Source organism: Clostridium sp. UBA7791 (assembly GCF_002480755.1).
Lineage (GTDB): Bacteria > Bacillota > Clostridia > Clostridiales > Clostridiaceae > Clostridium_J > Clostridium_J sulfidigenes.
Map to the genome: position 1 here is coordinate 1 of NZ_DLCT01000013.1, position 57,671 is coordinate 57,671.

Annotated in this window: 54 protein-coding genes, 1 tRNA gene and 1 other annotated feature (1 of these 56 running past the window's edge); of the genes, 10 read left to right on the plus strand and 45 right to left on the minus strand. The window is 30.4% G+C overall.

Features of this window, described 5'->3' with window-relative positions; genetic code table 11:
• Positions 1 to 35: 35 nt before the first annotated feature.
• A complete protein-coding gene (locus B3Z56_RS15455) occupies positions 36 to 740 on the minus strand; it encodes a S24 family peptidase (protein ID WP_346879137.1) in 705 nt (234 codons plus the stop codon).
• Positions 741 to 850: 110 nt separating this feature from the next.
• Here B3Z56_RS15455 and B3Z56_RS15460 point away from each other — a divergent pair, with 110 nt between their 5' ends.
• Together B3Z56_RS15460 and B3Z56_RS15465 are read left to right on the plus strand one after the other, a co-directional pair.
• Positions 851 to 2,125, plus strand: a complete 1,275-nt coding sequence (locus B3Z56_RS15460; protein WP_346879138.1) for a DNA polymerase thumb domain-containing protein — start codon at positions 851 to 853, stop codon at positions 2,123 to 2,125.
• Between the two features lie 9 nt (positions 2,126 to 2,134).
• Entirely contained in the window at positions 2,135 to 2,371 is a 237-nt protein-coding gene (locus B3Z56_RS15465; protein ID WP_346879139.1) for a hypothetical protein, read from the plus strand.
• A 120-nt stretch (positions 2,372 to 2,491) separates the two neighbouring features.
• Here B3Z56_RS15465 and B3Z56_RS15470 read toward each other — a convergent pair whose 3' ends face one another.
• From B3Z56_RS15470 to B3Z56_RS15490, 5 genes are all read right to left on the minus strand, one after another.
• Entirely contained in the window at positions 2,492 to 3,169 is a 678-nt protein-coding gene (locus B3Z56_RS15470) for a class I SAM-dependent methyltransferase (protein WP_346879140.1), read from the minus strand.
• 22 nt (positions 3,170 to 3,191) lie between these two features.
• A complete protein-coding gene (locus B3Z56_RS15475) occupies positions 3,192 to 3,530 on the minus strand; it encodes a DUF6054 family protein (RefSeq protein ID WP_035135426.1) in 339 nt (112 codons plus the stop codon).
• A gap of 367 nt (positions 3,531 to 3,897) precedes the next feature.
• The gene (gene helD / locus B3Z56_RS15480; protein WP_346879141.1) at positions 3,898 to 6,135 is read right to left on the minus strand and encodes an RNA polymerase recycling motor HelD; all 2,238 of its coding nucleotides are present in this window, start codon (positions 6,133 to 6,135) and stop codon (positions 3,898 to 3,900) included.
• 319 nt (positions 6,136 to 6,454) lie between these two features.
• Positions 6,455 to 7,279, minus strand: a complete 825-nt coding sequence (locus B3Z56_RS15485; RefSeq protein ID WP_346879142.1) for a GNAT family N-acetyltransferase — start codon at positions 7,277 to 7,279, stop codon at positions 6,455 to 6,457.
• Positions 7,280 to 7,292: 13 nt separating this feature from the next.
• Positions 7,293 to 8,165: an AraC family transcriptional regulator gene (locus B3Z56_RS15490; protein ID WP_346879143.1), complete on the minus strand. Its 873-nt coding sequence runs from the start codon at positions 8,163 to 8,165 to the stop codon at positions 7,293 to 7,295.
• Between the two features lie 446 nt (positions 8,166 to 8,611).
• Here B3Z56_RS15490 and murC point away from each other — a divergent pair, with 446 nt between their 5' ends.
• On the plus strand, positions 8,612 to 10,027 hold the full coding sequence (gene murC, locus B3Z56_RS15495) for a UDP-N-acetylmuramate--L-alanine ligase (RefSeq protein WP_346876864.1): 1,416 nt from the start codon (positions 8,612 to 8,614) through the stop codon (positions 10,025 to 10,027).
• A gap of 173 nt (positions 10,028 to 10,200) precedes the next feature.
• On the opposite strand, the gene B3Z56_RS15500 is transcribed toward murC, so the two are convergent.
• The 3 genes from B3Z56_RS15500 to B3Z56_RS15510 all read right to left on the minus strand — a co-directional run bounded on the left by B3Z56_RS15500 (position 10,201) and on the right by B3Z56_RS15510 (position 13,611).
• Positions 10,201 to 11,028 carry a class I SAM-dependent methyltransferase gene (locus B3Z56_RS15500; protein ID WP_346879144.1) on the minus strand — a complete coding sequence of 276 codons (828 nt, stop codon included), beginning with the start codon at positions 11,026 to 11,028 and terminating at the stop codon, positions 10,201 to 10,203.
• A gap of 170 nt (positions 11,029 to 11,198) precedes the next feature.
• Positions 11,199 to 12,464 (minus strand): alkaline phosphatase family protein, encoded by a 1,266-nt coding sequence (locus tag B3Z56_RS15505; RefSeq protein ID WP_346879145.1) that lies wholly within the window; start codon positions 12,462 to 12,464, stop codon positions 11,199 to 11,201.
• A gap of 193 nt (positions 12,465 to 12,657) precedes the next feature.
• Positions 12,658 to 13,611, minus strand: coding sequence for a GNAT family N-acetyltransferase (locus B3Z56_RS15510; RefSeq protein WP_346846692.1), 954 nt, complete (start codon positions 13,609 to 13,611; stop codon positions 12,658 to 12,660).
• Positions 13,612 to 13,780: 169 nt separating this feature from the next.
• Here B3Z56_RS15510 and B3Z56_RS15515 point away from each other — a divergent pair, with 169 nt between their 5' ends.
• Together B3Z56_RS15515 and B3Z56_RS15520 are read left to right on the plus strand one after the other, a co-directional pair.
• Entirely contained in the window at positions 13,781 to 13,939 is a 159-nt protein-coding gene (locus B3Z56_RS15515) for a hypothetical protein (RefSeq protein ID WP_346846691.1), read from the plus strand.
• A 43-nt stretch (positions 13,940 to 13,982) separates the two neighbouring features.
• On the plus strand, positions 13,983 to 15,332 hold the full coding sequence (locus B3Z56_RS15520) for a DUF4317 domain-containing protein (protein WP_346879146.1): 1,350 nt from the start codon (positions 13,983 to 13,985) through the stop codon (positions 15,330 to 15,332).
• Positions 15,333 to 15,363: 31 nt separating this feature from the next.
• Here B3Z56_RS15520 and B3Z56_RS15525 read toward each other — a convergent pair whose 3' ends face one another.
• Both B3Z56_RS15525 and B3Z56_RS15530 read right to left on the minus strand, forming a co-directional pair.
• Positions 15,364 to 16,203, minus strand: a complete 840-nt coding sequence (locus B3Z56_RS15525; protein ID WP_346846689.1) for a hypothetical protein — start codon at positions 16,201 to 16,203, stop codon at positions 15,364 to 15,366.
• Between the two features lie 320 nt (positions 16,204 to 16,523).
• A complete protein-coding gene (locus B3Z56_RS15530) occupies positions 16,524 to 16,916 on the minus strand; it encodes a hypothetical protein (protein WP_346846688.1) in 393 nt (130 codons plus the stop codon).
• A gap of 277 nt (positions 16,917 to 17,193) precedes the next feature.
• On the opposite strand from B3Z56_RS15530, the gene B3Z56_RS15535 reads away from it, so the two are divergent.
• Positions 17,194 to 17,898: a DUF421 domain-containing protein gene (locus B3Z56_RS15535; RefSeq protein WP_346846687.1), complete on the plus strand. Its 705-nt coding sequence runs from the start codon at positions 17,194 to 17,196 to the stop codon at positions 17,896 to 17,898.
• A gap of 221 nt (positions 17,899 to 18,119) precedes the next feature.
• Here B3Z56_RS15535 and B3Z56_RS15540 read toward each other — a convergent pair whose 3' ends face one another.
• Entirely contained in the window at positions 18,120 to 18,377 is a 258-nt protein-coding gene (locus tag B3Z56_RS15540; RefSeq protein WP_346879147.1) for a hypothetical protein, read from the minus strand.
• Between the two features lie 227 nt (positions 18,378 to 18,604).
• Between B3Z56_RS15540 and B3Z56_RS15545 the strand changes: the two genes are divergently transcribed.
• Both B3Z56_RS15545 and B3Z56_RS15550 read left to right on the plus strand, forming a co-directional pair.
• Positions 18,605 to 18,680, plus strand: a tRNA-Met gene (locus B3Z56_RS15545).
• A gap of 232 nt (positions 18,681 to 18,912) precedes the next feature.
• On the plus strand, positions 18,913 to 19,548 hold the full coding sequence (locus B3Z56_RS15550; RefSeq protein ID WP_346879354.1) for a chloramphenicol acetyltransferase: 636 nt from the start codon (positions 18,913 to 18,915) through the stop codon (positions 19,546 to 19,548).
• A 40-nt stretch (positions 19,549 to 19,588) separates the two neighbouring features.
• Here the strand turns inward: B3Z56_RS15550 and B3Z56_RS15555 are convergent, their stop codons facing one another.
• Genes B3Z56_RS15555 through B3Z56_RS15565 form a run of 3 tightly spaced genes read right to left on the minus strand, consistent with a single transcriptional unit; the run spans position 19,589 to position 22,305 of the window.
• The gene (locus tag B3Z56_RS15555) at positions 19,589 to 20,863 is read right to left on the minus strand and encodes a radical SAM protein (RefSeq protein ID WP_346879148.1); all 1,275 of its coding nucleotides are present in this window, start codon (positions 20,861 to 20,863) and stop codon (positions 19,589 to 19,591) included.
• Positions 20,864 to 20,869: 6 nt separating this feature from the next.
• A complete protein-coding gene (locus B3Z56_RS15560) occupies positions 20,870 to 21,733 on the minus strand; it encodes a methyltransferase domain-containing protein (RefSeq protein WP_346846684.1) in 864 nt (287 codons plus the stop codon).
• Positions 21,730 to 22,305, minus strand: a complete 576-nt coding sequence (locus tag B3Z56_RS15565) for a class I SAM-dependent methyltransferase (RefSeq protein WP_346846683.1) — start codon at positions 22,303 to 22,305, stop codon at positions 21,730 to 21,732. The genes B3Z56_RS15560 and B3Z56_RS15565 overlap by 4 nt, the downstream gene beginning before the upstream one ends.
• Positions 22,306 to 22,561: 256 nt before the next feature.
• Between B3Z56_RS15565 and B3Z56_RS15570 the strand changes: the two genes are divergently transcribed.
• On the plus strand, positions 22,562 to 24,622 hold the full coding sequence (locus B3Z56_RS15570) for a catalase (protein WP_346879149.1): 2,061 nt from the start codon (positions 22,562 to 22,564) through the stop codon (positions 24,620 to 24,622).
• A 155-nt stretch (positions 24,623 to 24,777) separates the two neighbouring features.
• Here B3Z56_RS15570 and thiI read toward each other — a convergent pair whose 3' ends face one another.
• The 20 genes from thiI to B3Z56_RS15665 form a co-directional block, all read right to left on the minus strand.
• Positions 24,778 to 25,926 carry a tRNA uracil 4-sulfurtransferase ThiI gene (gene thiI / locus B3Z56_RS15575; protein WP_346879150.1) on the minus strand — a complete coding sequence of 383 codons (1,149 nt, stop codon included), beginning with the start codon at positions 25,924 to 25,926 and terminating at the stop codon, positions 24,778 to 24,780.
• A gap of 1 nt (position 25,927) precedes the next feature.
• Positions 25,928 to 27,061 (minus strand): cysteine desulfurase family protein, encoded by a 1,134-nt coding sequence (locus B3Z56_RS15580; RefSeq protein WP_346846680.1) that lies wholly within the window; start codon positions 27,059 to 27,061, stop codon positions 25,928 to 25,930.
• A 303-nt stretch (positions 27,062 to 27,364) separates the two neighbouring features.
• On the minus strand, positions 27,365 to 27,727 hold the full coding sequence (locus B3Z56_RS15585) for a DUF4180 domain-containing protein (RefSeq protein WP_346879151.1): 363 nt from the start codon (positions 27,725 to 27,727) through the stop codon (positions 27,365 to 27,367).
• 14 nt (positions 27,728 to 27,741) lie between these two features.
• Positions 27,742 to 28,230, minus strand: coding sequence for a helix-turn-helix domain-containing protein (locus B3Z56_RS15590; RefSeq protein WP_346846678.1), 489 nt, complete (start codon positions 28,228 to 28,230; stop codon positions 27,742 to 27,744).
• 277 nt (positions 28,231 to 28,507) lie between these two features.
• Positions 28,508 to 28,633: a hypothetical protein gene (locus B3Z56_RS18040; RefSeq protein ID WP_414632272.1), complete on the minus strand. Its 126-nt coding sequence runs from the start codon at positions 28,631 to 28,633 to the stop codon at positions 28,508 to 28,510.
• Between the two features lie 42 nt (positions 28,634 to 28,675).
• Positions 28,676 to 29,665: a GNAT family N-acetyltransferase gene (locus B3Z56_RS15595; protein ID WP_346876876.1), complete on the minus strand. Its 990-nt coding sequence runs from the start codon at positions 29,663 to 29,665 to the stop codon at positions 28,676 to 28,678.
• A gap of 215 nt (positions 29,666 to 29,880) precedes the next feature.
• Positions 29,881 to 30,711 carry a phosphoenolpyruvate hydrolase family protein gene (locus B3Z56_RS15600; protein WP_346846676.1) on the minus strand — a complete coding sequence of 277 codons (831 nt, stop codon included), beginning with the start codon at positions 30,709 to 30,711 and terminating at the stop codon, positions 29,881 to 29,883.
• A 38-nt stretch (positions 30,712 to 30,749) separates the two neighbouring features.
• A complete protein-coding gene (locus B3Z56_RS15605) occupies positions 30,750 to 31,958 on the minus strand; it encodes a Tm-1-like ATP-binding domain-containing protein (RefSeq protein ID WP_346846675.1) in 1,209 nt (402 codons plus the stop codon).
• A 157-nt stretch (positions 31,959 to 32,115) separates the two neighbouring features.
• On the minus strand, positions 32,116 to 33,309 hold the full coding sequence (locus B3Z56_RS15610) for a phosphoenolpyruvate hydrolase family protein (protein WP_346846674.1): 1,194 nt from the start codon (positions 33,307 to 33,309) through the stop codon (positions 32,116 to 32,118).
• Between the two features lie 153 nt (positions 33,310 to 33,462).
• Positions 33,463 to 34,572, minus strand: coding sequence for a peptidase S41 (locus B3Z56_RS15615; RefSeq protein ID WP_346879152.1), 1,110 nt, complete (start codon positions 34,570 to 34,572; stop codon positions 33,463 to 33,465).
• A 590-nt stretch (positions 34,573 to 35,162) separates the two neighbouring features.
• Complete coding sequence (locus B3Z56_RS15620) at positions 35,163 to 36,182, minus strand: MerR family transcriptional regulator (protein ID WP_346879153.1); 1,020 nt, start codon at positions 36,180 to 36,182, stop codon at positions 35,163 to 35,165.
• A gap of 146 nt (positions 36,183 to 36,328) precedes the next feature.
• Positions 36,329 to 36,523: a hypothetical protein gene (locus B3Z56_RS15625; protein WP_346846671.1), complete on the minus strand. Its 195-nt coding sequence runs from the start codon at positions 36,521 to 36,523 to the stop codon at positions 36,329 to 36,331.
• 54 nt (positions 36,524 to 36,577) lie between these two features.
• On the minus strand, positions 36,578 to 37,348 hold the full coding sequence (locus B3Z56_RS15630; protein WP_346846670.1) for an ABC transporter permease: 771 nt from the start codon (positions 37,346 to 37,348) through the stop codon (positions 36,578 to 36,580).
• The gene (locus B3Z56_RS15635) at positions 37,342 to 38,043 is read right to left on the minus strand and encodes an ABC transporter ATP-binding protein (protein WP_035135480.1); all 702 of its coding nucleotides are present in this window, start codon (positions 38,041 to 38,043) and stop codon (positions 37,342 to 37,344) included. The genes B3Z56_RS15630 and B3Z56_RS15635 overlap by 7 nt, the downstream gene beginning before the upstream one ends.
• Positions 38,043 to 38,411, minus strand: a complete 369-nt coding sequence (locus B3Z56_RS15640; protein WP_035135482.1) for a GntR family transcriptional regulator — start codon at positions 38,409 to 38,411, stop codon at positions 38,043 to 38,045. The genes B3Z56_RS15635 and B3Z56_RS15640 overlap by 1 nt, the downstream gene beginning before the upstream one ends.
• A gap of 166 nt (positions 38,412 to 38,577) precedes the next feature.
• Positions 38,578 to 39,123: a cyclase family protein gene (locus B3Z56_RS15645; protein ID WP_346846668.1), complete on the minus strand. Its 546-nt coding sequence runs from the start codon at positions 39,121 to 39,123 to the stop codon at positions 38,578 to 38,580.
• Position 39,124: 1 nt separating this feature from the next.
• Positions 39,125 to 39,595: a MarR family transcriptional regulator gene (locus tag B3Z56_RS15650; RefSeq protein WP_346877184.1), complete on the minus strand. Its 471-nt coding sequence runs from the start codon at positions 39,593 to 39,595 to the stop codon at positions 39,125 to 39,127.
• A gap of 281 nt (positions 39,596 to 39,876) precedes the next feature.
• Positions 39,877 to 40,707, minus strand: a complete 831-nt coding sequence (locus tag B3Z56_RS15655) for an endonuclease VIII (protein WP_346879154.1) — start codon at positions 40,705 to 40,707, stop codon at positions 39,877 to 39,879.
• A 151-nt stretch (positions 40,708 to 40,858) separates the two neighbouring features.
• A complete protein-coding gene (gene recA, locus B3Z56_RS15660; protein WP_346846666.1) occupies positions 40,859 to 41,881 on the minus strand; it encodes a recombinase RecA in 1,023 nt (340 codons plus the stop codon).
• A gap of 111 nt (positions 41,882 to 41,992) precedes the next feature.
• On the minus strand, positions 41,993 to 42,496 hold the full coding sequence (locus tag B3Z56_RS15665; RefSeq protein WP_346879155.1) for a CarD family transcriptional regulator: 504 nt from the start codon (positions 42,494 to 42,496) through the stop codon (positions 41,993 to 41,995).
• Positions 42,497 to 42,650: 154 nt separating this feature from the next.
• Here B3Z56_RS15665 and B3Z56_RS15670 point away from each other — a divergent pair, with 154 nt between their 5' ends.
• Positions 42,651 to 43,079, plus strand: a complete 429-nt coding sequence (locus B3Z56_RS15670) for a MarR family winged helix-turn-helix transcriptional regulator (protein ID WP_346846664.1) — start codon at positions 42,651 to 42,653, stop codon at positions 43,077 to 43,079.
• A gap of 97 nt (positions 43,080 to 43,176) precedes the next feature.
• Here the strand turns inward: B3Z56_RS15670 and B3Z56_RS15675 are convergent, their stop codons facing one another.
• The 10 genes from B3Z56_RS15675 to abc-f form a co-directional block, all read right to left on the minus strand.
• Positions 43,177 to 43,530: a hypothetical protein gene (locus B3Z56_RS15675; protein ID WP_346846663.1), complete on the minus strand. Its 354-nt coding sequence runs from the start codon at positions 43,528 to 43,530 to the stop codon at positions 43,177 to 43,179.
• 282 nt (positions 43,531 to 43,812) lie between these two features.
• A complete protein-coding gene (locus B3Z56_RS15680) occupies positions 43,813 to 44,403 on the minus strand; it encodes an HDIG domain-containing metalloprotein (protein ID WP_346879355.1) in 591 nt (196 codons plus the stop codon).
• 82 nt (positions 44,404 to 44,485) lie between these two features.
• Positions 44,486 to 46,141, minus strand: a complete 1,656-nt coding sequence (locus B3Z56_RS15685; protein WP_346879156.1) for a GH3 auxin-responsive promoter family protein — start codon at positions 46,139 to 46,141, stop codon at positions 44,486 to 44,488.
• Positions 46,142 to 46,286: 145 nt separating this feature from the next.
• The gene (gene argS, locus B3Z56_RS15690; RefSeq protein ID WP_346879157.1) at positions 46,287 to 48,044 is read right to left on the minus strand and encodes an arginine--tRNA ligase; all 1,758 of its coding nucleotides are present in this window, start codon (positions 48,042 to 48,044) and stop codon (positions 46,287 to 46,289) included.
• 178 nt (positions 48,045 to 48,222) lie between these two features.
• A complete protein-coding gene (locus B3Z56_RS15695; RefSeq protein WP_150843686.1) occupies positions 48,223 to 48,564 on the minus strand; it encodes a hydrogenase/urease maturation nickel metallochaperone HypA in 342 nt (113 codons plus the stop codon).
• 94 nt (positions 48,565 to 48,658) lie between these two features.
• Positions 48,659 to 51,349: an FAD-dependent oxidoreductase gene (locus B3Z56_RS15700; protein WP_346879158.1), complete on the minus strand. Its 2,691-nt coding sequence runs from the start codon at positions 51,347 to 51,349 to the stop codon at positions 48,659 to 48,661.
• A 31-nt stretch (positions 51,350 to 51,380) separates the two neighbouring features.
• Positions 51,381 to 52,052 carry a hydrogenase nickel incorporation protein HypB gene (gene hypB / locus B3Z56_RS15705; protein ID WP_346846659.1) on the minus strand — a complete coding sequence of 224 codons (672 nt, stop codon included), beginning with the start codon at positions 52,050 to 52,052 and terminating at the stop codon, positions 51,381 to 51,383.
• Positions 52,053 to 52,541: 489 nt separating this feature from the next.
• Positions 52,542 to 53,267 carry an MBL fold metallo-hydrolase gene (locus tag B3Z56_RS15710; protein WP_346879159.1) on the minus strand — a complete coding sequence of 242 codons (726 nt, stop codon included), beginning with the start codon at positions 53,265 to 53,267 and terminating at the stop codon, positions 52,542 to 52,544.
• A gap of 608 nt (positions 53,268 to 53,875) precedes the next feature.
• Positions 53,876 to 55,783, minus strand: a complete 1,908-nt coding sequence (gene thrS / locus B3Z56_RS15715) for a threonine--tRNA ligase (RefSeq protein WP_346879160.1) — start codon at positions 55,781 to 55,783, stop codon at positions 53,876 to 53,878.
• 63 nt (positions 55,784 to 55,846) lie between these two features.
• Positions 55,847 to 56,077 (minus strand) — a binding site (T-box leader).
• A gap of 87 nt (positions 56,078 to 56,164) precedes the next feature.
• On the minus strand, positions 56,165 to 57,671 hold the 3' portion of the coding sequence (gene abc-f, locus B3Z56_RS15720) for a ribosomal protection-like ABC-F family protein (protein WP_346879161.1). The gene runs 146 nt beyond the window's last position; only the last 1,507 of its 1,653 coding nucleotides appear in the window; its start codon lies beyond the right edge, outside the window — the gene reads right to left on this strand; it ends in the stop codon at positions 56,165 to 56,167.

The following is a 57,671-nucleotide window of genomic DNA, read 5'->3' on the forward strand; positions in this document are numbered from 1 at the left end:
TCCCTTAATTGATTTGAGTATCTATAAAAAATTTATTACTCTACAACCTTCCCAAAGCAATGAAACTCTACATTTCTTGGAACACTTATAGGCGCATATTTTTCATTAAGGGAAATAAGCTTAATTCCATCTCCACAAATAGAAATCTTTTTACAGTAGGAGTTATTTTCAAAGGCAAATACCCCAATTTCTCCATCCTCCAAAATGTCCTTTTTATGAATCCAAACTATTTGGCCATCTACAAAACGAGGCTCCATACTATCTCCTGAAATTCTAACTCCAAAGTCTGCTTCCATAGGAACATCACTACCTACTTCAATGATTTCACAGGAGTTGTCATCTAGATATTTACCAGTTCCTGCAGATACTGGTAAATCATAAAGAGGAAGCTTTCTCATATATATTACTTTTTCTTCTTTAACCTCATTACTATACATACCGCTGGCAATAAGGAGCGTTATGTATTCTTCTACCTTATTTTTACCCTCTTGATTTAGATTAGATAAAGGCGAGTCTACACTGCAATCCCCAAAGGTTCCTAGCACGTCACTAACCTTTAGTGCTTCACAAAGAGCTAAAAACTGATAAGCATTGGGAGTAGTATAATTAGTTTCCCACTTACTAACCTTTTGATTCGTCACATCTATACCTTTGTTTTTTATAAACTCAGCTACTTCATATTGGGATAAACCTATAGCTTCCCTTGTAGCTGTTATTTTTTCTCCTAGGGTCTTTTTCATAGTAGACACCTCCTTATGTTAATTGTATATTAGTGGAATGATAATTACAATATAAAAATATCATTATATGATACATAAAACTATTTACTTATCATATAATGATATATATAATGTTAATATATCATATATGGAGATGGTTTTATTTGGAACGAGTAATTTTACATTCAGATATTAATTCTTGCTATGCAAGTATTGAACTTTTGCATCATCCCGAGCTAAAAGGAAAACCAGTGGCAGTTGGTGGAGATCCTGAAGCTCGTCATGGAATTGTCCTTGCTAAGGATGAAATAGCAAAAAAATTTGGAGTGAAAACAGGAATGCCTTTGTGGCAGGCAAAACAGCTATGTCCTGGAATCATATTTTTGCCACCAAGGATGGATCTTTATCTAAGATTTTCTAGAATGGCCCATGAAATATATGGGCAGTACACAGATATGCAGCAGGCTTTTGGAATAGACGAAAGCTGGCTAGATGTAACAGGGAGCTGTGGGCTTTTTGGCAATGGCTTTGAAATAGCAAAGCAAATTAGCAATAGAATGAAGGAAGAATTAGGTATTACAGTTAGTATAGGAGTTTCATGGAATAAGATATTTGCAAAGCTTGGCTCCGATTATAAAAAGCCTGATGCTATAACTGTAATTTCAAAGGAAAATTATAAGAACATAGCTTGGTCTTTACCAGCTTCAGACCTTTTATATGTTGGTAGAAGCACCAATGCAAAACTTAAAAGCATAAACATAAATACTATTGGAGATATAGCCAAAACCCATCCTGATTTTCTTAAAAGGCATCTAGGGAAAATGGGACTTATTCTACATTCTTTCGCCAACGGTTATGACACTTCAGAAGTACTAGTTGAAAGTTATAGTGCTCCCATAAAATCTATAGGTAATAGCACTACTACGCCTAGGGATTTAGTTTGTGATGAAGATGTATGGCTTATTATAATAGTTTTATCTGAAAGTGTGACAAAACGACTTAGAGAAAATGGATTAAAATGTACCGTAGTTGAAATATCAGTTAGAGATACCAAGCTTTGCAGTTTTTCAAGGCAAAGGAAACTTCTAACTCCTACCAATATAACCAAGGAAGTTGCCCAGGCAGCCTTTAAGCTATTTAAAGAAAATTATAGCTTTAAAAATCCCGTAAGAAGTATTGGTGTAAGAGGTGCTGACCTTGTAATTGATACAATGCCAGTACAGACAGATTTATTTATGGACAATGAAAAAAGACTTAAACTGGAAAAAATAGATGAGGCTTTAGACCAAATTAGAAGACGTTTTGGATATAAGAGTATTCATAGAGCTATTATGTATACAGATAGGAATTTATCAAGGATTAATCCTTGTGAGGATCATACAATACATCCTCATGGTTATTTTTAGGAGGTAATTATGTCAAAGATTTATGTGGATGTTTTAGCAGAGTTTACAAAGGAAGGTGTATTAAAACCCAGAGAAATAATTTGGGAAGATGGCCGCCACTATGAAGTAGACAAAATAATAGACACAAAACCAGCTGCTAGCTTAAAAGCTGGAGGAGCCGGAATTAGATACACTTGCAAAATTCAAGGCCGTGAAAAGTACGTATTTTACGAATCAAATTACAAATGGTTTGTAGAGGGAAAGTAGATAAAATAACCCTTCATAACATAGAAATGTATTATGGAGGGTTTCATGGATGAATGTAAAATGCTCCCTACCTAAATCTCAATATGATATTTTTTTATGAAAATTAAGGATAGACTAAAATTAATCTATGGACTTTTTAATAATAAGAAATAGACTAGACTCATCTACTTCTTCAATGCTATAATCACTACCGAATTCCTCACCAAACTTTTTAAGTTCATCTTCAGAAAATGTATTAGCAACAAATCCGTCCTTACACACAATCATACCATCATGAGTTTTTTCCAAATCAATTTCTCCAAGTAGCCCCTTATCCGCCTGTTCATAGAACCAGGCTATACGATGATTCCAAAATTTAGGGCTGTATGTGCTAAAATAAGCCTTTCCTCCAGGAATAAGCACTTTCATACATTGTCTAATTAAATCCATAGGGTATCCTTTCATAGCTGATAAACCATTTTGTAAACATAATACCACATCAAATTCTTCACCAAATTTAAGGTCGTGGCCATCCATAACTTCAATACTACATTTAGGGCTTTCTTTTATATAATTCCTACCAAGTTCTACAGAGTCCTTTGAAATATCGATACCTACAAGCTTTGATGCAAAAGGTGCCAGTTCCTTAATTATACGTCCATAGCCTGTTCCAACCTCCAACACCTTCTCATTACCCTGTAAATTTTCACCCACAAATTTGATTTCTTCACCTAAATAACGCTTAATTCTTGGATATTTTGTATCATAAACCTTAAACAATTTTGTAGAATTTAAACTTTGTTCATAGTAATTAGACACAAATACACCTCCCAATTACTGTTTATATTATATAATTTTTTAATATTTCTCTTGGAGAATTAGTAAATTTATCACTTGCTCCCCAGTCAAATCTAAATAGTCCTTCACCACCACCAGCACCTATGCAGTGAACATGTGTAACATCATGAACATTATTTATGCATACTGTTAATGTAAGCCTGTTCCCTGCTCTATAGAAATGTTTTTCATAGACTATTACAATCATAGCATGAATATCATCAATATTTACAGCATGATAATCTATCCTTTCACCTGTAATACTTTCATTTACTATTCCTTTATCTAATAATTCAGCTACCTCACTTAAGCTTAAGTTAACATTAAAATTATCTCCAGTCATAAAATTCATCTCCCATAAAATATTTAATTAATTCAATTTGTATTTGTTTTACTATATATTTATGAAAAACCACTACCCTTAAATTCCTATTTATCTAATACCTTATAGTAATTTCCCCTTTTATTATAACATATTTTGTAATTAACCCTTGCTTAAAATATGGTATTTAATGAGTTAATGCTTTTTCTAGCAATATTAATTTCCATACTTAATCGTCTAAAAATATTCTCTTCTGTAAATTTGCCTGCCACACAAATAAACCTAGTTACCTACCCTATACAACAAAATTAATAATATTTCAGATTCAAGTTTTGATTACATTTTCATATAAAATAAGATAGACTTTTTCAGTCTACCTTATTTCCTTTCACTTTAATAATGATGATACATTCCTTAAATAAAATATATCTAAAACATGGAGGGCTCTTGTACAAGCTGTATAAAGTAGCAATCTATCCTCTTCATCCTTATACCTTAAATCACTGGCATTATATACCATAACCACATCAAATTCCAAACCCTTAGCAAGATATGCAGGAATAACTAAAATATCATTAACATACTCATCATCCTCACTTATAATCATTTTAATATTAATCCTATCCTTCAAATGATTGTAAACCCTCTGTGCCTCATCAACATTTTTTGTTATTATTCCTATGGAATTATGCCCATCACCCTTATGAACTTTTACCTCTTCCACTATTCTTTCATTTATATCTTCTTCCTCTAAAAGACCAGTTAATTTTGGCCACTCCCCACTTCTTTCCACGTATTCATCTTGAATTTCATCACTTAATATTTTTCGAGAAAATTTAGTTATTTCCATTGTAGATCTATAACTTTTAGTTAAATTTATTATAGAAGTATCCTCAGGTTTAAGTATATTTACAACATTGTTATAACTTCTAACATTCATATAAGGATTAATGGATTGAGATATATCGCCAAGGACTGTTTTATTTGCTTTGTTAAATAATTGATTAAAAATTTCATACTGCAATGGTGAATAATCTTGAGCCTCATCAATAATTACATACTTTACTTCTTCTGTTTTTGGAATATCACCTACAGCTCCTTTTATAAATAATAAAGCTATTTGATCTTCATAATTTATCTTTTTAGCCCCTAAATTCTCTAGGGTATATCTTTTAATTTCTCTAATACTTTCATTATCATATTTAATATTTATCATCTTTAAGAAGTGTTCTAAATCTTCATAAAAGGCTTTATAGCAATCCATCAAATCAAATTTAGTTTTTTCTTTCACCTCATTAACTATAGAATTAATGTCTCTATTTACTAAAGATTTACTTCTTTTAACTATTTCATCTTTATCTAAGTATTCACCGGATTCTTCCATTTCTTTTACTGCTTTATCAACCAATGTTTTTTCATAAGGTTCTATAACATATAGAATTCTTTGCTTTAGCTTTTCTAACCTTCTCTTAAGAGGAAGCCTCTTATAGTCCTTATAAAACAATTCCTGTATTTCCACTGCTGAAATTATAGTTTTCCCTCTTAAAGTAATATCTTTAAAATCTCTACCCACTTTCTCTAAGTGCTTTATATATATCTTTAATAAATTAACAAACTCAGCAGATGACTTAAATTTTAAGCTTTTAATCCTAATATCATAAGACTGCTCACTGTTATCACCAAAAATTGTCTCCATCATTGCACAATAATCTTCTTTATCTCCTACCTCCTCTAGAACTTTATGCATATATTCTTTAAAGGTAGTTTGAAGCATATTCTCTTCTCCAAGCTGAGGTAAAACATTAGAAATATAATCATTAAAAATATTATTTGGAGAAAATATTACTATGTTTTTAGATGTTATGGTATCACGATGCTTATATAATAAATATGCAATCCTATGAAGGGCAACGGAAGTCTTTCCACTCCCTGCAGGCCCCTGAACAATTAAATTTTTATATTTTTCATTACGAATTGCCTTGTTTTGCTCTCTTTGAATTGTAGTCACTATAGCCTTCATTTTATTATCGCTACTTTTACTTAATATATCTTGTAATACTTCATCATCTATTTTTATATTACTGTCAAACATATAATCAATCTTGCCATCACTAATTTTATATTGCCTTTTCATTGATATTTTGCCATTTATAATCCCATCAGGACATTTATAATTAGCACTTCCAATTTCATAATCATAAAACATACTAGAAACTGGTGCCCTCCAATCATATATAAAGAAATTAAAGTCTTCATCAATTAAATTAGAAATTCCAACATAATACTTTTCAGCTTTTTCTTCTCCCTCTTCCTCAAAATCCATTCTTGCAAAATAAGGAGATGAAATCATCTTCTCATATTTATCAACTAGCTTTCTTTCAAACTCATGGTTCCTCTTTTGAATTTTCATGGTATTAATAAACTGCATAAAATCTCCTATATGCTGCATACCATTTTCTACTGAAACAGCCCCAAGATTTTCCCATAATTCTCTTTGGGTTTCAATAGCTTCCTTTTTAAAATTATCTTTGGAGTTTTGCTTTTCTTTTAATTGCTTTTTTACTTCCCTAAGCACCTTTTCTAACCATTCCATTTCTACTAGCCATTCAGATTTATTTATTGACAAAATATCTCCTCCTTGTAATAAGCTTTAGCATTTTAGAATTAACATTGCTATTTTATCACATGTACCTTAAATTACCAGTCTATAATTACTTTGTTATATATGGTATAATTAAAGTGTAGAGATAGTATATTAAAACTTTCTAGCTTAAAAATAGTAAAAAGTGAAAAACTCCATTTATATGAAGTTTCTCACTCTTTATCATTTCTTCTCACTATACTAATTTTTCTTTTTATTTATTTTGTTTCTCAACAGATACACTTCACCCTAACTATTATAATTTGTGTTTTCCATTTAACCTCCCTATATTTATTCTACATAATTAAATAGTTATACCTGGAAACATGAAGTTCTTTTCAACTTCATTATATCCAAAAGATTTATATAAATTTATAGCACGTTTATTAAGTTCCCATACTTCTAGCTTTGTTTTATTTAAATTTTTTGACAAGAAATAATTAAATATATACTTAATTATAATTTTTGATATTCCTTTGCCACGTGCTTCTGATAAAACATATAAAGTTTCAATATAGCCGTAACCATCCTTTTCAAAGATTGTGCAACCACCTTGTATATTTCCATCAACTAAAAAATATAGATTTTTAAAATGCTTTTCCTTACTTTGTTCTAAAAGTGCATCTACATCTAAGGGTGATATAAAGATTTCATTATATATTGCACTATACTCCATAAGCTCCTTCTGAGAACTTAAATTTATCTCAGTTACTTCCACTTCAGTGAATGTATATTTAGGATTCTCTTCAATATCTGCTTCCATAATTATACTGTAGTTTTCATCAAAACTATTTTTAATATAGAAATCAAGCTTCTCATTGTTATATTCAAATCCAGAATATATTCTTGCTTTTAAGTCTGGTCTTTCCCTCTGAAGCTCTTTAGCCCTTAGGAATACCTTATCAAATAATTTTTGTTTAACTTCATCTTTTAAAAGCTTGTCTATATTAGATTCTATATCAATATCTATAAAGATAAGGTATGGTGTTTCATGGGCCTGATGATAATTTATATTAGGATATGTATAGGCACTTCCCAAATAGCTTCCATCATCACTAAAGGCTAAAAAAATATTTTCTTTACTATTACCGTACTGATCTTCCTTTGGATTTTTTATTTCAATACTCATTTTATCCCCCATTTTATTTTCTTTTTACTGGAATCCATAACTCACAACTATAATTAATATATTGATCATCATCCCAAAAATACTTTTCTATACATGGTCCTTCTATTTGTTCAAATCCTGATGATGGAAACCATTCTGAATATATTAGCCTCCATAAATCTGCTATGGCAAGGGTATTCAAGTTATCTCCCCTGCCATCGAAAACAGCCCATGTACATGAAGGTATGTTTACTATTTTATATTCATTAGGTATATCTTTATCAGGAACTTTCCACCCCATCATATATTTTCTACTTCCATCTTCTTTAAAATCATAATGAATTCCATAAAGTATATTCATTTTAGAATATCCTAAAAATTCATTAATCTTAAGATGGGTTCCATCCTCCCAAATTTTATCACAAAATTCTGGTATCTCTTTATACAATGCATTATCTATTAATGTAGTTAAAAAATCCACTCCAAAAAATTTAAATTCATCTTGTTTAACTATTCTATAATTAATTTCGCATTCCCCTTTAATTGATATTTGAAATGAGAGTTTTGGAAATGATTTAAGTCTTGTATTGCCCTTTTTTATCATAGAAGGTGTTGAACCATGAAGTCTTTGAAAAGCTTTAGTAAACGTATCTGGACTTTCATAACCATATTTAGCAGCTACATCAATAATCTTTACATTTTTAGAAGATAACTCTTCACCAGCGAGTGTTAGCCTACGATTTCTAATATATTCTGTTAAAGTAACCCCAGTTAATGCATGAAACATTCTTTGAAAATGGTAACGTGATGTAAATGCAACCTTCGCTATTTCATCAATACTTATATTTGAACCTAAATTATCTTCAATATATTCAATTGCATTATTAATATCCTTAATTATTTCCAAAATTCTAACCTCCATTAAAGTATATAGTAACAAAGGATTTTATTCCCGTCTTACTGTGCTTTGTTTTGTCCATACTAATTTGATTATATTAATTTATTAATTACCTTATATTCTGTTAGTTCTTTGCCAAAGATGAAAAAATTCATTAAATTTAACTTCTTATTTATATTTTAAATACAACTTAATTTTTCACATATTATCAAATTTTTACTTAATTCTTATTATACATTACTTTAAAATTGAATTGAATGGTTTCTTGAGCTTCATGTGACAAGTCTATAATCATTTCTTTTTCACCCATTGGAAAACAATAGTAAATTCATGTTATAATTAATTTGAAATTGTAATTTAATGTGAATCAACTTTATTTTGAATAAATATCAGAACAAAGGCTTTTCTAAAACATATTCTTAATCTAAATTACATTATGATAGGAGTGAATTATATTGGAAAATAAAATAAAAGTGCATTTCATGGGTATATGCGGAAGTGGTGCTGCACCTATAGCAATTATTGCAAAGAACATGGGGTTTGATGTTTCAGGATGTGACTTGAATATATCAGGATATTATAAAGATGCTCTTTTACAAAATAATATAGATATTTTAAAAGGTCACGATTCAAGCCATATACAGGATATTGATATCTTAGCTATATCACCTGCCATTTTAGATATTTCACCGGATCATCCAGAAATACTTGAAGCTAAAAGAAGAGGAATTTTAATGACATGGCAGGAGTTTTCAGCTAAATATGTGCAAAATGAAAAGTTTGTTGTTTCCATTGCAGGTACCCATGGTAAATCTACAACTACAATTTTAATGGGACTTGTTTTGGAAAATGGTGGTCTAGATCCAATTGTTGAAGCCGGAACAACCTTTAAGAATTGGGGTGGTGGATACAGGTTAGGAAAGTCAGATTACTTTGTATGTGAAGCTGATGAATTCAATAATAATTTTTTAAATTATAGTCCTTCAATAGCTGTAATAAACAATGTGGAAATGGATCATCCAGAGTTTTTCAAGGATATAAATCATGTTAAGGATTCTTTTAAAAACTTTATAGAAAGGCTTAAAGGTCCAAAAATTTTAGTTGTTAATGAAGATAGTACAGCTATTAGAGAAATATTATGTGAGTTAAGACATTGGCTAAATGAAGAAGGAGTAAAAGTTATTGGATATTATATAGATAATAAGCTCGAATTTCCTTTTTACATGGAGTATAAAGCAGAATTGACTTCAAACACCCCTGAATATTCCTCCTTTAAAGTAGTAAATGGAGATAAAGAATATAATTTTAACCTTGGACTTATCGGTAAGCATAACGTTGAAAACTCTTTAGGGGTGTTAATTACTGCCCTAGAGTTAGGTGTTGATATAGATGCAATAAAGAATTCATTTAAAAATTTCAAAGGAATAGGAAGAAGACTAGAATTAGTAGCAGATATTGATGATATTAAGATTTTTGATGACTTTGCTCATCATCCTACAGCAGTAGCAACTACCTTAGATTCAATTAAACTTAGTTATCCAGGAAAAAAGGTTTTCGCTGTCTTTGAACCACATCAACTTTCAAGAACAAAGCTGTTTTTTAATGAGTTTGCTATAGCATTAAAAAAGGCAGATAGAGTTATTATTACAAATCCCTTCTTAGGACGAGAAGCAAATAAAAACATAGAGCCAGTTAATTTAGATATGCTATGTAGTGAAATAGATATAAATAAAGCTGAGTATATAAAAAGCTCTGATAAAATATGTAGTAAACTCCTTAATGAAGCTAAAAGTGGAGATATAATTATAGTTTTTGGAGCGGGTGAATCTTATAAATTATCTAGAAAAATTATTAATGTATTAAAAGAATAAAATAATAAGGTGTGTAATAAATTCAACATAATTTATTACACGCCCTATTTGCTTTAATTATAACTCAACTCATATGCGTTCGCTGAGTAAGTTCTACTAATTAAATATGAAATTTGAAGCATAACTCAAATGTAACTCTACTCATATGCGTTCAAATATAGCAATCATTCCTTTTATAACACTTTCTTAGGATTCTTAGCTATAAACATTCCGCTAGATTTAGGTATATCAATACTTCCTTCTCTTAAAATTATATCTTCCAAATATCTGTAAAAATCCTGTACTTTGCTCTCCGTCATTATATCCTGTATGTTCACATGTCCATCTAATGATAGAACATAATCCGCTAAAGGCTTTGCTTCTGTTATATGAAGGGAATCTTCATATACTAAAGTTTCAACAGAATCAAAATGCTTTGATAACTGCTCTGCCCCATTTTCTATACCAAATTCCTTTGCAACAGAAAAGGATTCATAATCAAGTTGAGAATCAAAATTTCTCACTAAGTCTTTTAGTCCCTTCATATTATAAAGACTATTGGTAGTAGCATAAAAAGTTCCATCTGCTTTAAGTATACGGGCAATTTCACTGATTGCTAAATCTCTATTTTCCACATGGTAAAGCATATGATTTGCAATGGCACACTGAAATGAATTGTCTTCATATTCAATATTTTGTATATCACTAACAGAATAATCAAATACTTCATCAATTCCTAAAAGGTTATCTTTTGCTGATCTCAACATACCTTCTGACAAATCTGTGAGAATCACCTGGATATCCTTTGGTATCCTATTTTTATTATTAGCCCATGTACTTCCATTCCCACATCCAAATTCAATAACTTTATCATTAGGCTTAAACTTATATTGATCAAATACCCAATTAAACCATCCATATTTATTTGTACTAAAACCATCATGTAAAGCTTGTCTGGCTTTTAAATTCTTATCTGAATTATACTGTCCCCTAACTATATCTCTGTCATTTGCTCTAGACACATAATCACTCCATTCCTATCATTCAACATTAAAACCTGACCTTTGTCATTACAGCCTCTCCCATTCATCCCCCCTTTCCATCAGGCAGATACAATCAGATTGTGTTCATAACTTGTTTATGTCTCCCTGGGGACTTTTCGAAGTAGCTTGTAACTTAGGTTACTACAATATTATTTAAACATATAAAATAGAAATGGTATCTCCATCTCTTCTTTACTTGCTCCACCATGCATTCCTAGGAATGTAACTTCAAATATATCTTTTTCATACCACCAAACAGTATTATTTTCTTTAGGCAATATAACTAAATTTCCAACTCTCTCTAATAACTTTTCACTAGGAACTCCAAATAAGCCTTTATCTTTTAAATCTTCAAATAGATATACTTGTGCTATTTCATATAACTCCTTTTCAAGAATAGTCTTTAACTCTATCAAATATTTCTCCTCTACATGCAGAAATAAATCTCTACAATATCCTGATGGTGACATGATATCATTGTTTTTATTTTTCTTTAAATACTTCTCTATATCAGGAATTAGTTTATTAATATAATATGGATTTTTTAGATCAATATCAATTTGACCATGGTCTGCAGAAATTATAATAGCAGTATTACTAAACTTATCTTTTCCTTCTTCATAAAACCTATCTAAATTTTTAAATAAATTACCCATAACTATTTTAAATTCTTCTGATTGATTTCCTTTTGCATGAGCTATAGCATCAATGTCATGTAAATAAACATAAAAATATTCTTTATCATCATTCTTTAATAAATCCTTTGATAATGATTTAAACAAATCTTCATTTGTGTCATAACCCTTTAAATTAGCATCCCTACATGTGAATCTAGTATAGGTACTATTATTTATATGACTAGGTTGATAAACAGTACTTTTTATTCCATGGTTTAATAATTCTTTAAAAAAGCTTTTTTGTGGTATAAAGTCACTGGGTTTTATATTTTTCCTTGTTAAGGTTTCATTATATTTATTTCTTGCTTCCTTAAATAAAAATGATGTTACTATATCATCAGCTTTTGGTTCATAATAAAACCACTCATAAAGTCCATGTTCATAAACTGATTCACCAGATAATGCTGTTGTTACATGTGCTGTTGTAGTAGATGGGAATTGTGAAGTTAATTTTGAAACTACACCGCTCTTTTCTAATTTACATAAAAATTTAGAATGCTCTTTATATTTATCGTAAAAACACCATCCAAAAGCATCCGTTAGAAAAAACACTATTTTATTAGGTTTCTCATTGCTATTTCCGATAACATCACTAGGAAGTTTTTTATCTGAATCAATATTAAATAAATCTTTTATAGTTCCACAAATATTAGAAAAACAGTAACTATCATATAAAGGAATTGTCAGTCCACTAATATTACTTTTATTAACTTGGTTTATTGAATTTGTATTTATCATATACTCACCTCTCAACTTTGAGTTTACAAATATATTTTAAAACTTCCATTTATTTCTTTCAAGCTCTATGCATCTTATTTCTACATTATAGAAACCGATTTCTGCAAATATCACTATATATTAATACGTAATTATATATTAATAACGGGATACCATATTAGAGTATATAGAAATCAGCATTTGCTTCTAGTTTTTATCTAAGAATTCTTTCATCAATTCTTCTAACAAGACTATACGTATAACTATCAAAATACTTTTCCCAAAATCTTAACGCAGTTGGATTAATTGTTTCAAAATCCACACCTAATCTCTTTATACCATCCCTTTTTAATGTTTCAATAACAACGGAAAGTAAACTCTGGATTATATTCTTCCCACGATAGCTATCTTTCAAATATGCCCCACAGATATGCAAATAGTCTGGTTCTTCAGTGATAAATGTTTCTCCATCATTTGTGACTTCTAAATATCCTATTATTTCTGATTTATCCTTGGCAATAAAGAAACGTGATTGTCTATTATTGCATCTCTCTACAAATTCCCCTTCTGAAAGCTCTTCATTCAGAAAATATGTAGGGCTCTTTCTCATATGCCTTACTAAACTATTGCTTAACGATAACAAACATCCTGCTTTGCTATAATGTACTTCTTCATAAGAATATTCTGTGTTAATTTCAATATTGAGCGGCTTGTTAACATTTCTGATTCCATCTCCACACCTTATGCCAAATCCATTCATTGTCAAAGATTTCATAACTTGAGCATCATGGCTATATAGACAAATTGCATAACTTAAAATTTCTTCCTTAATCATTTCTTCTGATACATATTGAAAAAGAAGTGATGCTATTTTACCCCTATTTTCTCCGCCATAAGCATTTGCAAATAATGGAGAAAATGAACCTTTAACATTGCCAAAATGACCGTTTACACTTTTCCAAAAACTTAAATACCCTAATACTTTTCCTCTTTCAATAGCTACCATTCCATGATTATTCTTAAAAATATCACTCAATAAATCAGTAAGAACCTCTTTATAGTCTTTATCATTTAAGGCTTCTATATATTTCTGCTCCATATTATATTGTTTTTGTGCAAGCTTAACTGCATCCTCTAAATACTTTTCATTTAACTTTTCAAATACCATTCTCTTACCCCTCTTAATATATAACTTATTTAGTAAAATCCTGTTTTAGTTTTTCTGCCACTAACCTTCTATATGGAATCATACCCTTATTATACCAGATACATTCTAGGTATGCTTATTATTTTCATATCATCTGTATTTACTTTACCTAATAAACCCTTTAATTAAGATGAAAAAAATATTATACTTAAGTGAGTGTCCAAATCTTTGGTTTGGCTTACATGGACTTATTTATCCTAAAGGACAACGAGTCCTAAGTATGGAAAATACTGATACTAAGAACTCTGTTTATTGGAATGAATATAGTGATGCCTTTCTGTATAGTTAATAATACCTACAAATAGAAAAATACTAGATTGAGGAGTTTATATATGAGAAAAAAAGATATACTTGAGTTAAAAAGACGTTTTAAAAAAGATCATTGCACCTTCACTAAGTTGTGTGGTTGCTATGTTAATGGAGAAAAAAATATCATTTTAAAATTTAAAGAATCATTTCTAAATTTAGATGAAGATGAATACTTTAAGTACTTAGAAATCGCTAAAAAAGTACTGTCTGGTACTATTGGAAATAATATTTTAGAACTTAACTTTCCAATTAATGAAGACTATGTGAATGAAAGACAAATTTCTCTTATGCAACTTAAAAAAAGTCAATTAAAAGATGATGCCCTCCTTGATAACTTTTATAATTTAATTATTGATAATTATGATTTTACCGGTAATTTTATAATACTTGTTTTTCATGATGCTTATGACGTTATTACTAAAACCACTGATAATGCAAAGTTAGATGAATCTGAAGAAGTATATGAATATGTGTTATGTGCAATATGCCCTGTTTCACTTTCTGAGCCTGGTCTTAGATACTTTGAAGAAGAAAATAAAATAAAAGCACGTATTAGAGATTGGGTAGTTGATGCTCCAACTAATGGCTTTGTGTTTCCTGCTTTTATTGAGCGTAGTTCAGATGTCAACTCTATTATGTATTACACGAAAAATGCAAAGGATACCCATCCTGAATTAATGGAAAATGCTTTGGGTTGTTATTCAAAACAAACTGCTACCTTGCAAAAAGAAACATTTGAGTCAATTATTAAAGATTCTTTTAGTACTGAAGAAAAGAAGGCTGATAAAATTTTTATGGAAGTACAAGAAAATCTAAGTGCTATGGTAGAGGAATACAATGCTATATATGATGATGCAGATTGTGAACCTATAAGCTTAACAAAGAAGGATATACAAAACCTTTTAATAGAAAGTGGGGTTCCTGAAGAAATCACTTCTAAGATTGAAGAATCCTATGTAGAAAACTTTGGTGATGATCTTCCTTTAGCAGAAAATTTAATTGATTCAAAGGCACTTAAGGTAAATGCCCAAAGAAAGAAGGAAGAACACCTTCAAAAACAAGTAGAAATACTTCAAACTAAACTGGATGAAGTTAAACAAGAAACTTCTGTAGATAGTGAAACTCCCTCATCTACAGAAGTTAGTGAAGATAATATAATTTTAGAAGAAACTTTAGAAACTAATTTAGAGAAAGATTTGGATATAAATTCAGAAGATAATAAGAATGCTCCTGACTATGACGTTATACTTCAAGTAAAACCTGAAAAGATACCTCAAATAAAATCTCAAATAATTGATGGTCAAAAATGCATAGTTATTCCTATTAATGAGAATGAGCAAACTGCAGTTAATGGCTTAGATCACTTAGTTTAAGGTATCTAAGGATAAATATAGATTTACTTACCTACATTGCTGAAGTATTACTTCTAATGAAGCTTACTTCAGCCTTACCTGAATGTAGTTGCCATATATACCAGAAAGCATAAGGAATTATTATTAGACCGTTAAATATTCCCCATCCATATAATATATCTGCATTAAACCATGATGATGCATCCATTACAGCTGGGAATAAGTTAGGTAAACAAGCTCTAATTAATACGTGAGCAGATAAGGTATATATACGAGCTGCTATATAAAGTTCAGGTTTTCTTTTAATAATTGGATATATTTCTGCCGCCAATAATATGCATATAGAGCTAGCAAAGTATTTACCAGTTTCACCATAAACAAAGCATAAATTCCAAGTTGTATATAATAAATTCCAAGCTATAGTTGTATAAGCTATAAACATACTATTATCTTCAGCACTTAATTTAAAGAATTTTCGTCCATTTGGGAATGGAATAGTAAAACATAATAATAATCCACAAAGCGCATTGCCATAGTTTTTTAAAGTAACATCTTTTATAGTAGCTTCTGCAATATTTAAGAATAGTACCGCATAAATGAACCAAACGATCCAATCCTTTCTCATAAAGTCCCAGAACTTTCCTTTATATTGTTCCTGATCAGCTACACGGAAAAATCCACCTATTATAAGTGGCAATATAGCACTGAATGTTTTTGCCCAACGAAACCAACCATTTATGCCTCCCATAAGCCAAAGTGGAAAAGTAAATAAAGATACAACCCAGAAGATAGCTGCAAATTTGTGATGTTTCCTCATATATTCAATCATGAATAAAAGTAAAATAAAATAAGTTCCCATGGAAAGTACATATTCCCAAACAGGAATATTCATATTATACATCTCCTCTTTTAAATATTGTAACAAATAATCCTATACTTATATATATTACATAGTATAGTTAAACATAACCAACATAAATTTACATTTTATGTTTTTAATTACAATACGGATTAATAAATTAGTTATTATAAAAGATAAAACTCTAATGCCATTGTAACTTTAGATAAACTTAAAAGAGATACCCCCTTAAAGATGGTATCTCCTTTTTAGTTATATATTAAATATCTGAACGCTACATTCTAAATCATAGTTTCTTTCTTTTGATTCTATATATTTAATGCCTTGTTTTTCATAAAATTTTCTCCAAAAATTCACCGCAGGCTTATTACTTGATATTTGCTCAATTTTATATTTACCCTTGTATCTAACAAAATTCTAATTGCAGCATTACCTACTTCTTTCTTTCTAAAACTCTTTAATAGAAATAGCTCATGAACAACATAATCAATATCTTTTGGAACATATTTCCCAGTATTAAAAAGAACAAAACCTGCCACTTCCCCTTGATATGTTATAAAATAAGGAGTTAAATCCTCTGATTTAAAATACATTTCTAAACCATCATATTCAAATTTTCCATCTTCATTAATTTTTGAATCATCTGCAAACTCTGATAAATCATGTAAATATATACTCATCAAATTCTCCAGTTTTTCCTTTGATTCTATGTTTACTAGTTCTAATTTTATTTCATTTAAATTCATTTTATACCCCCTATTTTATAAAGTAATCTTAAATGAAACAATTCTGAATTTCATAATTCCATTTCCTTGTATATATTACAAAAATTTTATTTTACCTAATTATAACATATATCCTACCCTAGTGATATCTATGTGTAAGTAGTTTTATCCTTTTTTATCTAAAAATAGTTTAGTTTATTATTAAAAACTTTCATTCTAATTTTTTCATTAATTATTGGTTAAAATAACATCAACGATAAACTACATATTAGATTTTTAGTATAAAGGAGATATCATTATGGATTTTTTACAAGGTCAGGAAACACTTACTATCATGGAGTGGGCTTTGCGTGCTATTATTGCTTTTTTCTTTTTAGTTATTGTTGCAAAAGTCTTAGGACAACGTAGCATCTCCCAATTAAGACTCCTTGATTTTGTCATTGCTTTAGTAATTGGAAATATTATTGCTCATCCATTATCTGATGAAAACCTTGGGTTAAAGGGATCTGTCATTTCAACAATTGTATTAGTTGTCCTATATATTGCTGGAGTATTTTGTGTTCTAAAATTTCCATTTATAAAAATACTTATTAATCATAAACCAATCACAATTATCAAAGACGGAGAAATTATTTATAAAGGATTAAAAAAAGCAAGAATATCTCTTGATGTGTTATTAGAAGAATTACGTGAAGAAAAAGTAGAAGATATAAAAAAAGTAGCATTAGCGATTTGGGAAGCTGATGGAAAATTTTCTGTTTTTTTAGACCCAAAATATGAACCTATTACTCCTTCATTCTATCAAATGGAAACAGAAGCCTTTGATTTGCCTAGGACAATCATTAAGGATGGTAGAATTAATTACGAGGAGCTAAAGCAAACTAATAAAGATGAAGGTTGGGTTGTTTCCAAATTAAAAAAGTTATATCAAACTGATATAAAAAACGTTCTACTTGCCACCTTAGACAATAAAGATAACCTAAAAGTTTTTTTATATAAATAATTCCTAGAGGACTAAGCATATCCATTAATATTATAGATACGTTTAAGCCTCTTTTTATTTAAAAACCTCCCTATTATAGCACGTTTTAACTGACTTATATCTATTAACATCCATATTAATTTAATTTTTCCAACAAGCTATATACTAATAGTAGCTCATTGAAGTTACTCAATGTATCTCTTAACACTTCATATGGTACACTTATATAAATTTAAAATATTTTATATTTCTTTGTCTTTAATTTGATTTTGAAGTTTATTTGAAAACCCTGTTGCTATCCCCGTTATCAAACCACTAAATATGAAGAATACATTAGTAGGAATATCTATCAAATATATACCTATAATTCCAATAATTATCTGCAATACAAAAGCAGAACATACTACTAAAAAAGGTTGCCATTTCTTGTCCATTTTTATTTTTGCACTAATTTTATCAGTTATGGCATATTCCTTATCAAAGTTATGGTAAACTATCATACTTAACATCAATGGTACCTAATATAAATGATGATTTTATTAATGAATCTAACACGCCCTTCTCCCCTTTAAATATGGCTATTTAGATGTATAAATCTTAATGAAATATCTTTATTAAATTATACACGTAAAAATATAATATTTCTTTTGCTAATACCATTGACTTATCTCACTATTAATACTATACTGAATAAGAAGCTTAAGGAAATCTCTTAAGAACTTAATATCGCGGGATGGAGCAGTTGGCAGCTCGTCGGGCTCATAACCCGAAGGTCGTAGGTTCAAGTCCTGCTCCCGCAACCATAAAAAGATTCTATATTTAATATAGAATCTTTTTTATTTATGAATTATATTTAAGTCTAACTTCTCAATTTAAACTTAGTGGTATAAATGATATAATTGTAATGTTATGCATTGTAATTTAGTTTAAAAGTTAACTATGAGATTTTTAAGTGTTCATAATGCTAATTTTACAAAATGGAAATTGCGGTATTTTATCAGGGAATTTACTATTTTTATGGAGAGTGATATATTAATGAAATTTATAGATATAGAAAACTGGAAAAGAAAAGACCACTATAATTTTTTTAAGAGCTTTAATTACCCACATTTTAATATTTGCGGTAATGTAGATATTACAAAATTTTATAGTTATATTAAAGAAAATGAAATCCCATTTTTTATATCCTTTGTATATGTAGCTACAAAAGCAGCCAATGATATAAAAGAATTTAGATATAGGATAAGAGAAGATAAGGTAGTTGAGCATGAATATATAAACCCTGCTTTTACTGTAATGGTACAAGATGAAGTATTTAGTTTTTGTAGAGCAAAATTCATAAATGAGTTCAATGATTTTAAAATTAGTGCATCTGAAGAAATAGATAAAATAAAAAATAATATCATTATTAAAGATGAATCTGATTGTGATGATTTCTTATATATGACCAGTATTCCTTGGGTTTCATTTACTGGTGTAGCCCACCCAATTCAGATGAATCCTGTTGACAGTATTCCAAGAATAGCCTGGGGTAAATACTTTGAAGAAAATGGTAAAGTTAAGTTGCCACTGTCTGTTCAGGTACACCACGCCTTAGTTGATGGCTTACATGTAGGACAATATTTTAGTGTAATTCAAGAGATTTTAGATAATCCTTCAAAATATTTATAAAACATGTTAAAGGAGCTTTTCAAAAGCCCCTTTAATTTCCTTATTGTAAATCCCTATAATATTTAGGATATCTATTACTTTTATTCTTATTACAGATATTTATTGCCTTTTCCTTATTAAGTGGAAGTATCCCTTCTGATTGCTTAAATACTTCCCTATTTACTTTTTGAGCAAAGCATCCAATTTTAGGCTTGCCTATATGATTTTTCATTTCAATCCATAGTTTTTTTACAGATTCTTTTTTTACATTTCCAAAGTTCATAGGTACAAAATCACAGGGATATAATTCTCCCGAAGCACTTATATAGGAATGTTGATTTCCTGCTCCACAACCAAATTTTAATTCACTTTCTGTATAAGCAAAGGTACTTATCTTAGGTAAATCACTTCTTTTATTTGCCTTATGTTGCAATTTTATAAGCTTTTCTCTATCACTTTCACTATACATTACACTACTTAATTGTTTTTCTGTTAAAAGATTGCCACTTAGGATAGGTTCAAGTATCTTAACTTCATGGGCCCCATTATCCTTAGCAAATTTAAATAACTTAAATAACTCTTCCTCATCAAGATTTTCTTTCAATATAACGGTTTGTGCCATTACATATAACCCTGCTTTATTTGCATTTCTAAGAGCTTCAATAGCATAATCAAAGGCATTTTCATTATTTCTATTTTTATTGTGTACATCTTTTTCATAAGAATCTAAACTTATTCCAATGCCAAATAGACCACTATCCTTTAACTTTTTTGCTTTTTCATAGCTTAGATTAAAACCACTGGTAAATAAAATAGATGTACTTCTATTATCTATACTTCTTACTATATCAAATATATCTTCACGTGCCATGGGCTCTCCTCCTGTAATTCCAATAATAGGAGTGCACATTTCTTGAAGCTCCTGTATAACCTTAATCCATTGTTCCTTTGTTAACTCTTCTCCTAATTGTCTACTTTTTGCACTACAATAAACACAATTATTAGGACATTTATGTGTTATACATAAATACATAGAAATAGGTGCAGTTCTCTCTGCATAGATTTGCTTTGTAAATATGTTTTTAGACCCATCAACTGCTAGTACATTTTGTACAAAGGATTTAGATGGAAAGGGTGGTAAAAATGTACTCAGTATATACTTGTCCTCATGCTTCACTAGTTTTTCACCCTTTATAAAACTTCTCATCATTTTTATATATTTTAATAGATTAAACTGCTTATCTTCCCTTAGAATATTGTAAATGTCAAATATACTCCTTATAACATTTTTATCAATAGCCATTTGAGACATGATTTTTAAATTATTTATGCTCATCCATTTCTATTCCTTTCTAAATACCCCATAGGCAAATTTATGATTTATTTCATAATCTTCATTTTTATATTTCTCTTTCTTTATTTTTTCCACTATAAGAGGTTCAACTTCATTATAATCATTAAAGATCTTCTTAGTGCCTGCCAATGCACCAGTTATATTTAACCACTCCATAAGTTCCTCTGGCTCCTTAAATCTAAAAAACACTTCACCTTCATCTACTTCTAAAACCTTAAAATTGTACTGCCTGCACCATTTAACTAAGCCTTTCTTCCCCTTTGGTAAATTTAATCTTATATCCATAGGTTTAATTACTTCCTTTTCCTTCTCTCTCATTACTTCTAGAAATATTTCTTCTATCTTATCTAAAGTTCCATGAACATTTGTAATTATAGCTAATATACCCTGGGGTTTTAAAGCATTATTAAAGAGCTTAAATAATTCATGATGATTGAAATAAGAAAGTGCCCAACCAAAAAATATCACATCAAATTTTTCATTAGATTTTTTCAAAAATTCAATACCATCACTATTAATAATAGTAACCTTATCCTTATTAACAGCGTTTAACTTCTCAAGCATTTTACTTGATTGGTCTACAGCTGTGATTTTATATTTTTCAGATTTATCTAAAAGACCCTTAGTTATATATCCTGTTCCACAAGCAAAATCTAGTATTTTCAATTCCTTATTTGGATCTATATACTTTGAATGAATAATATTATCAGAATGTGTTCCCATTTCTTCGAGCCAATGATTATAGGTATCAGAAACTTTATCATACTCTGCTCTATAATCTTCTTTGCTTACAACTTCTTTTTTAAAGAGTTTATAGCCAACCTTTAAGTAAAATACCATTTTATTTATCATATTTTCTCACCTACAAATATAAAATAATAGCCCTTATCATAAACTTTACTTATATGAAAATGTTCTTCAAGCAAAACCTTAATTTCATCTTTAGTTCTAAAAAACAATCTTCCAAAGAGAATAAATTCAAATAATCTTAACAACCTGGTTCTTATATGATTTTTATGGAAATCCATAATAACTATTTTTCCACTATCCTTTAGTATCCTACTTATTTCAGCAATGAGCTCCTCTTGTTCTTTGATATGATGAAAAACATCACTCATTATAACTGTATCTATAGAACCGCTGTGAAATGGCGTACTTAAAGCATTACCTTTTATAACTTTAACATTACCTCTTTCCTCTACTCTTGAAAGCATCTTCTCACTTTCATCAAGGACATATACAGTGTTACAGCTATTACAAATATGATTAGCCAAAAAGCCAGTGCCTCCCCCTATATCTACAACCACTTCATCCTCATTAATACCGGCTGCATCTTCTATATCTTTAATCTTATATAAGTTAAAAGTAGCCATAAACTTATCATAATATTTATAAACCTTATCAAAATCCTTAGTATTTCCCATAGACACCCTGCCCTTCAGCATGAAAAATATTTACTAAATATATTATAACATTCTTACACCAGCTATTACACAACAATTAACTTATAAGGTAATCAAAACCTTTTATTAAAACTCTGTTTAAAAAACATATCATAATGCACAAATTCAATATAATAAAACTTAGTTATCACTTAGTAGTATAAATACTTTTTAGTTGACAATATTATAGTAAACAACATTTTTAACTTTAAAGTTGATACTTTGAAAGGAGAATACCATGGGAAATCAAAACAACAATGAAAATAACCAGATAAAAAATGCAAAAGAGAAACAACTAGATGAATTTAAAGTGGATAACCAAGGAAAAAATCTTACTACAAATCAAGGTCTTACAATGTCACAGGATGAGTTTTCATTAAAGGCTGGGGATAGAGGGCCAACTTTAATGGAAGATTTCCATTTCAGAGAAAAAATTACTCATTTTGACCATGAAAGGATTCCAGAAAGAGTTGTCCATGCACGAGGTACTGGAGCACACGGAGAATTTCAATTATATGAATCAATGAAGGAATATACTAAAGCAGGATTTTTACAAGATCCTTCTATAAAAACTCCTATATTTGTAAGATTCTCTACAGTAGCTGGATTTAGAGGCTCTGCAGATACAGTTAGAGATATAAGAGGTTTTGCAGTAAAGTTTTATACTCAAGAAGGCAATTATGATATAGTTGCAAATAATATTCCTGTTTTCTTTATTCAAGATGCAATTAAATTCCCTGATTTTGTTCATGCAGTGAAACCTGAGCCAGATACGGAAGTTCCTCAAGCCTCTAGTGCTCACGATACCTTTTGGGACTTTGTTGCAAATAATCAGGAATCTGCTCATACTGTTATGTGGGCTATGTCCGATAGAGCAATTCCGAAAAGTTACCGTATGATGGAAGGCTTTGGCATACATACCTTTAGATTTATTAATGAAAGTGGTAAATCTACTTTCTTTAAAGTGCATTTTAAACCTGCCCTTGGAGTCCATTCTTTAGTTTGGGATGAAACTCAAAAAATAGCTGGAAAGGATCCAGATTTCAATAGAAAGGACTTGCAAGAAGCTATCAATACAGGCAATTATCCGGAATATGAAGTAGGTGTACAATTATTGCCAGAAGATAAAGAATTCAGTTTAGATTTTGACATACTGGATCCTACAAAAATTTGGCCAGAAGAGGATATTCCAGTAAAGATTATAGGAAAAATAACCTTAAATAAAAATGTAGATAATTTCTTTGCAGAAGTTGAACAAGTGGCATTTCACCCCGGTCATTTAGTTCCAGGAATTGATTTTACAAATGATCCACTACTCCAAGGTAGGTTATTCTCATATACAGATACTCAACTTACAAGACTAGGTGGACCTAACTTCCATGAGATTCCTATAAACAGACCTGTAGTCACCGTCCATAATAATCAAAGAGATGGACATTCAAGGCAGACAATAAATACTACTAATGTGAGCTACCATAATAATTCATTATCTAACAACACTCCTAAAACCCTAGGTGAAGACCAAGGTGGTTTTGCTAATTACCAAGAAAAGGTAGAAGGAAATATAGTTCGCTCACGAAGTAAAAGTTTTGAAGATCATTTTTCTCAAGCAGCAATGTTTTATAATAGCATGAGTGATGTGGAGAAAAAGCATATCATTGATGCATTTAAATTTGAACTTTCTAAGGTAAACAATAGAGATATTAGGCAACAAATAATTGATATGTTTGGTAATGTAAATATTAACATGATGACTCAAGTAGCACAATATCTCGGAGCTAACCTTCCTAAAGGTGAAGCATCAAAATATAACAAAGTATCACCAGCACTGAGTCAAGAAAATACTATTAAAAAATCGGATACATTAAAAGTTGGAATAATATTATCAGAAGGATATAATTCAGATGAATTTAACACAATGATAAAAGCTTTAAACGCAGCAAAAACTATGCCAGAAATAATAGGTTGTAACTTAAGCCCAATAAAGGGTTCTGATGGCACAAGTCAGCTACCTAAACATTCCTTGCTATCTGCAGACCCCGTACTGTTTGATGCTATCTGCGTTCTTGGCTCAGGCAATGTTGACCCTGACTTCAAAATGCGCACTAAGATGTTTATCGAAGAAACCTATAAGCATTTCAAGCCAATTTTAGTTTCACAATCAATGACTATGCTATTAAAGCCAGAGATGAAAGATCAACCTGGAGTTACAGTTGGGGATTCTAAGGATAAGTTTACAAATAAATTCATAACTGATATTTCAGCTCATAGACATTGGGATAGAAATATTACTATATAATAGATATTTTATTAAACTTGCAGCAACAGCATTCCATATGTGTTTTGATATTTCTAATTATATAACAACATTTGACTATGTTTAGCCAAATTTTCATCTAAAAAAAGATGCAGTTTAGAATTACTGCATCCTTTTATTTATTTAGGCATCAATTATTAAAGATCGTTGTATATCTCCATATTATCTATACATTCTTGAACAAGTCTATCTATATCCAGTATACTTTCAGAATTTCTTATTAAGTCCACTCTAGGTTTTATTTTTGGATGCTTTGGTACAAATATTGTACAGCAGTCTTCATAAGGAAGTATAGATGTTTCATAGGTTCCAATATCTCTAGATATATCCATGATATCTATTTTATCCATGGCGATAAGAGGTCTAAACACTGGCCTATCTGCCACGTCATTGCTGACCATTAGTCCCTCCATAGTTTGACTTGCTACCTGGCCTATACTTTCCCCGGTGGTTACAGAGTTTATATTATATTTTTCCGCTACAGCACAGGCAACTCTCATCATAAATTTTCTCATTATTATAGTAAGCTCATTCTCAGGGCATTTTTCTATTATATCCATTTGAATATCAGTGAAAGGTGCCACGTAAAGATTGATTTTCCCAGTGTAGCCCTTTAGTAATCTTGCCAAGTCCCTTACCTTTTCTTTAGCTCTTTCACTAGTGTAAGGATGGCTGTGGAAATAAATAGCGTTTAATTCTACCCCACGTCTTGCCATCAAATATCCAGCAACAGGAGAATCTATACCACCAGAAAGCATAAGCATAGTACTACCATTTGTGCCGTAAGGCATTCCTCCAACAGCTTTTACCCTTTTAGAATATACATATGCCCTTTTTCTTACTTCCACATTTATTATTCTTTGTGGTTTATGAACATCTACCCTTAATCCTTCTACAGCGTTTAATACTACAGCACCAATTTCACGACTCATCTCCATAGAATTTAGAGGGAAGGCTTTATTTGCTCGATTACTTTGAACCTTGAAGGTAGTTTCTCCAAAATCCTCAGCTTCCACAACCGCTTGAGCACTGATAGCTTCCATGGTAGGTTCTACTTCAGTAACTAAACAAACTTCAGAAACGCCAAAAACCCTTTTTACTTTTGACATTACCTCCTCCAAATCTTCACTATAGAGGAACCACCTTCCTTGATCGCTTATAAATTCATAGCTACATCCCTTAAGTACTGAATCTATATTCTTCATGAGCTTTTTTTCAAAGATTCTTCTATTTAATCCCTTTAAAAAAATTTCCGATGCATATTTAATAAGTAATAGTTTTCTCATATTATTTTCTCCTTAAAAATTTCAAACTTTTTTCTAGTACTTCTATAGTGTAATCTACTTCTTCTTTTGTATTAAACTCATTAAAGCTAAACCTTATGGTTCCCTTTGTTTCCTGAGTATTAAGGCCTATAGCTTTAAGCACATGGCTATCTCCTTGTTTCTTTGCGGAACAGGCAGAACCAGTAGATACATATATTCCCTTTTCCTCTAAAAGATGTAGTAGTACTTCGCCTCTTACACCTTTAAATGAAACACTTAAAATATAAGGACTGAAGCAATCCTCACAAGGACTGTTTATCACTATATCTTTTATATCTCTAAGTCTTTCTATAAAATATTCTTTAAGCTCACTTACCTTTGAATAATTAAGTTGAACATTATTATATATAATATCTGAAGCCTTTACAAAGCCTATAATACCTGGTAAATTTTCTGTGCCTGATCTAAAGTTTCTCTCCTGTCCACCACCGCTTATTAAAGCCTTAGGATTAAATCCTTTTTTTATGTAAGAAAAACCAACTCCTCTAGGACCATGAATTTTATGTCCACTGACGGATAACAAATCTATTTGAGCTCTTTTTACATCTATTTTAAACTTTCCATAGCTTTGGACCGCATCTACATGGAACTTAACTCTAGGACTTTTTCCTTTTATTAATGTCCCTATAGCTTCTATATCCTGTACAACTCCCAGCTCATTATTAACATGGATTATGCTCACTAATCTAGTGTCACTATTTATGCTGTTTTTTAATTCTTCTAGAGATATACGACCCTTATTATCAACCTTTAAATAAGTAACCTTAGTCCCTGCTGCCTCCAAATCCCTGAAGGTATTAAGTACGCTAGGATGTTCAATTTCACTAGTTATTATGTGCGCACCTACCCCAGTAAAACCTTTTACTAAAAAATTATTGCTTTCACTTCCACCAGAAGTAAATATTATTTCATCCTTGGTACAATTGATAGTCTTAGCTATTTTATCTCTTGATTCATTAAGAGCTATTTCTGCCTTAAGGCCTAAACCATGAGCGGATGAAGGATTTCCAAAATTATTTTTCATTGTATGTACCACAGCATCTATTACCTCATCATAAGGCTCAGTGGTGGCACTATTATCAAAATACACTTGCATAAAACCACTCCTAATCTATTATTCTACTTATTATATCAAATAATTCCTCCACCGCAACAAACTTTTGAAAAAAGTGTGATAGAGCATTAATATTGGCACATTAAATAGTTAGAGAAAAGACTACCATAATTTTTTAAAGCAAAAAACTGTAATAAGATTACATCTTATTACAGTCTGAAAATAATGTGTATTTTCATAATAGATAGTTTAGATATCTCTCCTATTGAAAAATATTTCTCCATAATAGACCTCTTTGTAATGACAACCATATGAGTTATAACTTACATACATGCCATTGTTATATTATAATTTCGAAATCCAAATTTCAGCATCTGCAATATTCTTAAATGTTCTGAAATGATTTCCTTTGTTAGCTTCCATAATCATTTCTTTAAATCGCTCATTAAGCTTTTCTTCATCTTCAATAATAACAGCGACTTTTACATTGTAGTTTATAAATTTTTGCAATGCCATGCCTGCGAGTCCAGTTTTAAGATTAAAGAAGTCTTCAGATAATACATTAGAATGCAGTATTATTGTATAAATGTCATTTTCCATACATTTAGATATGTAATCTAGCACATCTTGCTCTGAAGAAAGTTTCCTCAAATCAGAAACAAATTCAATATATTTATCGTTATTTTTGTTTACTACTCTGTAATTCAAAGTATTCACTCTCCTTATAAATTGGTTTGTTCCACAAGCATAGAAATTGAACTTAGCATACCTTCAATAAAGCTTACATTTCCCCATAACAAAACCCTTAGTCTGTTTACTTTTTCATCATATTTCATATTAATTGTTGATTTTTCCATTCCGGAATCTTTACAATTCATTAGTGCTATAAGAGTATTTGATATTCTAAAATATTCTTCTTTATCTACATCATTAATATCCACAACAGTAGATACATTTACCTTTTGCTTTATAGTATCTTTCACTTCTCCATTAGTAACAAAATCAATATTTGACTCTTCACTAATCTTTTTATTATTAATACTAACATTATTTTTTTCCATAAAAACACTTAAATCATGACCTGAAATTCTCCATTGCTTTCCAACTTTATTTGCTCCAAGCTTCCCTTCTGTTATAAATTTTCTTATAGTTTTGTGATGCATACCTAATATTTCTGCGATTTTATCTATTGTATAAAATTGATTTTCCATAAAAATCTACCCTTTCAAAATTAGTTTATGATTAAATTATAATAGTTCTCTTTACACTTGTAAAGTATTTTGTTGTATTTTGTTTAACTTTATTGTATTTTGTTTCTATTTGTTCAGCTTTTTATTTTATTTACATATTGTAAAATACCTATTTACTTATAAAATTTTTAACTTTTGATGACTCTATCAACTATTTGAGCACAAAACAAAAACTCTTAGCATTACTTCGGAGGATTTTATTAATGTATTTTATCAACTATTATTTTGAAATTGGCAACTATTTTTTTCTATATTCATAGGGTGAAATACCATAAAAAGTTACAAATGCACGTGAAAAATATTTCTGGGATGAATAATCTAGGTACTTTGAGATTGTGGCAATAGGTTTAAGAATAGTAGCCATCAGTTTAGTAAACTGATGGCTATCATAATAGTGAAATATTTGTTATTTATATAAAATATGAGCTGTCATTAAATAGTTGAATTTATATCCAACCCATTCACTAACATTAATTGCATGTTTGTTTGCAGGATGATGACATACAATCACCCTGTCAAAATTAACAGTCTCGAATAATCTCTTATACATAGATGCATAAAGCCATTTTCCTAAATTCCTTCCCCTATAGGATCTTTTAACTCCAATCATAAATTGGTAAGGAAAACCAGGGTCGTTATTATTGACAGATACATTTGATTTAGCAATCATTTCATTATTTGAGTTAAAAATCATATAACAATTATGAGTTATATTTCTTTTCTTATTAGACTCATTAATTTGCCTTTGTTTTTCAGGATTTATAATAAACTGTACATACCCCTCTTCCATAACATCCGGCATATCTTTCATAGTTTCTGTAAACAAATCACAATATTGTTTGATATAGCTCTCTGAGATGATATCAGTATATTTAATAGAAAGATCTGAATTTTTTGCTTCCAATTCTTTCATGAATTTATTAAGCATGTCTATATCAATGTCTTCTCTTTTTAAAGTGTAATAATTAGCCCTTAAGCTTACCTTATTATTGTATTGATTCATTAATTCATTTAATTCATAATTATATGTAACCATTACAATTTCACCATGTTGAGCTAGTTTCTCTTGAACCAATTGATTTATAGCCTTAATCATAAGTTCATCAATTGATAAATCGCATAAAGTGATGTTTAATTTATATTGTTCATTTCCATTACAGTCAGCAGCCTTACCACAATTAATCATTCCACAAATTAAAGAATTCTTTTCAAGTACAAATAGCTCATTATCACTTCCATTAAAAGACGATAAATATAGAGCTTTATAGTCATCATTACTTTTATATGGGTCTAAAAAATTATATTTTTTTGTTATATTCTTATTGATTAAATATAAGTTTTCAACTTCATCTGCTGTCAAATTATTGGAGTCAATTTTATAAATTTTATACATCATCTCTACCCTCCACATTTTTGATTTTTACCAATATATAACATTTTAGCATACTTATTTGAGGTAAACAATACATTTTGTAGATCAAATTTACTATACACTTACTTTAAAATAATTTTACTAATATAAATAGAAGTTAACATCTCTCAGCAAAAAGTACCACCACCTATAAATAACTATTTAAGCCATTACAGGTGGTGGATGTGATGTTATATTTATTATTTACTTATTGCTTTAAACGCTTCTGTTTGTGATTTTATACCTTTTTCCGCTGCAAACCTTTCAATGCTTGAAGCACCAAAGAAACCGTCAATTCCTTCTGTTTTTTCTATTACATATGCAGCATCTTCTGGCTCCGCAATAGGTCCGCCATGACAGATTACCATAATATCAGGGTTAACTTCTCTTCCCGCTTTAATAATAGCTTCAATTCTCTCTACACAGTCATCAAGTGTAAGTGCTGTTTGTGCTCCTATTGTACCTTTTGTAGTCAATCCCATGTGTGCAACTAATATATCAGCACCAGCTTCTGCCATTGCTCTTGCTTGATCAGGGTCAAATACATAAGGAGTTGTAAGCATATCCAGTTCATGTGCTTTTCTTATCATTTCAACTTCTAAATCATAACCCATTCCAGTCTCTTCTAGGTTCTGTCTAAATACACCATCAATTAACCCTACTGTAGGGAAGTTTTGAACCCCTGCAAAACCTTGTGCTTTTAATTGCTTAAGAAAAATCTCCATTACTCTGAATGGGTCAGTTCCACAAACACCAGCAAGAACTGGAGTATTTTTTACAACCGGAAGTACTTCTGCTCCCATTTCAACTACAATCTGATTAGCATCTCCATAGGATAGTAATCCTGCGAGAGAACCTCTTCCTGCCATTCTGTATCTGCCTGAATTGTAAACTATAAGCATATCTGCTCCACCAGCTTCACTGAATTTAGCCGTAATACCTGTACCAGCTCCTACACCTAATAATGTTTGCCCATTTTTAACCTGTTCTTTGAACTTTGTCATAATTTCGTTTCTTGTCATTGTATTCATCAATAAAGCCTCCTTCTATTATTTAAATTTATTATTCACTATTTTTTCATCATATCTATTAATTTTTGTGCTGCTGCTTCTGCAAACTCTACTTCGTTAATAGCGCAATTCATTTCTACTACTTCTACAACATTTCTGTTTACACCATTTTTTAATATATTAAATAATACTTCATCCTCTTCTGGACCGTAAAAAGGCTGACCTTCTACATCAATAGCAGATACTCCTTTTAGAGGTATGAATAAAGCTGTTTTTCCTTTAGCTAGATTTAATTTTTCAACTAGTCTCATACCAATTGCTTCATTTTCCTCTTTGTTTGTTCTCATAAGCGTTACTGAAGGGTTATGTTTATATAAGTTACGTGTTATAAACTTCTCAGGAACTGTTTCATATGGTCCAAAATTACACATATCAATGGCACCTACTGATACAACCTGTGGTATTTGATTTTTGCCTGCTGCCTCTAAACGATGAGGTCCTGCATTTAAAACACCACCGATAACTTCATCTGCCCATTCTGTGGTAGTAAGGTCTAATACGCCTTCAATAAAGCCTCCATGGATAAGTGCTTCCATTGAACGTCCACCTACACCTGTTGCATGAAATACAAGAACTTCATAACCTCTCTTTTCAAGGTATTCCCTTGCAGCTGTTATACATGGAGTTGTTACGCCGAACATAGTTGCAGCAACTAATGGCTTTTTCTCTACGACTTTTGTATTTTCAAACTTAAGCATACCTGCAATTGCAAATACTGCATTTGTAAAGATCCTTGTTGAAATCGAGTTAAGACCTGCAACATCCACCACAGAAGGCATCATAATAATATCGCTGGTACCTACATAAGGTTCAGTATTGCCTGAAGCAACCGTTGAAACCATAACCTTTGGCACACCTATAGGCAGTGCCCTCATAGCTGGAGTTACCAATGAAGTTCCTCCAGTTCCACCAAAGGATATAATACCATCAAACTTACCCTGTTTATATAATTCAGGTAATAACTTCTCCATGCCTTTTGATAATACTTCTGTTGCTAATGCCCTATCTTTTTTGGAAACTAGAGTTTCTATGTCCGAGCCTGCTGCCTTTGCAACTTCATTGTTTGATACATCTGGTTCAAAAGCTGGCTCAAATACACCGGTATGAATGGTAAAAGTACATAAACCCAAACCTTCAATTAGTTCTTTTACGTATAAATATTCAGTGCCTTTAGTGTCAAATGTTCCTGCAATAGCGATTGTCTTCATTTCTTTAATCTCCCTACATAAATTTTCTTTTATCTAGTCTGTACAATATTAGATAAATGACTAAGATAATCGTCTTATAAAACGTATGATATTTATAAGTTAATCATACTTTTTTCATCTCTTTATGTAAACGTTGCTATGTACTATATTTTTGTGTTTATGTCATATTTCTAAATTTATATTGTTTTGGTGAACATCCCTTATACTTTTTAAACATTTTGCTAAACTGCACATAATCTTTATAACCAACTAATGATGCTAAGTCTGACAATTGGATATTCTCTTTGTTTATAATTTCTGCTGCTTTATTTACACGAAATTTAACTAGATACTCTGGAAAACTACAACCAACTTCTTTTTTAAATAAACTGCTTAAGTATCCTCTAGATATATGAGCTACTTTGGCTAAATCTAGAAATGAAATATCATTCATATAATTTTGGGCAACGTACTCTTTTACAAATTCAACATAATTATAGTGCTTTGTAATGCCATCTAACATTTTAATCATTAAATCATCTTCATCTAACTGAGTTGAAACTTTAAAAGCCTTTGTTATGTTTGTAATGAACTTCTCCGATGGAATTCTTTCAAATGTTGATCCCCCTATATATCCCATTAAGTCTTCAATATTACTATACATGTACTGAACATCAATTGGTGTTTTTACAGGTCCACCATATATTAATTTAATAACCTGTGGCTTTAACTCATTACATCTATTAAATATCTTTTCTGCTTTAACCTTTGCAGCTTCTAGTGAGAAGACTTTTTTTGCTCCCAACAATCCTCCTCCTGTTAGACCTAAATGTACGCAAATAACGTCAGCACCTGCAATAATCATCTGCTCTGCCTGTAATTCATTAAATACAAAGGCAACTGTAAACATGTCTTTTTCATTGGCTATTCTTATTGCTTCTACTTCAATTAAATAATTACATCCTTCTTCTTCAAGAGCTTCACCGAACTGACTGTCTATAAGTCCAACTGTAGGATAGTTATTAATACCTGAAAAGCCCATATCCTTTATTTTATCTATGTAACTTTCCATATTCTTTAGAGGGTCCGTTGCATTGAATCCAAATATAATAGGCATATCTTTTACCAATGGTATTATCTCTTTTGAAGCAAAGTCCATTACCATATCATTGCTATTACAAAATGGTAAATAACCTGCCAATGAACTTCTCCCCATTTGCCGAAATCTACCCGAATTTAACACTAAAATAAAATCAGCTCCCCCCTTTTCAGCATATTTTGCCGTCATTCCTGTACCTGTTGCTACACCAATAATATGATTTCCATTCTTTATTTGTATATTGATATTCTCTAATAACTTTTTTCTTTTCATACTTTCGAACCTCTTATTTTTTCATTAAACTCTTTATAAAGAAACAGCCCGGATAAATTTCAATGGTAAAGGCTTTTTTTCATTAACATTACTTCACTACGATAACTAAACACGCCCTCTTCATTTTTTAAATAGTATATCTTATTTATTCATTTATATCTCTCTCAAATTTATATAATCCTCAATTTTTTCATGTAAGGTCTTATCTGGATATAGAGACATGATACTATCATCATCTATCAATTTATAATATCGAGTTGAGTAGCTAACACTAAATTTACTATTTGGTAAAACAAATCTTAATATCTCCCCATAACAATTAGGTTTTCCTCCTGAAGGTTCACCCCAAATAACACAGTTTGTCTCAAATTTGAATTCATAAGCATTAAGTAATCCTGAGGAAAAAGTCTCTCTTCCTATTATTATTTTTAGCCTTTCCTTATTGTTAATTCTAGGATTATTCTTTATATAGCATAATAACGATCCTAATAATCTAGAATCACCACCAAGATTATTTCTTAAATCTATAGTGATTTTATCAATAGAATTTTTCTCTATATAGTCTATAATCTCTGTTATTTTTGTGCTAATTGTTTTATTTCCGTCTTCCCTGCAATAATTATACTTTATGTAAAGTTCCTCTTTATCTTCTAAATATTCATACCACAAATTTTCATTAGGTCTTCTTGCATATAAAGGTAATTGACTATCTAAGTATTTTAATTCATTAATATTAACTGTTTTAACTTTAACTGTATTGTGTTCTGTTGTTATTTTTATATTATCCACAGAATCTGATATCAATAATCCATATAAAACTTCTGCAACCTGCATATACTTCATACTCTGAGCCTTAAAAAAATATTCATTTTCAAAAGATATGATTTCTGAAAGTTCATGAAGAATTTTATCCATGCTAACATCCTCAATTGCTATAACTTTCTTAAATAATAAGTTCTTATAAGCTTCACTAGTTCTTATAATATAAATCCCATCCTCAAACCAATAAAACATAATAGGCAAATACTTATTAGCAGGAAATGCAACTGATGTATGGGCATCTCCAATCGAGGCAACCACCCTTGAAATCTCTACCTTCATCTCTTCATAATCAAAGTCACCTATCATTGACTTTAATTTATCTATCCTACTATCAAACTCTTCCCTACTTATATTAAAAAATAAATTTTTATGCTTTTCTATGAGATTTTCCCTCAAAAACTCAATATCTTCTACCCATTTTTCTTCCCATTGACTTTTCATAATATCACGCTCACCTCTTTATTTATGTCCCCTTAGTAAATAATTTCTAAATTAATCATGTTACTAAGACTTTAACATAAAATCTAATGCTTAAACAATTATATTTTAAAATATGATTCCTATATTGAATCACATTTTTACTCCATTGTCACATCTTTTTATTTAGGTATACTTAATCTAACTTTCAAAATAGGAAAACCCCTGAAACCCGCATGGCTACAACAAATAGTTAAATAGTTAAATAGGTTCATATATTTATAGTTTAATAGTTATCTATATAAATAGCTTAATATATTCCTATGTATATATTTGAACTAGCTAAAAGTATAATTTTTTTCAGATGTAAAATTGGTTTTTAAAATGAATAGCTTCATTAGAATTTTAACTAAATGTTTTAACATAATATTGAATAGCGTAAAAAATCCACCGGTTAAACCGTTGGATTTTTATTAATTGGCTTAAAATTTGGATTTTAGATATAGTCTTAAACTACTTCTAATAAGAATACCGAATATTTATTTCTGCATGTACAGTAGTTAAAGAAATTATTTGATTTATAGCTGTTGCGTATTATAAGAACTTATTTATTATTACAGATTATCCACTTTATTTCTATTAGCAACCACAACTCCTACAAGTGGATGCAATCTGTGTACTTCAACAGTAAAATCAAAATTTAAAAAGCAATTTTTTAACTCTTCCACGCTGGATGGAAAATCTACTTCTGGTCCATATCCTACTAAGGAAAATTCATCCTTATAATCATTAGGATTTTCAAAAAACATTAAATCACCAATAATAATACTTTGCAAATTTTCTCCACCTATATTAATCATTTTTTCTATTACTTTTTGCTTATATATTGTAGTTAGATGATGTAATGCATAATTAGAAATAATTTTTGTAATACATTTTTTTCGTAAATCTACACTTAATTCAGGCTCTTCAAATGTTCCTATATATAGTTCAATATTATGTGCTCTTTCATTTTCTATATTTTCTTTAGCTTGTTTAAGCATTCCATCACTAATATCTACACCAATTGCTAATTTTATTTTTCGTGATATCTCAATAATTTGCTTTCCAGTTCCACACCCTAAATCAAGTACAATATCATTTATGTTAGGTTTAATCAATTCATTTATTAGTTCTGCAGTTTTAGACCTCCAGTGATAGCTGTCCGTAACATATTGTTTACTTGCGTCATTGAATCTTTGTTTTGCTCTTGTTTCCATATTCGTTATCTTGATAATATCAATAAGTTGTTGAACTTCCAAAAAACTATTATTTTGTATTTGCTTTTCGGCTTTATTTAGAGCAGTAATAACTGTCTCAATATGTTTCTTCTTTTCCTCTAATGCTCTTGTTTGAACACTTATTATATTCTCTATATTTTGATTCTTTTCATTTATAAGTTGTTTTATTTCTTCAAGTGGCAACCCAATAAACTTAAGAGTAATAATCTGTTGTAGCTTGATGAAATCTTCATCACAATAAATTCTATAACCAGCTTGCGTTTTTAAAGATGGCTGTAACAGCCCAATCTTATCATAATGAAGCAATGTTTTTACAGTTACCCCTGATCTTTTAGCAAACTCACCAATCTTCAAGATTCACACCCCTTTCAATATTATTTTAAATCCTAACCTTTGGTTAGAGTCAATACTGATTGTTATAATTTATTAGATACTACCAATACTCTTACTATTGTTCATTAGATTATAGTTCTGTATCATAGTTAAGCAGTTTTAAGAATTTATTCATTTTCATTCCTTTCATCTAAATAAACTGAAAGATATGCTCCTATTCTTCCATTTGGAGCACATTCATCCATAAGGCCGAATTCTGGATCGTAAAATTTTCCATTATAATAAACTACCCAATGACCATAATTAGGAAACCATACTAAAAGAACGCATAGATGCGGTAAATGAATTATTTGTATATACATAAAAATATGCGCCAGTTTAAGTTTATTACAAAACTGACGCTTTAAATTTTTTTATTATTCTAGATTAAGTTTATTCTTCATAATGTAGTTAGTTATACAGAATAAAATTGTGAAGAAAATTAAACAAACTATAATTCCACAAAGTATTGCATAGTGTGCAGATAGATAAATAAAACTATCACTTGCAACTAATATAGTCATACCTATTCCTATTATTGATTGTTGAGCAATACTTAATATCATAAATCCAGCAAATCCTCCTAATAATTTTTTTGATTTAAACAACTGACCTATAGAAAGTGATGCATAAAGCATCATAATTTGATGAGCTAAAGATACGATTCCAAATATTGTAAATTCTATTATACCGAAAATATTTAATCCAATCTCAGAGTAAATATTTTTAAATTCTCTAATTGCTTCTTTTAATACCCCTGGTTCATAGGCCATTACAAATATAGATGTTGCAGCTATGAAACCACTTATTATAGTCCATACCATAGATACTACTAATTTATTAACTATATTTTGAGAACTTTTTACTGGGATAGTATTCATTAAATATCCTTCATCACCAAATAGGTTTTTATAAAATCTTTGTACAGTTATAAAAAGTGTTCCCACAAAAACTGCCACCATAGTTACGAAATATCCTATCATTGTTATAATGGCAGGAATTCCACCTAAAAAATCCATATTTACCTCAGCCATATTAGTTCCAATAAATATCTTATTAATAATTGAAAATCCAAGCAAAGCTCCATAAAGAGGTAGCATTATTCTGCCTGTAGCCTTAAATTCATATTTTATTAATTTTCTTAGCATCTAAATACCTCCCTAAATAATTCATCTACTGTCTTTCCGCTACTTTCTCTTATTTCATCTACACTTTTTTGTAGCATTATTTCTCCATTTGATATAAAAACAACATCATCGAGAACTTTCTCTATATCTGCTATTAGATGAGTTGAAATTACTACAGTTGCATTTTCGTTATAATTGCTTATTATAGTATTTAAAATATAGTCCCTTGCTGCTGGGTCTACCCCTGCAATAGGCTCATCTAAAAAGTATAACTCTGCTTGCCTACTCATAACTAAAATAAGTTGAACCTTTTCTTTTGTTCCTTTTGATAAGGTCTTAAGCTTAACATTTGATTCAATATTTAACTTGCTTAGCATATCATAGGCTCTCTTTTCATCAAAATCCTCATAGAAGTCTTTGAAAAAATTTATAATATCAGATACCTTCATCCAATCATTAAGATAGGTTCTTTCAGGGAGGTAAGAAACTATTTTTTGAGTTTCTATGCCCTGAGGAAGTCCCGCTATCTTTACTTCTCCCGACGTTGGCTTTAACAACCCATTAGCTAGCTTTATTAAAGTCGTTTTACCACTACCATTAGGACCTAAAAGTCCAACTATTTTACCTTTTTCTAAAGTTAAATTAATACCTTTAAGTGCTTCTTTATTGTCATATTTTTTAACTAATTCCTTACACTGAAAAATTGGTTCACCCATTACTTCATCTCCTTTGCCATTTTCCCTAGAAATTCCATGATATCCTCATTACTAAGTCCTAAACTTTTCATACTCTTAAGAAAATTTACTGCTTGGTCTTTAGCTATATCCAGTTTAATCTCTTTTATCATATCTATATCCTCCGTGATAAATCTTCCACTAGTCCTTTGACTATAAACAAACCCTGACCGTTCTAACTCTGCTAAAGCCTTTTGTATAGTATTAGGATTAACTGATGCCTCTTCAGCAAGCTCTCTTACCGTTGGAAACTTTTGTCCTGGCTTGTATTCTCCTGAAATTATCTTTAGTTTAATCTGCTCAATTAATTGAATATATATAGGCCTTTGGTCCTTAAATTCCCATGCCATCTAATCACCTCTCTTGTATTATTGTGTTGTTGTACTAACATCTTAATACAATAATACAACTTGCAAATATTCTTGTCAATAGTTTTTTACATAAATATCAAAAATAAAATCCAGAGGAAGTTTAATCTTTCTCTGAATTTTAATCTTTACTTTATAATATATAAATTTATATAGTTTCAATCTCAACTTTTATTGCTGTAGCACCTTCTAGTTGAATCCATTTTAAATTCGCCTTGAATTCTGTAGTAACCTTATGTAAATTACATATATTTTCTATAACATAGGATCCTTTATTTTCAACATATTTATCTATTGCTACGTGATCTTTTCCATGTTGTATTCCACTTAGATCAATGCCTATTAATTTTACATTACAGTCTAATAATCTATCTATAAGCTCATTAGTTAAATATGGACTAGGCTTAGAATTAAAATATTCATCACTTCCATATCCATAGGTTTCTAAGTAACCCGTTCTAAATATTACAAAAGAACCTGCTTTAATTGATAAGTTTTCTAATATGTTAACGTCTATAATATCTATTTTCCTAGCATCTATTACCTTAACATCTATTTGTGGTGGTAATTCTATATTGGATAGATTGTAGCAATCTATATGAGTTCCTATATGTTGCCTTTGGTGTGTCGGCTGTGAGTCTCCCCACTTTAATATTTCTACCGGAATGTTAAAATCTGTTAAGTGTAAATTCATATTATATTTCTCCTTCTGTTTCTATTAGTTCGTCTAAATAACTATTAAATTTAATCAAGAAATTAGTTATAATTTTTTCTTCCTTCTTATCTACATTTTTAAAAAATATCCTATTTCTTGCTTCCCATTGCTTATGCTTTATTTCATGATATTTATATAACTCTTCACCTGACTCCGTTAATTTGAAATATATCTCCTTATCATTATTAGGATTTTTATATTTATCAATAAGATTACTATTAAGAAGCTTTTTAGTTATCTTACTAATAGCACCTCTTGTCATATTCATACTTTGGGATATTTTAGTAACATTAGGATTTTCTATTTTCCCTATTAAATCTATACAGTGTATTTCTGAAACCCCATAATTTTCATATTCACTACCCAAAGCCAACTTACCTAAAATCTCTTCCTTTTCATATATTTCTTTAAAACTTTTCATAATAATATTGATATTATCTACTTTAAACACCTCCATATTGTTTCCTTGCAAACAATACTATCATCTTTTTGTTTCCATGTCAACAATTTTGCACAAGTACTAATTTACTATTATAATTCCATTATTAATATAATTTAATAAAAGAAGCCATAAGCATAATTCTTCTTATAGCTTCTTTTAGGTCATTTTATATATTTTAGTAAAACCTCATCTAATTAAAAGCTCTACTCCTTATTAATTTTTATACTAGCCTTTATATACTTTTTCTATATCTAACTATAAAAGTACATTATTAATTTTATCATATTGAGTTAAAGTAACTGGCAATTCTCACAGTAATAAATGCTACCACCTAAATAATTTTCTTTTTTTATAATTTCACCACAAGAAACACAAGAAGAGCCTACACTATTTTTGCTCATCATAGTTTTATATCCACCATTGTTTCCATATAGATCCTTTTCTGTATCTCTTCCACCAAGTTCTGTCATTTTAGAAAGAACAGTTTTAATGGAAGTATATAAAACTTCCTTATTTTCATCCCTTAATGTATTAATTTTTCGTTTTGGATGAATTTTAGCCTGCCATAATATATCTTGTAGCACTCCATTTCCAAGGCCAGGTATTCGCTGCTCTGTAGCAAGAAATGCTTTTATACTTAGCTTCTGTAAATCCTGTGAGGATATCAGTTTATCAAAATAAGTTTCATTAAATTCATAAGAAAGTGGAGATGGTTTTTCCTTTGTAACCTGATAATAATTATTGGGAAACCCTTCTTTGGTATTAAAACACCATATTCCTCCATACATCTGAATTGATGCACTAACTTCAGATGAATCATTAAACTCTAACAGAAGTTGATGTTTGACCGGACGTTTTTCACCACTGCGCCTATATCTAAATCCTACCCCATCACCAATTAATATTGATGTATTATCAGCACTAATTTCAACCATACCTCCGTAGGCAGTTGCCATATTAATAGTCTTTCCTACAAGTATTTCATGGTATTTTTGTGGATCTCCATGATACCACGCAAACTTATGTGGATTATGAGCAGCAACAACATTCACAATCTTCTTTCCCCTAATTGTATTGTTAATCTGCCCTGCAAGTGTTAAAGCTTCCGGTATCTCAATCATTGTTATCCCTCCAATTATTTAAGACATAGTTTATCTAAATTTAGCTTTTCCAATTATTATTTATTATTCCATTATATACTTATCGTAAAGAAAATAAAAGAAAGAGAATCTCCATAATATGATGATTCTCTTTCTTTTATATTTAAAACATTTATTCATTTTCCTTAGTCTGTTTTACTAATTTAAGATTATATTTTTCTCTTATTATATTTTCTATTTCAAGAGCTATTTCAGGATTTTCTTTTAGATATAACTTAGAATTTTCTCTTCCTTGACCAAGTCTAGCATCTTTATAAGAAAACCAAGCTCCACTTTTTTCAACTATATCTTCCTTAACTGCTATATCAATAAGTGCACCTTCCTTTGAAATTCCTTCGTTGTACATTATATCGAATTCAGCTAGCTTAAAAGGCGGAGCAACCTTATTTTTAGTTACTTTTATCCTTGTTCTACTTCCAAGAATATCTTCCCCTACTTTTATAATATCTATTTTCCTTATATCAAGCCTAACTGATGAATAAAACTTCAGCGCTCTTCCACCTGTTGTTGTTTCAGGATTACCAAACATAATACCTATTTTTTCTCTTAGTTGGTTTATAAATATAACAACACATTTAGATTTATTAATTGATCCAGTTAGTTTTCTTAAGGCTTGTGACATTAACCTTGCCTGCAATCCTATATGAGAATCCCCCATGTCACCTTCTATTTCAGCTCTTGGAACAAGGGCAGCAACAGAGTCAACCACAAGGACATCTAAAGCATTTGATCTTACAAGCGCTTCAGCTATTTCCAGGCCTTGTTCTCCAGTATCAGGTTGAGAAATAATCAGATCATCAGTATTAACACCAAGTTTTTTTGCATAGGATGGATCCAAAGCATGTTCAGCATCGATATACGCCGCTGCACCACCACTTTTTTGAGCTTCTGCCACTATATGTAGTGCTACTGTTGTTTTACCAGAAGATTCTGGTCCATATATCTCCACTATTCTACCCTTTGGAACTCCTCCAACGCCAAGGGCTATATCTAAAGCAAGACATCCTGTTGGGATAGCTTCTATATCCATTGTTGAGGTTCCTCCAAGCTTCATTACGGAACCTTTTCCAAATTGTTTTTCTATATGGTTCATAACTGTTTCTATGGCCATACTTCTATCATTACTTATATTCATTTTTATCAACTACCCTTTCAAAAGCCCTTATAGCTTAAATTATGTCTCACTTTTTTAACTTCTACTGAGTAAAACAGCCCTCTTTAACATACACTTCTATTATGAACATATTTAGTAGTCATTTTCATTAATTAATCTAGCAACTTTTCTATTTATTACTTCAAAAGTTGTGTTTAATTTGAATGCCAATTCTGTAAACAATATACTTTGAATATTAGATAAAAGTTTGATATCTTGCTGATGAAATTTCCTTCCTTCTGCTTCAATTTTAAGCTTTTTTCTCATTAAAGTACTTATTACCTTAGAGATTTCTTTACGATCTCCATTCTTTACAACCTTAGAATATACTTGATTTCTTTCAGTACTAGCTTCTATCCACTCTACACCTGGCTCCCTAAAGGATTCTAAAAGTTCTTCTGCCTCTTCTTTGTTTACAAGCTGTAACATGGCTACCTTATCACTCTCAACTGGGACACTTATACTTAATGAACTATCGTCCACTGGGTGCAATTTATAGTAATTTCTTTTTTTACCCCCTATTATTTGTTCAAATATGTCATCTACACGGCAAATTCCATGGGCCGAATAAATTATTAATTCTCCAATATTAAACATTTCAATTTCTCCCTTGTTGTACTTTGTCAACTAAGTTGACTAATTTCATTGTACATTAAATTAAACAAATTGTCAATTAAATTGACAATTCTTAATGAATTATGTATATTATTTGTATATTATTTTAGCAAAGATAACGATTGGAGTGAAGCCATTGAATTCTGAATTACAAAACTTACATTTAATTGATTTAATAAGTGAGCGTCACGTTCTACTTCGTAGAATATGTGAAAAATCATGGAATGATAGTAGTGATATACATATTTCAAACTCTGAATGGTATATCATGGCAAGAATATATAATAAAAAACCAACTCTATCTTACGTTACAAAACATGTTGATATCTCTAGACAGGCAACTCATAAATTTGTAAAAAATCTTGAAGCAAAGGGCTTAATTGAAATTACAAATTCAACAAACAATAATAGGGATAAATGTTTGCAGTTGACTCCCTTAGGTGAAGAATGTTATGAGATAAATTTATCTCAAAAGGCAGCCATAGAGCAAACACTATGTGAGAAAATTGGAACTGATAAGGTAGAAATACTTAAAGATATGTTAAAATTAGAATGGGACATATAGCTAATAAAATAGCCTTATGCCTCTGCTAATGTGTTTTTATTATATCTTTAGAATCATAAAGCTATGCAATGACTCTATATTTATCAAAAACTACTGATTATTTTGCATCTTTTGCTTTTGCAAGTTTTGCTGCTGCTCTCTTTTCTGCAAGTAATATTTTTTTCTCTTCCTTTGCAGCTTTTTCAAGTATTTCTTTTTCCTGTTTTTCTTCATTTCTTTTCTCTTCTAGTTCAGCTTTTGACTGCTCTTGCTTTATATACAATTTTTCTAATATACTATTCTGAACTTCCTCATTTGCTGCTTCTAGAAACATTTTAAATGCTTCTGGATATGCGAAGGCTTTTACTCCAAGGTCATCTTGAAATTGCACTAATATCTTATCGCCCTCTACCTCTGTTATAACTCCTGATCCGAATTTAATATGATTAACTTGCTCATTTTTTATATTCATTCTTGACCGTCTCCTCTCTAATTTCAAACTAGTGTTTTAATAATTTTTACTTTCAGCCATTCTTCTTTCATGATATTTTTTCTTTTAAAATATCATTACCTATGGCATAAACCAACGACTCATATCTTTGTAAGAAACCTTATTATAAAAAAACTCAAAACCACCTTCAGATGGTCTTGAGTTTTCATACACACTGACAATATAATAATATCATTTTTACTTTTACTTGTCAAATTTACTTACCCATATGGTTACATAAGTATAAAAATTATCCAATATAATCTACCAATTGTTATATAATTCCATTTCCTTATTAATGAAATCCTCACAAGAACGCATAGCTAGAATTGTTTCTTCAAATAATTTATCTAATTCCCAGTCAAGGATTTCTGCTCCTTGTCTAATTACATCCCTTGAACATCCAGCAGCAAATTTCTTATCTTTGAACTTTTTCTTAAGACTTGAAAGTTCCATATCCATAACACTCCTAGATGGACGCATTCTTGCAGCTGCACCAATCAAACCAGTAAGTTCATCTACCGCAAATAATATTTTTTCCATCTCATGTTCTGATTTCGGTTGTTCTTCTGCACAAAGTCCATATCCATGGCTAGCTACTGCTCTTATTAATCTTTCATCAAGACCACGTTGTCTCATTATTTCTTGAGTTTTGCTACAATGTTGTTCTGGATACATTTCAAAATCTAAATCATGAAGCAATCCAACTCTAGACCAAAACTCTGCTTCATCTTCATATCCAAGTTTCTTTGCAAAGTAATTCATAACACCTTCTACTGTTAATGCATGCTGAATATGAAATCCTTCTTTATTGTATTCGGTAAGTAGTTCCAACGCTTCCTCTCTTGTTATCATCATAATATCCTCCTATAAAAACTTTATTAATAATATTATATTTTAAGAATATTACAAATACAAATAATATTAAAGAAGTATATCATATCTTATTTCTATTAATAATATTTAATATACTCCTATTATTAGAAATAACCCTTGGAATTTTAATTTGATTTTTTGATATTCCCTTCTTATATAAAGATTCCTTAATTGTATTGAAGGTATTTGGTTGTAAAAGTATTACCTTTACCATAGATAAATTCTTGTTATTTCTAGCTCTATCATAGGCTAAGTTAGAACTTCTAATCTCCTTATCCAAGGTTTCCGCTAATAATTTAATCTTATAATTAGATATACTATTTTTAAATTCAAAGTAAAACGTGTATCTTCCAGGTGTAATTGAGTTATCAGGCATTGTAGTATAGTCTACTAAGTTTAAATTTAATTTTTTTATTGTACTTTTTATAGAATTAGTTAAATGTTCTTCATTAGTTTTTTCAGATACCATATTCAACACTTGATTTTTCCTATATAAAAACTCCACTTCAGGACAATTATTATAAAATCCCACTACCTGAATAACATCACCCATTCTGTATCTATAAAGGCCTGCATAATTAGTAATAACTATTTCATACTTTGTCCCTATTTCTAGCTCTTCTAAACAAAGGGTGTTCTGACTATCTTCTTTTCCTTCCTTTTGTGGAATAAATTCATAAAATGCAGTGTCAGGGATAATTACATATCTTATCTTATTTGCATAAGGATTAATTCCAATCATAGCCTCAGTAGCTGCATAGGCTGGTGAATAAATTGGCAATGAATCAGTATAATAATTTACTTTATCATCATATATAGAAAAGTTTGCTCCAGTTACTGTGGCAATATATGATAAATTAGGCCATACTCTCCTACTTATACCCTTTAATCCTTTTCCAAATTCATACTCTAATTTATCAGCTCTACTAGCATCAGGAGAAAGAAGTGAATTTAACTTTTTTCTAGTGTTTTCATCAATATTCAAAATATTTCTTATACATCCTCTCCTTATATCTCTAACTAAATCCTGATGTTTACTTTCTAATATCCTAAATAAATCCAATATATTAGATATAAAAACTCCACTAATATATAAAAGATTAGTTTCTTTTAATGCAAATAGCAGATGAAGATAAAGGGAGGATTCCTTATCTTTTATTTTCATGACTTCTATTGGTGAAGTATATAAGTATGGTAATATAAATCTTATACCATTCATCCCTCCAGAAGTGGCAGAACATATTGGTACTCCTCCTTGGGTATAAGTTGTCATTACTATATCAGCTATCATTAAGCCTCTTCCATAATTCCAATTTTCTCTAAAGTTATCATAAGAAAACTTATTGGTAAGTAATGCCATATATTTTGAAGCAAGTTTTCTACTTGTTTTAGTAGATGGAATTAACTTTTGCTTTCCTGTGGTTCCTGATGTATGACCAAAGTATTCTACACCTTCACTTATTAAAATATTCTTTTCACCATTTGACATTCGTCTTATATAATTTTCGTAATAATCATATTGGGTTAATGGAACATGTTTTTTAAAATCATCTATGGAGTTGATATCTCGAAAATTAAACTTAATTCCGATTTCACTTTTGCAATTTTCTCTTAATATTTTCAATAACACTTCTGCATTGACTTTTTTGCAATTACTAGTTTCTTTATCAAACTTCTTTTTAACTAATCCCCCACCTTCAATGGCGATTTTGTACAAGACTTTGCTTATAAAGCTCGTAATAACACACTTCCTAAGTATTTGTATATATCTAATGTATGAAAAAATATAAAATGATGTTACACATTGATGGAGGCGAATTGCTTTAAATCCCATCCATGACTAAAAAAAGGACTGCAGTATATTACATTTTTTCAACACTTTCCATGCCTAATAAATCTAAGCATTGTTCTAATAAATCTTTAACTAAAGTAATAAGAACTAACCAAGAAATTTTTTTATTTTCATCTTCTTCATATAATATTCTTGTATCATTATAGAATTTATTAAAGTTATTTGATAATTCATAAACGTATTCACATATCTTATGTGGTGCACGTTCTCTAAAGCTCAGCTCAATTACTTCATTAAATTTAATTAATTGTAACATTAGGTTTCTTTCTGTATCACTTTGTGGTTCTAATACATTTTCCGTTAACTCAGATGTGTTAGCTTTATTTAAAATAGATTTAATTCTTACTATTGTATATAAAATATATGGTCCTGTATTTCCCTCAAAGGAAGCAAATCTATCTATATCAAATATATAATCCTTTGAAGCTTGATTTGATAAATCACCATATTTTAAAGCTGCTAAACCTACCTTTGATGAGATTTCTTCAACATCTCCTGCTGATATATTTTTATTACCTTTAAGCTTTTCTTTACCCGCTTCTTTAATTAAATTTATTAAATCTGCAAGCCTCATTACTCCACCTTCACGAGTTTTAAATGGTTTTCCATCTTTCCCATTCATTGTTCCAAAGCCTATAAAATCTAATTCTACATTCTCACCTGCAATTCCAGATTTTTTAGCTGCTCTAAAGAATTGCTCATAGTGAAGTCCTTGTCTTTTATCAGCTAAGTATATTATTTCATCAGCCTCATAGTTTCTAACTCTCTCTACAACTGTAGCCAAATCAGTTGTTCCATATAGTGATGCTCCATCTGATTTCAATAATAGTAATGGTGGAAGTACACTCTTATCCTCTTCCTTACTTACATCAATAACTAAGGCCCCTTCACTTTCATAGCAATATCCATTATCCTTTAAATATTTTATCATATCTGGAATAAACTTTTGTGCATCGCTTTCACCATTCCATAATTCAAAGTCAACATTTAATGCACCATAATTTTTCTTTAAATCATTAACAGAAACATTTAATATGTGTTTCCATAATGCTAGATATCCTTTTCTACCTTGTTGAAGCTCAACGGTAGCTTGTTTTGCTGCATTCATAACTTTTTCATCATTTTTAGCAAGGCTACTAGCATAAGGATATATTTCTTCTAATTCATCTATTGTGAATGGAGCTTCTTTTGGATACTCTCCAGTAAAACCTTCATTAAAATAAGGTAATTTTGGATTACGTCTTTCAACTTCAGAGATAACCATACCCATTTGAAGACCCCAATCACCTAAGTGAACATCTCCAATTACATCATGACCTATAAACTTAGCAATTCTTTTTATACTTTCTCCAATTATTGCTGATCTTAAATGACCTATATGTAAGGGCTTTGCAACATTTGCTCCACCATAATCTACAAATATTTTTTTAACTTTTGTAGCAGATGAAGTTCCAAACTTTTCATCATTATTCATCTTATTTACATAGTCAATTATTAATTTATCATTAACCGTTATATTAATAAACCCAGGTCCTGCAATTTCTAATTTAGAGAAAAACTTATTTTCTTTCAATTTTTCAATAACTTCTTGCGCTATGACACTGGGTGCCTTTTTGTATTTCTTAGCATTAGCTAAAGCACCATTGCATTGATACTGACATAAATCTGGTCTATTAGATACAGTTACCTTTCCTGATTCTTTATCATATCCTAGCTCTTCAAAAGTACTTTTTACTACATCACTTATTTCATCAATAAATATCTTCACACTATACCTCCTATTTTCTTACTAAATATAAATCTATGGTGTCATAAACATTTAAAACATTGCCATTTATAATAAATGCTAGTATCCTCATTAAATGTTAATCGCTTGTCCATATTATGCCCCTAGTAAAATATCTTATACGTATTTCTATCTCATCTCTTATCTTTTAAGTCTTACCTTAACAAGCAACTATTTCCTTTATCATAAACTCTTTTCCACATAATAGCTCCCATTCTTCACTTGTACAGCTTGGACACTTACTACTATTCTCAATGATATTAAAAACTTTTCTACATTTTCTACAGATTGCATTACCTGGTAATATTTCAATCTTTAATTTTGTGTCCTGTAATCTTGTACCATCTACTGCTACTGGATAACAAGATTCAATATATTTAGGAATCATTGAAGAAAGTTCTCCAATTTGTAAAACTATTGTATCTATTTTCTTTAATCCATTCTTTTCTGCGAAATTTTCAACAGTTTTAACCACTTCAATTACTACACCTAATTCATGCATTAAAATCACCCTTCTAATCTAGGTAAAAAGGTGGAGGCAACTATATGTTCCCTCACCTTTTCTCCTGTAATATGTCAATTATTTCGTTTTATTTTTAAGAATCTTTTGTGAATAACTTTTTAATCTTTCTAGCTGTGATTACACCTTTACGCTTAATTATATTTTTAACAATTATAGGTTTAAGCTTTTCAAGTGGTACACTTTGTGCATCATATTTTCTAAAAAGTGTAATAGCATCAAACTTACATCTAGTAGTACATGCACCACAGCCTATACATTGATATTCATCTGTAATTGTAGCACCACAGCCAAGGCAACGTTCTGTTTCCTTCATCACTTGCTCTTCAGTAAATGTAGGGCGTAAATCCTTAAAAGTTTCTTTTGATCTCGTTCCATCTACATGGTCTACTTTCTGCCTTGGTATGCGGTCATATCCTTGTAATGTTAAGTTTTCTTTATCAAGTGCAGAGTACTGTCTTCTATCTCTTCCAAGAACTAAGCTCTGTCCAGGTTGAACATAGCGATGAATTGAAATTGCACCTTCTTTACCCAAAGCAATGGCATCAATAGCAAACTTAGGACCTGTTAATACATCCCCACCAGCAAATACATCTGGCTCCCCTGTCTGTAGAGTGAAGGAATCTGCTTTCACTGTTTTGTTTGGATTCAATTCTATTTTGCTGTCTTCTAGTAATCTACCCCAATCCATTCCTTGACCTACTGAAATTAGAACATGATTTGCCTTCACAATCTTAGTGATTTCTTCATCAAATATAGGACTAAATTTCCCATTATCATCAAAAACTGAAAGACACTTTTTAAATTCTATGCCTATAACTTTCCCATTTTCTTCAAGGATTCGCTTTGGACCCCAAGAATTGTTAACTTCAATGCTTTCTGATAATGCTTCTTCAATTTCTTCTTCAAGGGCTGGCATTTCCTCTCGACTTTCAAGACAGAACATGTTAACCTTTGAAGCTCCAACTCTTGTAGCTGTTCTTGCAACATCAATAGCAACGTTACCGCCACCAATTACAACCACGTCTCCTTCAAGGTTTACCTCATTACCCAAGTTTACATTACGCAAGAAATCAACCCCTGTAATAACCCCTTCTGAATCTTCACCCTGGATACCAAGGTTTCTGCCTAACTGGGCACCGATTGCAATATAGAATGCTTCATATCCTTGACCTCTTAAGTATTTAAGACTTATGTCTTTACCTACTTCAATACCAGTTTTAAATTCTACTCCTAGTTCTCTTAAAATATCTATTTCTGCATTTATAACTTCTTTTTCTAATCTATAAGAAGGAATACCAAGGGTAAGCATACCACCAAGTACCTTTTGCTTTTCAAATACCGTTACCTTATAACCATCAAGAGCTAAATAAAAAGCACAAGAGAGACCTGAAGGACCAGCACCTATAACTGCAATTTTATTACCGTATTCATGTCTTAATTTTGGTACATAACGAGTATCCATTTTTAAATCTTGTTCAGCAATGAATTTTTTGATTTCATCTATAGCGACTGGTTCATCAATATCGCCTCTAGTACAAGCAGATTCGCATTTTCTTGGACAAATACGTCCGCATACTGCTGGAAATGGATTTTCATTCTTAATAAGTTCAAGCGCTTCTTTATATCTTCCTTGAGATGCTAGCTTAACATAGCCTTGAACAGAAATATGTGCTGGACATTGTGTTTTACAAGGACTTGTACCTGTATCAACAACATTTTTCTTGTTGATACGATGATCTACATTCCATTTATCTGGACCCCACTCTGTATTGTGGGCAAAGTCAACTCTCTTCTTCTCAATAATTGGTGTTTTAGCACATAATTTTTGACCTAATTTCAATGCATTAACTGGACAAACTTGAACACACTCTCCACAACCAACACATTTGTCTTTATCAACTCTTGATACATAATTTGAACGCACCATATCATTATTTAAGAACATTCCTGCAATTCTCGTAGCGTAACATGAACAGCCGCAACAGTTACAAATGGCATGAGTTTTTCCTGGACCATCTGCATTTGGCATTTGGTGCATTAAACCATTTTCTTCGGCTCTTTTAATGATTTCAAAAGCTTCTTCGCGGGTAATTGCTCTACCTCTTCCTGTTCGGATATAGTATTCAGCAGCATGACCAAGCTGAATACACATATCTTCCTTCAAGTGGCCGCAACCTTCTCCCATAGCTTCTCTTGATGTACGACAAGAACAATCCGAAACGGAGAAAACAGTATTTTCATTGAGATATTTAGAAACTTCCTCATAGGATGCTCTTTTTGTTTCACCTTGAATTGATGTTTCTATAGGAATAATACGCATAGGACCTGTTCCAACTGGAAAAATGCCTGCTGTTATAGGTGCTTTTTTTCTTCCATAGGCCTCAAAAGCCTCGGCAATTTGCTTATAATTCTCAACACTTTCCTTATGCGGGTGGTTAACTATCATTTCCATGTGTCCTGGAACCCAAATCTCAAACCAATACTTATCAATGCCATCTTCTTTACCAACGAAGCAAACACCAGCAAGGGCTAGTTCCCATAGAATTCTCTTTGTTTCCTCTAAAGATTTTCCACATAAAGCAGCAACTTCTTCTGCGCTCTTTGGTTTACGGAATTCAACGCAAAGTCCTACTTCTGCCATTTCTTCTGTAACAACTGGTTCCAAAATTTTATATTCTGGATCTTTAGGCTTTATTTCATTTTTCGAACCAGGTTTTATCTTACTTATATGATTGGCAAGTTCTAATACTTTTACTTTTACCATACCCATTCCCCCAATAATTTTTCAATATACCCTATTTTTTATTCCAATCTTTTACTTCATTACGTATCCAGTTAACCCAGTCATCAATTCCCTCACCAGTTCTAGCAGAGATTGGGATGACCTTAATATTGGGATTCAATTTTTTCACACGCTCTTTCACTGCTTCTAAATCAAAGTCAAAATAATCTATTGCATCTATCTTGTTAATTAATAAAACATCAACAATGGAAAACATTAAAGGATATTTTAAGGGCTTGTCATCTCCCTCTGGTATACTTAGTATCATTGCATTTTTTGATGCACCAGTATCAAATTCTGCTGGGCATACTAAGTTTCCTACATTTTCTAATATTACAAAATCAATATCTTCTGTTCCCAATCCATTTAGTCCTTGTTTAGTCATATCTGCATCCAGATGGCACATGCCACCGGTATGCAATTGTATTACCTTTGCACCAGTCTTTGAAACAGTATTAGCATCCACATCTGAGTCAATATCAGCTTCTAAGACCCCAATACTCATTTCATCTTTTAAAGCTTCAATTGTTCTTAAAACAGTTGTTGTTTTCCCTGACCCTGGTGATGACATTAAATTTAACAAAAAAGTCTTATCTTTTTTTAAATCTTCTCTAAGTAGTTCTGCTTGTTTATCATTGTTTTCGAAAACATTTTGCTTAATCTCGATAACTTTATACATATCCATACTATTTTACACCCCCATTTAATTTTTCTTTTTTACATTAAAACATAAAAAATATTACTTACAATAAAATTGTATCATGTAATCCATATTAATGAAATATATTCCCATATATGCTTTAATATGATATATCTTACTATATACTATCTGTTATTTTCTCTTTGATTATTTAAAAATTTTGTAGCATGATTACTACCAAAACTTTGAACATTTTATCTCCGTGGACTATTGACGATATTTCACCATGGTTATGGTTGGCTCGCATATATGTAAAACCTACTTTTCTATATAATTTATATCTTCACTGATAATTCAATCATTCATATTACTATCTCTCTCATGTGTTAATACTCCTTTGCAAAGTTCCTATTCATATATTATCTTAATCATCTAAAATTCTCTTTTAATACTAATATATATTCAATTTCAACTCACCACTTAAACTAACAAAAAAATCGCACCTACTTATGGTACGATTCCTCTCTTTATGTCTCAACTTAACTTTTTTAATTCTTCCATTAAATATGAAATTGCTTCTTCCTTTGTTCCAGGTTTATCATGTCCCAGAACATAAGTATTAAAATCAATTTCTTTAATTAGCTTAATAAAACACCCTAACTTATTCTTATCATATTGGCCATTATTATCATAGTGATCTTCACAATCTGCATCACCAATAAACACCACTTTTTCTTCGGGTACATAAATCAATACCGAATCTTCTGAATGAGGTGCTTCAATTTCAGTTATTTCGCAATAAATTCCACCCAAATCAATTTTTAAACTTCCGCTAAATTCTATATTTGCAGAAGTTACTTTTATATCTTGTCTGTTTGAATACTCTAATTTAATACATTTGTCACACATTTCAATATCTTTACCTGTTTCAAGTCTACTTTTCATATCATCATCAGACCATTGCCATGTTGCAACTTCTTTCAATTTTTTATTTGTCAATTGTCCAGCAATTGTCTTTCCTACTACTGAATGCATGCCAAATGTATGATCCCAATGCCAATGGGTAATCACTGTATAATCTGGTAAGTTCAAACCTGCATTATTTAATTCACAATAAAATTTTTCTACATGTTTAGATGAATTACCTGCATCGATAGCCAATGAATATTTATCTCCTTTGATATATCCAATAACTGGTCTATCAGTTTCTTCTTCTGCAGGTAAGTAATAAATTCTATTAGATATTTTTTTTAATTCCATAAACTAACTTCCTCTTCTTTCTTACTTATTAAAAAGTACTTTATATTTAGTTAGGTATAATAGCAGTTGAGGCATATCTACGTGTAATTAATATAAATAAGCTTTAATTATCTTATTTGAAATTTATGATATACATACTTACATTTTATAGCATAATATCCACACGAACAATATTATTTATATGTTTATTTTCTTATCTCCTAAGTTTAAAACATACCTCAATATTTTAGTTCTATAAATAACAGCAGGTATAGTCTTATTATCAGTTGTCAATCACATCATCAAAGTTTGGAATAAGTAGTTTATTGAAATTGCATGTACGAGCCGTTGTGGTAGCTTTTTTTATCTTTAATTCAATTTCATCAATTCCTCTTGCTCTAATAAATATAATAAGAATATCATCTTTATTTGTAGTTCTTACAGTAATATACCCTTTTTGTTAAAAACACAAAATAACATCCATTTTCAGGATGTTATTTTATATATTTACCTTATTTTATCCGATGACTATCAGCTCTAATACTCCCATCTTCTTCAAAGTGGGACTAAAGAGCTGTTATGTCCCTGGATAACGATTTCTAAAGCTTCATAGAAGCTAAGAACTCTGTTTATAATTCTTTATTCCTTATTTCATTACTGATTCTTTCTATTAAAGATTCTAATTTAAAAGTTCCTTCATCTCCATTTTTTCTACTACGTAGTGAAATTGTATTTTCTTTTTCTTCCTTTTCTCCTACAACAATAATATAAGGTATTCTTTCATTTCTAGCTTCTCTTATTTTATAGCCTATCTTTTCATCTCTATAGTCCATTTCAACTCTTATTCCATTTTCACTTAGCTTCTTTTTAATACTCTCTGAATACTCATTGAATTTATTTGATATAGGCAGTACCTTTACTTGAACCGGAGCAAGCCATGTTGGAAACTTTCCTGCAAAGTGTTCAATTAATATACCTACAAATCTTTCTATACTTCCATATATTACTCTATGAATAACTATTGGTCTATGTTTCTCATTATCACTTCCAATATACTCTAATTCAAACCTTTGAGGTAATTGAAAATCTAATTGAATTGTTCCACATTGCCATGTTCTTCCTATACTATCCTCAAGATGAAAATCTATCTTAGGACCATAAAATGCTCCATCACCTTCATTTATTTTATAGTCTAAACTTAATTCATCTAAAGCCCCTTTTAAGGAGTCTTCTGCTAATTCCCAGTCTTCATCACTTCCCATGGAATTATCTGGTCTTGTAGAAAGCTCGAGATTATACTTAAATCCAAATTTTGAATAAACTTTATCAATGAGCTCTATTACCCCTTTAATTTCTGATTTTATTTGATTTGGTAACATAAATATATGAGCATCATCCTGTGTAAAAGCTCTTACTCTCATAAGTCCATGTAATGCTCCTGAAAGTTCATGTCTATGAACTCTACCAAGTTCACCTACTCTCATTGGAAAATCTCTATAGGAATGAGCTTCAGATTTATATACTAACATTCCTCCTGGACAATTCATTGGCTTTAATGCAAATTCCTCATCATCAATAATTGAAGTATACATATTCTCTTTATAATGATCCCAGTGCCCAGAAACTTCCCATAATCTTTTATTAAGCATTATTGGAGTCTCGATCTCAACATAACCTGCTTCTGCATGCAAAGTCCTCCAAAAATCAATTAAAGTGTTTTTAAGAACTACTCCTTTAGGTAAGAAAAATGGAAATCCTACGCCTTCATCAACAAAGTTAAATAATTTTAGTTCTTTGCCTAATTTTCTGTGATCCCTTTTTTTAGCCTCCTCTACATTATGCAAATGAGTTTCAAGTAATGTATTATTTGCAAAGGCAACACCATATATTCTCTGTAGCATCTTATTGTTTTCATTGCCTCTCCAATATGCCCCAGCTACACTTGTTAGTTTAAAGGCTTTTACATACTTTGTAGATGGTATATGAGGTCCTCTACAAAGATCAATAAACTCTCCCTGCTTATATAGGGAAATTTTCTCTCCTTCCGGTAAGTCTCTTATAAGTTCAACTTTATAAGTTTCCCCTTTTTCCTCCATTAGCTTAATTGCGTCTTCTCTAGAAACATCTATTCTCTGAAATTTTAAATTTTCTTTAATTATGTTATTCATTTCTATTTCAATCTTATCTATATCTTCAGCAGATAAGGGACTTTCAATATCAAAATCATAATAATAACCATTTTTTATGGAAGGTCCTATAGCAAGTTTCGAATTACTATAAATTCTTTTTACTGCTTGAGCCATAATATGTGCAGTTGAATGTCTAATTACCTCAACAGCATTTTCATCATCATAGGTTAAAATATTTACCTGGTCATTATCTTTTAATTTGCAACTTAAATCAACCAAGGTTCCATTTACTTCACCTACTATTGCTGATTTAGCTAAATTTTTGCTGATTGAACTTGCAAGATCATAAACATTAGAATCATCACAAATTTCTTTTATTGAACCATCTTTAAGTTTTATACTTATCATACTTATCCCCTCCTTAACAAAAATTATTGAATTACTTTTATACGACAAAAAGCATCCGTCCCACCTTGGGACGAATGCATAACATCCATGGTTCCACCCAAATTGAATTAAAATAACTCAATTCATCTCAAATTTTATAACGGTATTTACCGATGGCATTTTACTAATATTAGCTAATCAGCCATAACTCTAGGGTTAGTTTTCTTATAGTCATATTTAGGAATGTTTACAGCCCAAAACACTCCCTCTCTATAAATTGTACTCTATAATACTCGTCCCTTTCATTGTTCATTTTGTTTTTAATTTTAAAGAGCTCTGTGCACTTCCTCTTATTGAAAACAATAATATCACTTTTGCAATATGTTGTAAAGAGTTTTCTTACTATTTTGATAAATTTGTTTTTAACGTTTTTAATTTACCCAATAATTCATTATATTCTTCATCCAGTTCAACTACATCATCCTTTTTTGATGGCATGGATAACCTTCCAACAACTTCTGAAAGACGATTTTGCAATATGAAAATTTCATTTTCAATTTTTTCTTTATCATTATATTTATTTTTATTTTTGCTTTCTAAATACTCATTATAATTACCTTTAAACATCTTAATTTTATGATTTTCTATAGTCATTATATTGTCTGCAATAGATTCTACAAATCTTCTATCGTGGGATACAAACAATAAAGTGTTATAATAATCTTTAAGTACATTTTCTACAACCTCAAGAGAGTTTATATCCATATAATTAGTGGGCTCATCTAATATAAGAAGATTTATATTTTGTAATAGCATTTTTGCAAAGGATACTTTAACTCGTTCTCCTCCACTTAATACACTTACTTTTTTATAAATATCTTCTCTTTTAAATAATAATCTTGCTAGTAGTATCCTAGCGAAAGTTTCATCATATATGCTACTTTCCATTACATTTTCTATAATAGTATAATTTTCTTTTAAAATGTCAATAGCTTGACTAAAGTATCCTATATTTGCTCCTTTAGCAATTCTAATAGATTTATCATTGTCCATTATCATCTTTATTAAAGTACTTTTTCCACATCCATTAGGACCAATGAGTGCTACCTTTGAGGTGTTATATATGCTAAATTCAGCATTATCTAGTATCATCTTCTTGTCAAATGCCTTAGTTATATTTTTACCCTCTATAACTATTTTACTATGGAGCTTATTTGAATCCTCAATGTCTAGCTTTATGTCCACTTGTTCTTTGGGTTTCTCTTTAACTTCAAGGTGATCTATTCTCTTTTCAATATTTTTCACCGCTCTTTCAATGTTTGCCCTGGCCTTTTGACCTCCCATCTTGTGAAGCCTAGCCTCAGAATTTCCCATTCGTTTAGGAGTAGTTTTTATACCTTTCATCCTTTGTTCTGCATGGATAATTACACTTTGAAGTCGCTTCTTTTCTTTTTTATACTCCTCATATTCAAATTCAGCTCGGTCTCTCTCCTTAGCTTTCAAAGCAGCATAATCACTGTAATTACCATAATATATTTTTATTCTTTCATCCTCTATTTCTAAAATCTTATTACATAACCTATCTAAGAAGTTTCTATCATGGGATATAAGAATTAGAGCTCCTTTATATTTTTCAAAACTTTTTTCCATAAGCTCAATGCCCTCTATATCCATATTGCTAGTAGGCTCATCTGCAAATATCAACTGGCTATTCTGACTTAGTGCATAAGCAAGTTTAAATCTAGTCTTTTCTCCTCCACTCATGTTCTCATTCCAAATACTTTCTACATTAAATCTAGAAGCCATTTCACTAGTTATTGATATACTTTCTGGTTCTTCTAACTGTGATATATATGAGTATGTTCCATATAACTTAACATGGCCTTCATCTGGATGCAATCTTTGGCAC

Coding starts and splice junctions, on each gene's coding strand:
- B3Z56_RS15455 (WP_346879137.1), bottom strand. CDS start 740: ATGAAAAAGACCCTAGGAGAAAAAATAACAGCTACAAGGGAAGCTATA.
- B3Z56_RS15460 (WP_346879138.1), top strand. CDS start 851: ATGTTAATATATCATATATGGAGATGGTTTTATTTGGAACGAGTAATT.
- B3Z56_RS15465 (WP_346879139.1), top strand. CDS start 2,135: ATGTCAAAGATTTATGTGGATGTTTTAGCAGAGTTTACAAAGGAAGGT.
- B3Z56_RS15475 (WP_035135426.1), bottom strand. CDS start 3,530: ATGACTGGAGATAATTTTAATGTTAACTTAAGCTTAAGTGAGGTAGCT.
- B3Z56_RS15485 (WP_346879142.1), bottom strand. CDS start 7,279: ATGAGTATTGAAATAAAAAATCCAAAGGAAGATCAGTACGGTAATAGT.
- B3Z56_RS15505 (WP_346879145.1), bottom strand. CDS start 12,464: ATGATAAATACAAATTCAATAAACCAAGTTAATAAAAGTAATATTAGT.
- B3Z56_RS15510 (WP_346846692.1), bottom strand. CDS start 13,611: ATGGTATTTGAAAAGTTAAATGAAAAGTATTTAGAGGATGCAGTTAAG.
- B3Z56_RS15515 (WP_346846691.1), top strand. CDS start 13,781: ATGAAAAAAATATTATACTTAAGTGAGTGTCCAAATCTTTGGTTTGGC.
- B3Z56_RS15520 (WP_346879146.1), top strand. CDS start 13,983: ATGAGAAAAAAAGATATACTTGAGTTAAAAAGACGTTTTAAAAAAGAT.
- B3Z56_RS15525 (WP_346846689.1), bottom strand. CDS start 16,203: ATGAATATTCCTGTTTGGGAATATGTACTTTCCATGGGAACTTATTTT.
- B3Z56_RS15530 (WP_346846688.1), bottom strand. CDS start 16,916: ATGAATTTAAATGAAATAAAATTAGAACTAGTAAACATAGAATCAAAG.
- B3Z56_RS15535 (WP_346846687.1), top strand. CDS start 17,194: ATGGATTTTTTACAAGGTCAGGAAACACTTACTATCATGGAGTGGGCT.
- B3Z56_RS15540 (WP_346879147.1), bottom strand. CDS start 18,377: ATGATAGTTTACCATAACTTTGATAAGGAATATGCCATAACTGATAAA.
- B3Z56_RS15550 (WP_346879354.1), top strand. CDS start 18,913: ATGAAATTTATAGATATAGAAAACTGGAAAAGAAAAGACCACTATAAT.
- B3Z56_RS15555 (WP_346879148.1), bottom strand. CDS start 20,863: ATGAGCATAAATAATTTAAAAATCATGTCTCAAATGGCTATTGATAAA.
- B3Z56_RS15560 (WP_346846684.1), bottom strand. CDS start 21,733: ATGATAAATAAAATGGTATTTTACTTAAAGGTTGGCTATAAACTCTTT.
- B3Z56_RS15565 (WP_346846683.1), bottom strand. CDS start 22,305: ATGGGAAATACTAAGGATTTTGATAAGGTTTATAAATATTATGATAAG.
- B3Z56_RS15570 (WP_346879149.1), top strand. CDS start 22,562: ATGGGAAATCAAAACAACAATGAAAATAACCAGATAAAAAATGCAAAA.
- thiI (WP_346879150.1), bottom strand. CDS start 25,926: ATGAGAAAACTATTACTTATTAAATATGCATCGGAAATTTTTTTAAAG.
- B3Z56_RS15580 (WP_346846680.1), bottom strand. CDS start 27,061: ATGCAAGTGTATTTTGATAATAGTGCCACCACTGAGCCTTATGATGAG.
- B3Z56_RS15590 (WP_346846678.1), bottom strand. CDS start 28,230: ATGGAAAATCAATTTTATACAATAGATAAAATCGCAGAAATATTAGGT.
- B3Z56_RS18040 (WP_414632272.1), bottom strand. CDS start 28,633: ATGGCTACTATTCTTAAACCTATTGCCACAATCTCAAAGTACCTAGAT.
- B3Z56_RS15595 (WP_346876876.1), bottom strand. CDS start 29,665: ATGATGTATAAAATTTATAAAATTGACTCCAATAATTTGACAGCAGAT.
- B3Z56_RS15600 (WP_346846676.1), bottom strand. CDS start 30,711: ATGAATACAATGACAAGAAACGAAATTATGACAAAGTTCAAAGAACAG.
- B3Z56_RS15605 (WP_346846675.1), bottom strand. CDS start 31,958: ATGAAGACAATCGCTATTGCAGGAACATTTGACACTAAAGGCACTGAA.
- B3Z56_RS15610 (WP_346846674.1), bottom strand. CDS start 33,309: ATGAAAAGAAAAAAGTTATTAGAGAATATCAATATACAAATAAAGAAT.
- B3Z56_RS15615 (WP_346879152.1), bottom strand. CDS start 34,572: ATGAAAAGTCAATGGGAAGAAAAATGGGTAGAAGATATTGAGTTTTTG.
- B3Z56_RS15625 (WP_346846671.1), bottom strand. CDS start 36,523: ATGTATATACAAATAATTCATTTACCGCATCTATGCGTTCTTTTAGTA.
- B3Z56_RS15630 (WP_346846670.1), bottom strand. CDS start 37,348: ATGCTAAGAAAATTAATAAAATATGAATTTAAGGCTACAGGCAGAATA.
- B3Z56_RS15635 (WP_035135480.1), bottom strand. CDS start 38,043: ATGGGTGAACCAATTTTTCAGTGTAAGGAATTAGTTAAAAAATATGAC.
- B3Z56_RS15640 (WP_035135482.1), bottom strand. CDS start 38,411: ATGGCATGGGAATTTAAGGACCAAAGGCCTATATATATTCAATTAATT.
- B3Z56_RS15645 (WP_346846668.1), bottom strand. CDS start 39,123: ATGAATTTACACTTAACAGATTTTAACATTCCGGTAGAAATATTAAAG.
- B3Z56_RS15655 (WP_346879154.1), bottom strand. CDS start 40,707: ATGATTGAGATACCGGAAGCTTTAACACTTGCAGGGCAGATTAACAAT.
- recA (WP_346846666.1), bottom strand. CDS start 41,881: ATGAATATAAGTAATGATAGAAGTATGGCCATAGAAACAGTTATGAAC.
- B3Z56_RS15665 (WP_346879155.1), bottom strand. CDS start 42,496: ATGTTTAATATTGGAGAATTAATAATTTATTCGGCCCATGGAATTTGC.
- B3Z56_RS15675 (WP_346846663.1), bottom strand. CDS start 43,530: ATGAATATAAAAAATGAGCAAGTTAATCATATTAAATTCGGATCAGGA.
- B3Z56_RS15680 (WP_346879355.1), bottom strand. CDS start 44,403: ATGATAACAAGAGAGGAAGCGTTGGAACTACTTACCGAATACAATAAA.
- B3Z56_RS15695 (WP_150843686.1), bottom strand. CDS start 48,564: ATGCATGAATTAGGTGTAGTAATTGAAGTGGTTAAAACTGTTGAAAAT.
- B3Z56_RS15700 (WP_346879158.1), bottom strand. CDS start 51,349: ATGGTAAAAGTAAAAGTATTAGAACTTGCCAATCATATAAGTAAGATA.
- hypB (WP_346846659.1), bottom strand. CDS start 52,052: ATGGATATGTATAAAGTTATCGAGATTAAGCAAAATGTTTTCGAAAAC.
- B3Z56_RS15710 (WP_346879159.1), bottom strand. CDS start 53,267: ATGGAATTAAAAAAAATATCTAATAGAATTTATTACTTACCTGCAGAA.
- thrS (WP_346879160.1), bottom strand. CDS start 55,783: ATGATAAGTATAAAACTTAAAGATGGTTCAATAAAAGAAATTTGTGAT.